The organism is Halomonas shantousis (genome assembly GCF_054654615.1).
Genome location: NZ_BAAIER010000001.1, coordinates 1 through 57671, shown reverse-complemented (window position 1 = coordinate 57671; position 57671 = coordinate 1). Strand labels below are relative to the sequence as shown.

Annotated in this window: 39 protein-coding genes, 2 tRNA genes and 2 rRNA genes; 18 read left to right on the top strand and 25 right to left on the bottom strand. The window is 57.9% G+C overall.

Annotation, left to right across the window (positions count from 1 at the left end):
• Positions 1–258: 258 nt before the first annotated feature.
• Positions 259–1260 (bottom strand): NAD(P)H-dependent flavin oxidoreductase, encoded by a 1002-nt coding sequence (locus tag ACYQ12_RS00215; RefSeq protein ID WP_459865945.1) that lies wholly within the window; start codon positions 1258–1260, stop codon positions 259–261.
• A 381-nt stretch (positions 1261–1641) separates the two neighbouring features.
• Here ACYQ12_RS00215 and ACYQ12_RS00210 point away from each other — a divergent pair, with 381 nt between their 5' ends.
• Positions 1642–2514, top strand: a complete 873-nt coding sequence (locus ACYQ12_RS00210; RefSeq protein ID WP_459865942.1) for a LysR family transcriptional regulator — start codon at positions 1642–1644, stop codon at positions 2512–2514.
• Positions 2515–2599: 85 nt separating this feature from the next.
• Here ACYQ12_RS00210 and ACYQ12_RS00205 read toward each other — a convergent pair whose 3' ends face one another.
• The 7 genes from ACYQ12_RS00205 to nosR form a co-directional block, all read right to left on the bottom strand.
• The gene (locus tag ACYQ12_RS00205; RefSeq protein ID WP_459865940.1) at positions 2600–3760 is read right to left on the bottom strand and encodes a cytochrome P450; all 1161 of its coding nucleotides are present in this window, start codon (positions 3758–3760) and stop codon (positions 2600–2602) included.
• A gap of 145 nt (positions 3761–3905) precedes the next feature.
• Positions 3906–4433 carry a nitrous oxide reductase accessory protein NosL gene (locus ACYQ12_RS00200; RefSeq protein WP_459865937.1) on the bottom strand — a complete coding sequence of 176 codons (528 nt, stop codon included), beginning with the start codon at positions 4431–4433 and terminating at the stop codon, positions 3906–3908.
• Positions 4434–4453: 20 nt separating this feature from the next.
• Complete coding sequence (locus ACYQ12_RS00195) at positions 4454–5281, bottom strand: ABC transporter permease (protein WP_459866199.1); 828 nt, start codon at positions 5279–5281, stop codon at positions 4454–4456.
• Positions 5281–6207: an ABC transporter ATP-binding protein gene (locus ACYQ12_RS00190; RefSeq protein ID WP_459865934.1), complete on the bottom strand. Its 927-nt coding sequence runs from the start codon at positions 6205–6207 to the stop codon at positions 5281–5283. Before ACYQ12_RS00190 ends, ACYQ12_RS00195 begins: the two co-directional genes overlap by 1 nt.
• Positions 6204–7514: a nitrous oxide reductase family maturation protein NosD gene (locus ACYQ12_RS00185; RefSeq protein ID WP_459865931.1), complete on the bottom strand. Its 1311-nt coding sequence runs from the start codon at positions 7512–7514 to the stop codon at positions 6204–6206. Before ACYQ12_RS00185 ends, ACYQ12_RS00190 begins: the two co-directional genes overlap by 4 nt.
• A 65-nt stretch (positions 7515–7579) precedes the next feature.
• Positions 7580–9487, bottom strand: coding sequence for a TAT-dependent nitrous-oxide reductase (gene nosZ / locus ACYQ12_RS00180; RefSeq protein WP_459865928.1), 1908 nt, complete (start codon positions 9485–9487; stop codon positions 7580–7582).
• Positions 9488–9521: 34 nt separating this feature from the next.
• The gene (gene nosR, locus ACYQ12_RS00175; RefSeq protein WP_459865925.1) at positions 9522–11699 is read right to left on the bottom strand and encodes a transcriptional regulator NosR; all 2178 of its coding nucleotides are present in this window, start codon (positions 11697–11699) and stop codon (positions 9522–9524) included.
• A 584-nt stretch (positions 11700–12283) separates the two neighbouring features.
• Here nosR and ACYQ12_RS00170 point away from each other — a divergent pair.
• Complete coding sequence (locus ACYQ12_RS00170; protein ID WP_459865922.1) at positions 12284–13903, top strand: Na+/H+ antiporter; 1620 nt, start codon at positions 12284–12286, stop codon at positions 13901–13903.
• A 276-nt stretch (positions 13904–14179) separates the two neighbouring features.
• Positions 14180–16495, top strand: a complete 2316-nt coding sequence (locus ACYQ12_RS00165) for a bifunctional metallophosphatase/5'-nucleotidase (protein WP_459865919.1) — start codon at positions 14180–14182, stop codon at positions 16493–16495.
• A 113-nt stretch (positions 16496–16608) separates the two neighbouring features.
• Here the strand turns inward: ACYQ12_RS00165 and ACYQ12_RS00160 are convergent, their stop codons facing one another.
• The 3 genes from ACYQ12_RS00160 to ACYQ12_RS00150 all read right to left on the bottom strand — a co-directional run bounded on the left by ACYQ12_RS00160 (position 16609) and on the right by ACYQ12_RS00150 (position 21970).
• Positions 16609–19179, bottom strand: coding sequence for an ExeM/NucH family extracellular endonuclease (locus tag ACYQ12_RS00160; protein WP_459865916.1), 2571 nt, complete (start codon positions 19177–19179; stop codon positions 16609–16611).
• A gap of 560 nt (positions 19180–19739) precedes the next feature.
• Complete coding sequence (locus tag ACYQ12_RS00155; RefSeq protein ID WP_459865913.1) at positions 19740–20912, bottom strand: MFS transporter; 1173 nt, start codon at positions 20910–20912, stop codon at positions 19740–19742.
• 35 nt (positions 20913–20947) lie between these two features.
• On the bottom strand, positions 20948–21970 hold the full coding sequence (locus tag ACYQ12_RS00150) for a GlxA family transcriptional regulator (RefSeq protein ID WP_459865910.1): 1023 nt from the start codon (positions 21968–21970) through the stop codon (positions 20948–20950).
• A gap of 556 nt (positions 21971–22526) precedes the next feature.
• Between ACYQ12_RS00150 and ACYQ12_RS00145 the strand changes: the two genes are divergently transcribed.
• The 4 genes from ACYQ12_RS00145 (at position 22527) to thiI (ending at position 28288) form a co-directional block, all read left to right on the top strand.
• Complete coding sequence (locus tag ACYQ12_RS00145; RefSeq protein WP_459865907.1) at positions 22527–23405, top strand: PhzF family phenazine biosynthesis protein; 879 nt, start codon at positions 22527–22529, stop codon at positions 23403–23405.
• Between the two features lie 643 nt (positions 23406–24048).
• Positions 24049–25365 (top strand): hypothetical protein, encoded by a 1317-nt coding sequence (locus tag ACYQ12_RS00140; protein ID WP_459865904.1) that lies wholly within the window; start codon positions 24049–24051, stop codon positions 25363–25365.
• Positions 25366–25389: 24 nt separating this feature from the next.
• Positions 25390–26082 (top strand): hypothetical protein, encoded by a 693-nt coding sequence (locus tag ACYQ12_RS00135; protein WP_459865901.1) that lies wholly within the window; start codon positions 25390–25392, stop codon positions 26080–26082.
• Positions 26083–26818: 736 nt separating this feature from the next.
• Positions 26819–28288 (top strand): tRNA uracil 4-sulfurtransferase ThiI, encoded by a 1470-nt coding sequence (gene thiI, locus ACYQ12_RS00130; RefSeq protein ID WP_459865898.1) that lies wholly within the window; start codon positions 26819–26821, stop codon positions 28286–28288.
• Between the two features lie 297 nt (positions 28289–28585).
• On the opposite strand, the gene ACYQ12_RS00125 is transcribed toward thiI, so the two are convergent.
• The 3 genes from ACYQ12_RS00125 to ACYQ12_RS00115 are packed head-to-tail and all read right to left on the bottom strand — an operon-like array spanning position 28586 to position 31010.
• Entirely contained in the window at positions 28586–29965 is a 1380-nt protein-coding gene (locus ACYQ12_RS00125) for a sensor histidine kinase (protein ID WP_459865896.1), read from the bottom strand.
• Positions 29962–30633, bottom strand: coding sequence for a response regulator transcription factor (locus ACYQ12_RS00120; RefSeq protein ID WP_459865893.1), 672 nt, complete (start codon positions 30631–30633; stop codon positions 29962–29964). The genes ACYQ12_RS00125 and ACYQ12_RS00120 overlap by 4 nt, the downstream gene beginning before the upstream one ends.
• Positions 30630–31010: a PepSY domain-containing protein gene (locus ACYQ12_RS00115; protein ID WP_459865890.1), complete on the bottom strand. Its 381-nt coding sequence runs from the start codon at positions 31008–31010 to the stop codon at positions 30630–30632. Before ACYQ12_RS00115 ends, ACYQ12_RS00120 begins: the two co-directional genes overlap by 4 nt.
• A 164-nt stretch (positions 31011–31174) precedes the next feature.
• On the opposite strand from ACYQ12_RS00115, the gene ACYQ12_RS00110 reads away from it, so the two are divergent.
• On the top strand, positions 31175–31651 hold the full coding sequence (locus ACYQ12_RS00110; protein WP_459865888.1) for a hypothetical protein: 477 nt from the start codon (positions 31175–31177) through the stop codon (positions 31649–31651).
• A gap of 466 nt (positions 31652–32117) precedes the next feature.
• Here the strand turns inward: ACYQ12_RS00110 and ACYQ12_RS00105 are convergent, their stop codons facing one another.
• From ACYQ12_RS00105 to ACYQ12_RS00090, 4 genes are read right to left on the bottom strand one after another with little or no spacing between them, the layout of a single operon-like run.
• Positions 32118–32762 (bottom strand): FMN-binding negative transcriptional regulator, encoded by a 645-nt coding sequence (locus tag ACYQ12_RS00105; protein ID WP_459865885.1) that lies wholly within the window; start codon positions 32760–32762, stop codon positions 32118–32120.
• Positions 32723–33544, bottom strand: a complete 822-nt coding sequence (locus tag ACYQ12_RS00100; protein ID WP_459865882.1) for a GNAT family N-acetyltransferase — start codon at positions 33542–33544, stop codon at positions 32723–32725. Before ACYQ12_RS00100 ends, ACYQ12_RS00105 begins: the two co-directional genes overlap by 40 nt.
• A 1-nt stretch (position 33545) precedes the next feature.
• Positions 33546–34019, bottom strand: coding sequence for a rhodanese-like domain-containing protein (locus tag ACYQ12_RS00095; protein WP_459865878.1), 474 nt, complete (start codon positions 34017–34019; stop codon positions 33546–33548).
• A gap of 20 nt (positions 34020–34039) precedes the next feature.
• Complete coding sequence (locus tag ACYQ12_RS00090) at positions 34040–34486, bottom strand: GNAT family N-acetyltransferase (protein WP_459865875.1); 447 nt, start codon at positions 34484–34486, stop codon at positions 34040–34042.
• Positions 34487–34579: 93 nt separating this feature from the next.
• Here ACYQ12_RS00090 and pdxR point away from each other — a divergent pair, with 93 nt between their 5' ends.
• Positions 34580–36067: a MocR-like pyridoxine biosynthesis transcription factor PdxR gene (gene pdxR, locus ACYQ12_RS00085; RefSeq protein ID WP_459865872.1), complete on the top strand. Its 1488-nt coding sequence runs from the start codon at positions 34580–34582 to the stop codon at positions 36065–36067.
• Between the two features lie 95 nt (positions 36068–36162).
• Here the strand turns inward: pdxR and ACYQ12_RS00080 are convergent, their stop codons facing one another.
• The 6 genes from ACYQ12_RS00080 to ACYQ12_RS00055 form a co-directional block, all read right to left on the bottom strand.
• The gene (locus ACYQ12_RS00080; protein WP_459865869.1) at positions 36163–37422 is read right to left on the bottom strand and encodes a dicarboxylate/amino acid:cation symporter; all 1260 of its coding nucleotides are present in this window, start codon (positions 37420–37422) and stop codon (positions 36163–36165) included.
• 293 nt (positions 37423–37715) lie between these two features.
• Positions 37716–39479, bottom strand: a complete 1764-nt coding sequence (locus tag ACYQ12_RS00075; protein WP_459865866.1) for a methyl-accepting chemotaxis protein — start codon at positions 39477–39479, stop codon at positions 37716–37718.
• Between the two features lie 382 nt (positions 39480–39861).
• Positions 39862–40674 carry an ABC transporter ATP-binding protein gene (locus ACYQ12_RS00070; RefSeq protein WP_459865863.1) on the bottom strand — a complete coding sequence of 271 codons (813 nt, stop codon included), beginning with the start codon at positions 40672–40674 and terminating at the stop codon, positions 39862–39864.
• Positions 40675–40706: 32 nt separating this feature from the next.
• On the bottom strand, positions 40707–41837 hold the full coding sequence (locus ACYQ12_RS00065) for a FecCD family ABC transporter permease (protein WP_459865860.1): 1131 nt from the start codon (positions 41835–41837) through the stop codon (positions 40707–40709).
• A 7-nt stretch (positions 41838–41844) separates the two neighbouring features.
• Positions 41845–42834 carry a FecCD family ABC transporter permease gene (locus ACYQ12_RS00060; protein WP_459865857.1) on the bottom strand — a complete coding sequence of 330 codons (990 nt, stop codon included), beginning with the start codon at positions 42832–42834 and terminating at the stop codon, positions 41845–41847.
• A gap of 105 nt (positions 42835–42939) precedes the next feature.
• On the bottom strand, positions 42940–43863 hold the full coding sequence (locus ACYQ12_RS00055; protein ID WP_459865854.1) for an ABC transporter substrate-binding protein: 924 nt from the start codon (positions 43861–43863) through the stop codon (positions 42940–42942).
• A gap of 328 nt (positions 43864–44191) precedes the next feature.
• Here ACYQ12_RS00055 and ACYQ12_RS00050 point away from each other — a divergent pair, with 328 nt between their 5' ends.
• The gene (locus ACYQ12_RS00050; protein WP_459865851.1) at positions 44192–44455 is read left to right on the top strand and encodes a hypothetical protein; all 264 of its coding nucleotides are present in this window, start codon (positions 44192–44194) and stop codon (positions 44453–44455) included.
• A 1333-nt stretch (positions 44456–45788) separates the two neighbouring features.
• Here ACYQ12_RS00050 and ACYQ12_RS00045 read toward each other — a convergent pair.
• The gene (locus tag ACYQ12_RS00045) at positions 45789–46247 is read right to left on the bottom strand and encodes a hypothetical protein (RefSeq protein WP_459865848.1); all 459 of its coding nucleotides are present in this window, start codon (positions 46245–46247) and stop codon (positions 45789–45791) included.
• Positions 46248–46437: 190 nt separating this feature from the next.
• On the opposite strand from ACYQ12_RS00045, the gene ACYQ12_RS00040 reads away from it, so the two are divergent.
• The 8 genes from ACYQ12_RS00040 to ACYQ12_RS00005 form a co-directional block, all read left to right on the top strand.
• Entirely contained in the window at positions 46438–47697 is a 1260-nt protein-coding gene (locus ACYQ12_RS00040; RefSeq protein WP_459865845.1) for a ParB/RepB/Spo0J family partition protein, read from the top strand.
• 121 nt (positions 47698–47818) lie between these two features.
• Positions 47819–49105 carry a hypothetical protein gene (locus tag ACYQ12_RS00035; protein WP_459865842.1) on the top strand — a complete coding sequence of 429 codons (1287 nt, stop codon included), beginning with the start codon at positions 47819–47821 and terminating at the stop codon, positions 49103–49105.
• 680 nt (positions 49106–49785) lie between these two features.
• Complete coding sequence (locus tag ACYQ12_RS00030) at positions 49786–50574, top strand: ParA family protein (protein ID WP_459865839.1); 789 nt, start codon at positions 49786–49788, stop codon at positions 50572–50574.
• Positions 50571–51539 (top strand): ParB/RepB/Spo0J family partition protein, encoded by a 969-nt coding sequence (locus tag ACYQ12_RS00025; RefSeq protein ID WP_459865836.1) that lies wholly within the window; start codon positions 50571–50573, stop codon positions 51537–51539. The genes ACYQ12_RS00030 and ACYQ12_RS00025 overlap by 4 nt, the downstream gene beginning before the upstream one ends.
• 1359 nt (positions 51540–52898) lie before the next feature.
• Positions 52899–54438: ribosomal RNA gene (locus ACYQ12_RS00020) — 16S ribosomal RNA — on the top strand.
• Between the two features lie 98 nt (positions 54439–54536).
• Positions 54537–54613, top strand: a tRNA-Ile gene (locus ACYQ12_RS00015).
• 103 nt (positions 54614–54716) lie between these two features.
• Positions 54717–54792: transfer RNA gene (locus ACYQ12_RS00010), tRNA-Ala, on the top strand.
• Positions 54793–55010: 218 nt separating this feature from the next.
• Positions 55011–57671 (top strand): 23S ribosomal RNA (locus ACYQ12_RS00005); the annotation flags it as partial.

Genomic DNA, 57671 nt, shown 5'->3' with positions numbered 1-57671 from the left:
CTCTGACAGGGTGTGCATGGATATCCCTGACGAGATGAGAAAAATGCAATTTGTTGAATCGTTGGACAACCATGTTTCACTGGTTAACTGGTTACCATCAGTGCCGGAGATAATGGCGATACCGGGCCAGGCTAGTGACCAGCACGGCGATAACCAGCATCAGGACACAGCGCCAACCCAGCACATGCAGTTCCGGCGACACCGGTAACGGCGACCATCGCAGCGACTCCGCCAGGAGGTTGCAATGTGTTCATCATGTCACTCACTCCCCAGTTGGCCCAAGCACAGGCAGGCCTCTTCGAGGATCTGCCCGATTCGTGCCTCGGTACTGCACAAGGCGTTCACCTGGCTACAGGACTGACCGCAATAAAGTGCCATATCATCGATCTGACCGGTGGCATCCGACAGCGGTGAATCGGTGGAGAACAGGTACACGGGCTGACCATCCTGCTCGCCGATTATCGTGTCCGGATGGGCGCTGGCATACTTGCCCTCAAGCACCGCGTTGCGTAATACGCGTACCGGCGCCGGCTCGTGCCAGTTGCGCCGAAAGCGTGTCGTGTAGCAGGTTTCATCGGCCCCGGCCTGAACCACACGCTGCTTGTGATGGTCGTGGGCGTTGGCTTCGTGGGTGGCCAGCAGTGCGGTGCCCAGGCTGACACCCTGAGCGCCCAGCGCCAGGGAAGCGACTAGCGCCTGCCCCGAACCGACGCCGCCGGATGCAACCAGCGGTACGGGGCTGTCGGCGGCCAGTTGGGAAAGCAACGTGAAGGTGCCGGTGGTACCGCGTACGTGCCCACCGGCCTCGTGCCCCTGAACGATCAGTACATCGGCCCCGGCAGCCAGCGCCCGCTCAGCATCATGGCGGCTGCCTATCTGATGAATGACCTGTACCCCCTCTTCCTTGAGATGACGCACCAGCGGCTGGTCCACTTCCCAGAACAGCACCATGGTAGGCACGCCCAGCGAGAGGCACTCGCTCACCTGAGCCTTCAGTAGAGCCCGCTCCGTGGCGGCAGGGATCAGATTGACGGCGAATCGGCCCTCCCACTGGGCTTGGAGTGCCGTCACCTCGGCGCGGATGCGCTCGACGGGCTCACGCACCAGGCCCAGCACCCCGAAACCGCCAGCACGGGCGACCGCCACCGCCAGTCGGTGCCGGGAGACGCCGCCCATCCCGGCCAGCAGGATAGGCACACTACAACCCAGACTTTTCAGCAGCGGCGTCCGCAGAGCGTCAGGTAGGCCTACCACTGTCATGCCCAACCGGTTCGTTCGTACGATATGGTCATGCTTCGAATAGAGTGGTAGCCGGACATGGCTTGGCTCCTGTTCGATCAATGGTGTGGGGTCAGCGCTTCACTATTGCCGCTCAGTGCCTGTTGGTGGCGGCTGCCATCGGGCCCGAAGAGGACATTCGGCCAGGTCGGCGTCCAGCCATTGGGCCTGCTGAAAATCGACAGTACGGAGTAGCTGCACAGCCGCGACCATGTTGTCCTGCACGGCGAGGGGAGCCAGACGGGTCGTCATCGGAAACCTCATCTGCTCGAGCGACGAATAAAGTATACCGAGCCGTGCTTATGCAAATTAATGAAGTATATTAGGATTTAATATCATTATTTTTGTTATAAGGCGGTCTTCTTGGATATCGACCTGGCCCGTACCTTCTTGGAAATCGTACGTACGGGGAGTTTCATCGCTGCAGCTGAGCGGCTGCACGTCACTCAGACCACCGTCACGGCGCGCATCCATAACCTGGAAGCCCAGTTGGGCTGCCGGCTGTTTGTCCGCAACCGGAGCGGTGCTCGGTTGACCGGCAACGGCCAGCGCTTTGCCGGTCACGCCAGCCAACTGGTCAATACCTGGGAGGCGGCTCGCCGCGAGCTACCCTTACCCGAAGGAACCGAGGAAATGCTATCGCTGGGCGGGGAAATCAGTCTGTGGAATCCACTTCTGCTGGGCTGGCTGAGACAGTTGCATCCATGTAATGCCTCGCTAGCGGTACGTGCGGAAGTCGGGGAACGTCAGACGCTTCACAGAAGGCTCGAACAAGGAGCGCTGGATGCCATCCTCGTCCATCAACCCGATTACTGGCCGGGCATTCAAGTCGAGCAATTGCTCGAGGAAAAGCTGATCATGATCCGTAACCCCAGCGCCCCCGAGCCCTATATTTATGTCGACTGGGGAGAAGCCTTCCGTCATCAGCACGACACTGCTCTGCCCCACCACACCCGAGCCAGTCTGAGCATCGATCTAGGGCCGCTGGCATTGGAGTACCTGCTGGAACAAGGAGGAAGCGGCTATTTCCGCACCCGAGTGGCGCTGCCTTTCCTGCAGCAGGGACTGCTGGAACGTGTCCCGCATTCACCCGAGTTCGGTTACTCCGTCTATCTGGTCTACTCCCGCGAGCGCAGCAGCGCCCTACTGGAGCAGGCCTTCGCCATATTGCGAGAAACGGCCGTCGACATGAAAGTCTGGGAGACTACCGAATCCTCGTTGCATGTTTCCCGATAGAAATTCGGTCACATCGTTTCGGGGAACCATACAAGCGATGGTCCTTGTTCATTGAAAACTGTACGACTCGCTTGCCAAGGATGGGTCAACGTACCACCCGCGCCCAAGTCTGCGAATATCCACCCGCTGGAAAGTGCGCCCGTACGGCTGGCTTGTCCGTCACGGTAGAGAGCTGGCGGGTATGGTCGAGCAGCGCCTGCATGAACAACTGCAGTTCCATGCGCGCCAAGGGCGCCCCCGGGCAGACGTGAATTCCGGCGCCGTACAGCAGGTTGAGGCTCGGATCACGGTCGAGCCGGAATTCATCCGGGTCGCCGAATACCCTCTCGTCACGGTTGGCCGCGCCCCATAGCAGGGTCAGACGTTGTCCGGCCTCGATGCGTTGGCCACCGATCTGCACCGGACAAGTGGTGACGCGCCGGTTGGACATCAACGGAGCATCGATGCGCAGGATCTCGTCGATAGCGGCAGGCAACAGCTCGGGATTTCGTCGCAATCGAGCTTGCACCTCGTCATGCTCGGCCAGATAGTGCATCAGGATGCCTACACAGGCCGAAATGGTACCCAGTTCACCGACCGTCCAGTTGCGGATGATGCTGACCACTTCATCGTCGGTCAGCGGGCGTCCGTCGACCTGCTCGTTCATCAGGCGGGTAGTGACATCGTCCGGCGCCTGCATGCCGGCCAGACGCCGCTCCTTCAGCAGGCCACGAATTACCCCGTCGAATTCCAGCGCCAGTGTGCCCAATAACTCACGATCACCCGCCAGGGTCGCTGCTTGCTGGCGTTCCACCCAAGCCTGCAACGGTACGTGCAACGTATCCGGCCAGCCCATGAAGGCGCACTGCACCCGAAGAGCAAACGGCTGGCCAAGCGCGCTCATGATCTCGACCTCATCCTCCTCCGTCAGACTACCAACAAGCCTGACGGCAATGTCGCGACATAGAGGCTCGAAGTCGCGCATGGGTCCCGGGGCGAAGTAGGGCTCGATCAAACGTCGGAAACGGGCATGCTCCGGCGGGTCCATGGCATTGGGAACGGAGAGGTGGCGACTGGCAGCATTACTGAACGTCGTATGATCCTCCAGCACGCGTTGCACGTCGTCATGGCGGAACAGGGACCACTGCAGATAATCGCTGAAGGCGATCGGGCAACGCTGGCGCATCGCGTCATAGGCGGCGATCTGATCGTCGAGTACGGCGTCGGCGCGAGGATCCCAGTCCTGGCGGGGACAGTGCTTGCTCATGGGTCTCCTTCCGGTATCGGGCCCGGTATGCCAAACCCGATACGTGTAGGCGGGTAGAGATCTCATCAGACCAGACCGAGACCAAGTAGGCCTTGACTTAAATCAGGGCAAGGTAATGTGGCAAAAGGCGGGAGGTGGCATCCGGTCAATGACCGACGTGATCCGGCCTGTCGACGGTTTGCATCAGTAACGCCTGATCGATGTCATCGAAGCGCAGCACACGTCCTCCCTGTTCGTCGGCGAGCTGCCGTGCCACCTGAGCGTCGGAAAAAGAGGCCAGAACAACGCCCATGGCCCCCTTGAGCTGCGGGCTCACCACGTAATAGGCCTGGGTAGCATCGATGAGATAACGATCATCGGGGGCGTTCCAGTCACTGCGGCCCATATCGTGAACATAAAGGGCCACATTGCGTGTCCGGTGCTCCGGCTGTAACCACCAGCCGAGCATTTCCGCAACCGAACAGAATTTTCGCACCTCTTCGCCTTCTATCGCTTGCCCCTTGGGCCCCGGAAAGCTTTCGATCATCATGCCGCATACGTGGCATTCATCATCCTCATGAAAAGCCACTGGCCCACTCGGCTGGCGTTCTTCCTGGGAAGAATTACAGGCTGCCAGCCCCATCACTATCAACAGGCTCAGGATACGCAACCCACCGACAGACAGTTTATTCATGGCGAACTCCTATTACGATCTCACGCCTGCCGACGACGAAACGTCCAGTAGGCCAACAACAACGGACCGCTCACCCAGAGCAGCAGGCATAGCCATAATCCCTCTCCAGGCAGTGGCAGATCGCGGCCCAGCGTCAGCACGCCCAAGGCGCTGCCGTTCTCGAAGCCGGACAGATTGATCAGGCGATAGATATCGGTGGGATTGAGCAGCAGCAGCCAAGGCAGCAGCTCCGGACTGAAGCGTCCTTCGCTCACGACCAGCAGCGCCAGCAGGGCGAGATCGAACACCAACACGAACCAGAACCATACGCCCAGCGCCAGCCCGGCAGCGCTGGACTTTTCGGCAACCGTGCTGCTCAGCACGTAGGCCAACGCCAGGAATACCCAACCCAGCAGAGTGGAAGATGCCACGAAGCGTCCAAATGCCCACAACAGCAGGTTCAACTGGATCTCGTCGACCAGCAGGGCCATCGCCAGCACCGCCGCGCCGAAACCGATCAGCGTAGCAAGAGCGAGAATCAGGCCATGCCCCACGAACTTGCCCAGCAGTAGCTGCCCGCGCCCCAATGGATAAGCCAGCAGCAACAGCAGGGTACCGCTCTCGTCCTCACCTACAACGGCATCGTAGGCCAGCAGCAGCGCGATCAGAGGCATCAGAAAGGTGGCCAGGCTGGCCAGGCTGGCGACGGTAGCGGGGATCGACGTAAAGCCCACCTGGCCGGAAGCCGCTGCCCCGAACCAGGCAATTCCCACGGCCAGCACCGCGAACAGCAGGCTACAGGCCAACAGCCAACGGTTGCGCAAGCCGTCGTTGAACTCCTTGCGGGCGATGTGCCATAGCGGGTTCATCACGCGGTGCCCTCCTCTGTCTCTAGCTCCTGGGCCCGTTCCATGTAGTAACGGTAGAGATCCTCCAAGGAGGGCTGGTGCATCTCGATATCCTCCGGTGCGCCGCTATCGAGCAGCTCTCTCAGCAGCGCCAGCTTGTTGCCGTTAGTGACGGTCACCTCGATCTCCGTTCCTCCCCGCGGATTCGCCACGCAGCCGTCAACGTTCCAGCGCTGCAACCAGAGGTGGCTGCCCTGGACGCCATAGGCCCGGATGCGTGCCGGCAGGCCGGCTTCCGCTCTCAGGTGAGCCAGGCTACCGATAGCCAGCAGACGACCCCGAGCGAGAATCGCGGCACGATTGATGTGCGCCTCTACGCCCGGCAGCACATGGGAGCAGAGAATCACGCTGGTACCCTGCTGGCGCAGGCGGTCGATCAGCCGGTACAGCTCGTCGGTGGCGATGGGGTCGAGCCCGACGGTCGGTTCGTCCAGCAGCAGCAGACGGGGAGCGCCGAGCAGCGCCTGGGCCAGACCCAGTCGCTGTCGCATGCCCTTGGAGTAAGTCTTGACCCGCCGGTCCGCAGCGCCATCCAGCCCGACCTGGCCGAGCAACTCATCCACCTGCGCCACACCGGCGCCCTTGAGCCGGGCGAAATGTCTTAGCGTCTCACGACCGCTGAGCTGCGGATAGAAGGTGACATTTTCCGGCAGATAGCCGAGCTGACGTCGCACTTGCGGGGCCTGTGGCCGTTGACCGAGTACCCGGACCCGGCCGCTGTCGGCCTGCAGTAGACCGAGAATCAGTTTCATGGTGGTGGTCTTGCCCGCCCCGTTGTGGCCGAACAGGCCCAGCACCTCACCTTCACCGAGGCTCAAGTCCAGGCCATGCAGAACCGCTAGATTGGCGTAGTGCTGATAGACGGCTTCGAGTTCGACGACATTCATGACGCAGGCCCCTGCGGTTGGGTGAGCAGATCCGCGGTCGGCAGCTGCATCAGCGGATGGCTGTCCTGTACGCCCGGCGACTGCATGATCGGGAAGGCACGCTGCACCCAGCGCAGCAATTCGATTGCCGGGCTGTTCAGCAACAGACGAACCTGCGGGTACTTCCACAGCAGACGGTCCACGTTGTCATTGGGCGTATAGGCCAGATCGCCCAAGCCATCGTCATCGCGATCCCACCCCAGATAATCGCTCCAGTAGTTGCCCCGGCCCTCGACTGACCACTCCTGGGTGCGGGCGGCAACGTACTTGACCTGCTGCTGGTTGCCGACGAAGGCATTGTCTGAGATCCGGTTGTCCTCGGATCCTGCCGTGAGATGGATACCCAGGGTGCTGTCTTCGAAATGGTTATGCTCAATGGTGTTGAAAACCGAGTTGTAGATGAACAGCGCCTTGCCCTCGGCTCCGGATATCTGGCCGTCGCCCCCGGGTGTCGCGCGAAGGACACCGGTCACGACATTGTCCTTGAGCGTGGAATAGGTGATGTAATTCATCAGGATGCCGTAATTTTCATCCTGCTCGGAACGATTGCCGATCACCATCAGATTACGGCTTTGCATCAGCGCATAGCCGGTACGGGTGTGACGAGTCAGATTGCCGATCAATCGGTTATCGTGAGAGAACATGTAGTGCACGCCATAGCGCAGTTCCTCCAGAACGTTGTGTTCGAGACGATTGCCGTTGGAGGTTTCGATGTAGATACCGTCGCGTGTATGCCAAACGTGATTGTCCATCACCCGGGCACCGCTCACCGCATTGAGATGAATGCCGTTGCCTCGATCCTGGGAGCGAATGCTCGAGTCCCCCTCGATTTCGTTGCCGACCAGAGTCACGCCCCGCGTACTGTCGACCCAGATGCCGAAGCCCGGTCCCTTGAGTTGGTTGTTGCGCAGCACCGTACCGCTGGCTTGAGGCTGGATGAAGACGCCCGAGTCCAGTGCCGTCAGATCACGCCCCCAATCACGTATCGTGCACCCCGTGATTTCCACATCGGCTGCCGTGATGGTCAGCGCATTGCCCTGCCCTTGCGCCTGGATTACCGCACCTTGCTCGCAGTGAATCTGCATCGGCTGATCCACGCTGAACTGACCGACGTAGGCTCCGGCGGGCAACCGCCAGCGATTGTCCCCTTCAGCCTGAAGCGGTAGTTCGGTAATCGGGCGTGGCGACGCCAGTACCGCGCCGGATAGCCACAACAGCGCCAGAAGTGCACCGAGACGAAGGGGTAACGTGACCTGAAATCGAAGCACTGCGTTTACCTACGTTCTTGCGGACTGAACTGCCGGACCCGGGAATACCGGGTCCGGCAAGGGGCTTAGGCCGGTTCGACCAGCATCCGCCCACGCATTTCCATATGCAGCGCATGACAGAACCAGTTGCAGTAATACCAGTGCACCCCGGGCTTATCGGCGACAAAAGTCACCGAAGATGTCTGCTGTGGGCTGATTTCCATGCTCACCCCGTGGTTGACCATACAGAAGCCGTGGGTCACGTCCTCGACCTGGTCGAGATTGGTGATGGTCACGGTGACCTCATCGCCCTGCTTGACGGTGAACTCGTTGATGCCGTAGGCCGGTGCCACCGAGGTCATGTAGACCCGTACCTTGTTACCATAGCGAATGACCTTGTTGTCGCTCGTCAGGTTGATGCCGTCCTGCTGGGCGCGCTCCCGGGTCACTGCGAAGAAGGGGTCCTCGCGATCCCAGATCTTCTTGGTATGGATCTGATCGCGGCGCACCAGGATGCAGTCATGCGGCTCGGCGAAGGCCGGACCGTCGTGGACCAGTTTCATCTCGTCACCCGAGATATCGATCAACTGGTCATTTTCCGGATGCAGCGGCCCCACCGGCAGGAAGCGGTCCTTGGAGAACTTGCTCAACACCACCAGCCACTTGCCGTCGGCATCGCGGGTCTCGGTCAACGAGGCGTGGTTGTGGCCCGGCTGATAATGCACGTCGAGTTTCTGGCGGATGTAGTTGACGTCCTCGCCCTGATAGGCCCGCACCGCATCCGCCATGTTCCACTTGGCAACCTGACTGTCGATGAACAGCGTGGTGTAGGCGTTGCCGCGGCCATCGAACGTGGTGTGCAGCGGCCCGAGACCCAGCTCCGGCTCGGCGGCCACCACATCCCGCGGCGCCTTGAGCTTGCCGGCAAACAGGTCGTCGAGCCGGTCGATGGCGATCATCGTACAGGTCGGCGACAGCTTGCCGTTGGCGATGAAGTACTTGCCGTCCGGCGAGGTATTCACGCCATGAGGGTTCTTGGGTACCGGAATGTAGCGGGTCAGCTCCGAGCCCGCCCGGCCGTCTACCACCGGTACCTGGGAATCGCCCAGGTTGGTGAACTTGCCGGCCTTGATCGCCGCCTCGATGCGCGGAATATTGAAGACCACGACCCAGTCACGCTCGTTGCGCATGGTGCCGGCCAGATCCAGCGCTTTCTCCGAGTTGTAGCAGGAGGAGGCCGCGTACTTGCCGGTATAGTCGGCATCGGTATTGTCGAGGTTGCCGTCGACGATGACCTGGAAGGCCACTTCCATGCTCTCGGCGTCGATGGCGTTGAACATGGTGTAGCTGTTTTCCCCCTGCATATCGAACGAGCTACCGTCGTTGGGATGAGGAATCACGAACTCGGCATTGCAGAACACATACTGGGTATGCGGTACCTTCTGCAGCCGCAGCCCATGGATCGCCTGAACGTTGGGCACGGTGACGATCTTGTCGCACTTCATGATATCCAGGCGAATGCGCGCCACACGGCTGTTGGCCTTGTCGTTGATGAACAGGTACTTGCCGTCGTACTTGCCGTCGGTCATGGAGATGTGCGGATGGTGGGCATCGCCGTTGTGGTACTTGGCACTCTCGCCCAGCACATGCCTGCTCTCGTTGGTGAACCCCCAGCCGGTGGCCGAGTCGACGTTGAACACCGGGATGCGCATCAATTCGCGCATCGAGGGAACGCCCATCACGCGAACCTCGCCGCTATGCCCGCCACTCCAGAAGCCGTAGTACTCGTCCAGTTCACCGGGTTCGACGACGGCCTTCATCTGTGATTCCTTGACCGCCGCCGCCCAGGATTCACGACTCATCACCGTACCGCCCAGTGCCGTGGCCCCCACCAGTGCCGCCCCGCTCATGGCAGTCGCGCCCAGGAAGCTGCGCCGGCTAAGCCCCCCTTTCTCCAGAACTTCTCCGTTGTCTTTCGTTTCTTTGACGCTCATGCACGCTACTCCTCGAGGCGAAATATTAAGGGGGTCACTCAACCGATGCAGAACGTCTCGCCCCTGCGGCGATCGCATCGGGTTCCATGATTTGCACGGCGGGGATCAGCTCGGGCGCCGCGGGCACCGGGGGCTGTTTGTCTCGCTTCTTGCGTTTCTTGTTCTTTATTACCAATGGCGGGCACTTGTTCTCGTTGTGGTAGGTCATCTGGCAATCCAGGCAGTAATGGCATTCGTTGGCGTTGATGCGTCCATCGGGATGGATGGCCTGGATTTCGCACTCCTTGGCGCACAGTTGGCAGGGGTTACCGCACTCCTTGCGTCGCTTGAGCCAGTCGAACAGACGGAACTTGCTGGGTACCGCCAGCGCTGCGCCCAGCGGGCAGACATAGCGGCAATACACCTTGCGGGTGAACAGGTTGATCGCCAGCAAGGCCACGGCATAGGCCACGAACCACCACTGACGATCGAACTTCAGGGTAATGGCCGTCTTGAACGGCTCGACCTCGGCGAAGCGCTCGGCGGCAGACATTGATTGCAATGAAATGCCGAACAGCACCAACAGCACGATGTACTTGACCGCCCACAGCCGCTCGTGCACGGCAAAGGGCAATTCGTACTGCGGCACCTTCAGCTTGCGTGCAGCCTCGTTGATCAACTCCTGCAAGGCGCCGAACGGACACAGCCAGCCGCAGAAGATGCCTCGTCCCCAGAGCAGCAGGCTGGCGGCGGTGAAAGTCCATAGCATGAAGATGACCGGATCGCTCAAAAACAGCTCCCAACGGAAGTCCTCCATCAGTGCATGGACGAAGGTCAGCACGTTGACCACCGACAGCTGCCCCAGGGTGTACCAGCCGATGAACACCACCGTGAAGGTCAGGTAGCCGCGGCGCAGCCAGTGCAGGAACCTGGGATGTCGCGTGAGGGTGTCCTGCAGGAACAGAATCACCGTGAGCAGACCCAGCGCCACACCCAGCACCCCGATCTGGAAGCTCTTCTGGTACCAGATGTTGAGCCACACTGGACGGTTGGCCGCTTCCATGGCCGCCAACTCCTCGGCGCTAGGCTGCGGGCGCTCGAGATAGGCTTCGGGCAATTGATACGGCAGCTCGAAGCTGGTGAAGATGCCGTCGATAGGCCCGGTTCTGCGGCGTATCAGCAATTCCAGACTCCAAGGTGCGCCGGGGTCGAACTGGAAATGGTCACGAATGATGAAGATCGCCATCTCGCTGAATTCCGGCATGCCTTCGGCATACACATCGGAGAGACGCTGATAGTCGAGATCGCGAAAGCTGATGATGTTGCCGAACTGACGCAGTTGAACTCGATCGAAGATCCCACCGCGTACGTAGCCCGAGCCCTTGAAGGAGTACTCGCCGCGGCCCAGCACGGCGATGGCATGCTCGCCGGGCTCGAGCTCTTCCATCAGGAAGCGGTACTGAGCGTCACCGAGCAGATTGCGGCCGATGGTAGGAGGATTGAGATGCGTGACATACAGATCGATGAAGGTCTCGTCGATCTCATCGGCCGTAGCCGTGTCGATGCCTTCCGCCTCGGTTCCTTCGAAGGCCTTGTCGACCTCCCCGTGGGTCAGATGCAGACGCCGGATAGCACCATTGCCGGTCAGTTCAGTCCAGCTGGCGGGCGTGAACACATCCTCGCGCACAGTGGCCGGCTTTTGTGCCGTACCGCCCATCTCTTCGATCAGCCCCAGAGAAGCGGCTACGGTACGCGCGGCACGCATGATCGTTTCATTGACCACCATCGCCGTCACCGTCGCCCCGGAAATAGCGTCGACCGTGACGGCGCTGGGATCGCTTGAGTGGCCGACGATGACCCGCCGATCGGCCTCGATACCCTGATACTTGGCGTTGAAGGTGTAGAGTTCCTCTTCGGGAATACCTACCAGCAGGATCGGCTCGTGATGTTCAAGAACATAGGAATCCTGAATGACCCCTTCGGTATCGAGAATCACCTGGATATTGATCGGCTCGCCGGAGTAGGCCGGAATATCGACCACATCCAATGTCTGGAAGGCATAGCCGAGCACTTCGTCGCCAGCGGCAATGGTGCGAATCTTGAACTCGCCTTCGGGTTCGGATACCGAGCTGACGCTGGGGAATATCTTCTCGATACGCTGCTGCTCGAGCCCGCCGTAATCCTTGGCCTGCACCCCTTGAAAGATGCCGACCATCAAGGCCAACAGGAGCATGAGCCCACGTTTCCACAAGCATACGGTACTGAACATTCGAGGCTGATGGGTCCGCATGGCTATCCGGCTCGGGCTGCTGAGTGTGTAGCCATGTTAATGAATATGAAAAATACATCTTTTGACCCGGATCAAAGCCTTCACCGTTACCCACGCAAGCGCCAGGACCACGCCCGCCACAACGTGTGATGTGTCCCGTCCTGGAGTCTTCTTAAAGGCGTAACGAATACAGGGATCCGGCAGATGTTTGATGCAGGTCAAGCCGTTGCCTTCCGCATTCCGGCATCTACGTCTCAGCGTTCCCAACGAGGTAGTTTCAAGAGGAAGCTACTGCGATGTTTCGAAAGCCCTTGCTTCTGACATTTACTCCCTAAGAGATATAGGATTTTGCCAAGGGAGTTATTTGGAGGTAACTGCGTGCCTTGCCAGCGCACACCGGCAAGAATGGAGGCACACACGCAAAGTGAAGTCCTACCGAAGTTACGGAAAGAAGGTTGCCGTTAGCGCTGCAGAGAAGTGGTCCTTCGGTCGATAGCAGTAAATGACTTCACGCTTTCGATCGCCGACAGGAACCTGGCCCGCCTCGCATGGAAATACTCAATCTCATCTTTTTGCTCACCCTGGCCGTCGGCGCCAGTCGTATCCTCGCCAACCTCATCCCGCTGCCCCTCCCGATCCTGCAGATCCTGCTGGGCAGCATGCTCGCGCTACCGCTGGTCGGGATGGAAGTCGAACTCGATCCCGAGATCTTCATGATGTTGTTCATACCGCCGCTGCTGTTCTACGACGGGTGGAAGATTCCCAAGAAGGAATTCACCGAGTACGGCGGACAGATCGCAGCCATGTCGCTGCTGCTGGTACTGATCACGGTGGTGGCGGTCGGCTACTTCATTCACTGGCTGCTGCCCTCGATCCCGCTGGCGGCCAGCTTTGCCTTGGCCGCGATTCTTTCGCCCACCGACGCCCTTTCGGTCATCGCCATTGCTCAAGGGCGCCTGCCACGGCACATGTCGCATCAACTGGAAGGCGAGGCGATGATGAACGATGCCTCGGGCCTGGTATCGTTCAAGATTGCCCTCGCCGCCATGATCACCGGCAGCTTCACGCTGCTCTCCGTGACGGGCGAATTCCTGGTGGTAGCGCTGGGCGGGCTGCTGATCGGGGGAGGATTGAGCTGGACGGTTGGCAAGATGAAGCAGTGGATGACCTCGCGCAATCTCTACGACCCGGCGACGTATGTGATCACCATCTTGCTACTGCCGTTCGCGGCCTACTTCCTAGCCGAACATGCCGGCATGTCGGGCATTCTTTCGGCCGTGGCTGCGGGCATGGTGCAGAGCCGGGTCGACATGCTACCGGTGAAGACCAGCACACGCATCCTCAACCGCAGCATCTGGGAGATGCTCGACTTCAGCTTCAACGGCGTGGTGTTCCTGCTGCTCGGGCTGCAGTTCCCGCGCATCATTGAGCGCGTGTGGGAAGCCTCCAGCACCCAGAGCTACGAAATGAGCACCCTGATACTCTACGCCGTCGTGATCATGGCCGTGCTATTGACGATCCGCTTCTTCTTTATCTACGTCTACCATTGGGTCAAGGCCCGGCTACTCAAGCTACGTGGCGGGGGTAGCCAGAGCCAGCCGTTGCTATTGATCACCGCGTTGAGTTCGGTGGCCGGCGTGCGCGGCGCCATCACTCTTGCCGGTGTTCTATCGGTTCCTCTGCTCATCGATGGCGTACCGTTCCCTGGCCGTGATCTGATGATTTTCCTGTCTGCCGCAGTCATCATTCTTTCCCTGCTGATCGGCGCGCTGGGCATTCCCTATTTCATGAAGTTCCTCTCGCTCAATGATCTGGAAGAGCACGAGCGCGAGCTACTCAAGGCCCGCCAGACCGCTGCTCAGGCCGCCGTCAGCTGGCTGGAAGAGTGGGCGAGCAAGAACACTGGCGACGATGCCGAACTGAAGGGCACGGTCATCTCTCGTATTCTTGACTCCTATCGTCAGGAACTGCAGGCAATGGTCACGGATCGCGACAGCCAGGCCGAGCAGGCCCGTCAGCGCTACGCACTGGAAACCAACCTGCGTCTGCAGGCGATTCAGGTTCAGCGCAAGGAACTCTACCGGTTGCGCAAACGGCGTCACATCGACGAGCAAATGCTGCAGACATTGATTCGCGAACTCGATTACGAGGAATCGGCCTTGCAGTAACGGCCACTGAAAGGGAGGAGCTCCCTGAGCTCACGCCTGAACGGCGACTCCTGCCGCGCTTGATACGGCCAGTACGATCAGGGATTCGAAGCTGCTGGCCAGCCTGCACCTCTCATGCGCAAGCGGCGCTACCTGGCGTTTCCCGACGCTGCGTTCGCTTACTCGATGGTGCCGTTTACTTACCCAACCGCCCCCAAACGGTCATGCCGAGAGTGCTACCGTGGCCGAGCATTGTCCGCTTCACCGTGTTTTCCGTCGCCAAGACAAGGAGCCCCCATGTACGGTTCATTCGGTTCCCCGATCCCGCATTCCTTCGGCCTATCCTCGTTCACGCCCCACCGCGCGCCCTTCTTCACCGAGAAGCATTTGGGCACGCATGACCTGGACCTGGCGGATCTGTTTCATGACGTCGACTTTCTCCCCGCCCTGCTGGAAGCCGGCCAGGCATATTTCAAAGGCATCGTGAAGGCCCTGGAACGCCTGGAAGACGCCCTCACCCCCGACGACGAGCCCGATACGCCGGAAGAACCCGAGACCTATACCCTGCAATTGCTACACGCCTCCGATATGGAAGGGGGTGGAACCGATCTGCTCAATGCGCCCAATTTCGTGGCCATCACGGACTATCTCGAAGAGCAGTCGGACAACTCCCTCTTCATTTCCTCGGGCGACCTGCTGCTGTCCGGCCCCTACCAGTCGGCGGCCGGCAGTGATGAACTGCAGCCCGCCCTGCAGCGTGCCAACGAACAGCTCTACGGACTCGAGGAAGGCAGCCTTCCCGGACTGGAAGCCGGCACGGGACGCGTCGACATCACCCTGGCCAACCTGCTCGACGCCCAGGCCGTCACGTTCGGCAACCACGAGTTCGACCAGGGCACCAGCCTGCTGGAAAGCCTGCTCGCCCCGGAAGTCAACGGCGAGTCGCTGGCCGACATCGCCTGGACCGGCACGCAGTTCCCCTATATTTCCAGCAACCTGAACTTCTCCGGCGACAGCACCCTCGCACCGCTGGCCACGCAGCAGACACAGCTCGCCCCGGAGGCCTTCGAGACCGCCCCGCAGGCACTGGTGGATGATTACAGCGACGACGGCGAGGTCGATGCGACCAAGATCGCCCCGTCGACGGTCATCGAGGAAGGCGGCGAACGCATCGGGGTGATCGGCGCCACCACCCAGGTTCTGGAAAGCATCTCCAGTCCCGGCGACGTCACGGTCGAAGGCGATGGCGAGAACGACATGCAGGCCCTGGCGGCCCTCATCCAGCCGCAGATCGATGCCATGGAGAGCGATGGCATCAACAAGATCATCGTCTCCTCGCACCTCCAGCAGATCCAGTTGGAGGAGGAACTCGCCACGCTGCTCGACGGCGCCGACATCATCATCGCCGGCGGCTCGGATACCTTCCTCGCCGACGAGGAGGACATCGACCGCGATCTGCTCCAGCCCGGTCAGCAGGCGCCCTACGCCGGCTACCCCATCCTCACCGAGGATGCCGCCGGGGATGATGTGGCCATCGTCAACACCGATGGCGGCTGGCGCTATGTCGGCCAGCTGACGGTCGACTTCGATGCGCAGGGACGCCTGATCGCCGATTCCATCGATGCGCAGAGCTCCGGCGTCTACGCCTCGACGGACGAGCAGGTCGAAGCGCTATGGGGCGATCGCGAGACGGCGTTTGCCGACGGCACCAAGGGCGCCATCGCCGAGGAGCTGGTGGGCGCCGTGGACGATCTCGTCCAAGACCAAGACAACAACGTGCTGGGACTGACCGATGTCTATCTGGATGGCCGGCGCGAGCAGGTCCGCACCGAGGAGACCAATCTGGGCAACCTGAGTGCCGATGCCAACCTGTGGTATGCCCAGCAGGTCGACGACAGCGTGCAGGTCTCGTTCAAGAACGGTGGCGGGATTCGTGAGCCCATCGGTCAGGTGGTGACCGTAGGCAGCGACACGAGCCTGGAGCCCCCCGCCGACGGCGAAGTCTCGCAGCTCGATGCCAGGTCGGCTCTGCGCTTCAATAATGATCTGTCGCTTCTGACACTGACCCGCTCGGAACTCGTCGACGTGCTCGAACATGCCGTCGCGGCCTCGGAGGAAGGCCAGACACCGGGCCAGTTCGCTCAGGTCGCGGGCGTCAGCTACAGCTTCGACTGGGAGCAGCCTGCCGGCGAGCGCATCCAGAGTGCCGCGATTCTCGATGAGAACGGCGACATCAGCGACGTGCTGGTACAGGACGGCGATCTGGCCGGCAATGCCGACGGTGAAGTGCGCGTGGTGACACTGGGCTTTCTCGCCGAGGGTGGCGACGGCTATCCGCTCGGTGACGTGGTGGCCGACAACGCCGAACGCGTCGATCGGATCGACCTCGTCGATGCCGGACTCGCGGAAGGCGACTTCACCTTCGCCCAGGCCGGCACCGAGCAGGACGCCTTCGCCGAATATCTCGGCGAGTTCTACATGGATACGCCCTACAGCATGGAAGAGACGCCCGTCGCCGAGGATGAGCGTATCCAGAACCTGGCCTACCGCGAGGATACCGTGCTCACCGGTATCGACACTTCGCCGGTGGAGGGCGGCCTACTGGCGGCCTGATGGCATCACGCAGGTCCCGAAACGCCAATGCCCGCCGAAATCGGCGGGCATTGGCATTGCAGCATACCGGGTTTTTCAAACTACAAGTGCTTCAGACTACAAGTGCTGCCAGACTACATGGCCAAAGCCGCTTCGCTGGCATCGCCGGCCGTGTTCAGCCCGACGATCACCGGGTCGTGATCGGAACTGCGGTACGGCGTCGGCGCATAGAGCTCTTGCTGAGCATCGGCATTGTCTTCGCGCCAGATGTTGTAATCCAGCGCCGTGGCCTCGTCGGCATTGATGTGCCAGGTGGTCGTGCCGGTGACCTGATCGGCCAGTGATTCGCTGGCCAGAGCGTGATCGAGCGCGCCCCACTGGCCGTCGTAGACGTAGGAATAGTCATCGTCGAGGAGCACGTAGCCGTCCTCTTCCAGCGTGGTGACCGGATCTTCCTCGGCGTAGCTGTTCAGATCGCCGATCACCAGCACGTCACTGTCACCGCTGCCGATGGGATCGCTGTCGATCCAGTCGCTGAGCTGCTCGGCCGCCTCGACCCGGGTCGGATTGTTGTTGCCCTGCCCGTCACCCGTGGCCTCCTCGCCATCGAGGATGCTGCCCTTGGACTTGAAGTGATTGACCACGACCGAGAAGACGCCGCCGGTCTCCTGATCGCGGAAGGTCTGCATGATCGGTGCGCGGTTGGCATCGGCAAAGGCGCCCTCGGTGGTGGTCGCCGCCGCGCCGAGCGGATCGACCGCCTCGCTGTTGTAGATGACGCCCACGGTGATGGCATCGTCACCGGGCACGTCGATGGCACTGTCGGGATCCTGCGGATCGACACGGGGCGTGGCGTAGGCCCAGGTCACGCCCTCGTCGGCTTCGGCATTGAGCGCGTCGACCAGATTGGCGATGGCACTGTCGTTGTCGTAACCGTTGTTCTGCAGCTCCATGAGGCCGACCACCTCGGCATCGGTGCCGTTGATGGCGCTGACGATCTTGGCCTGCTGTCGGACGAACTCCTCCTGGGTTTCGGCGCCACGTGGCCCCTGCTCGACGCCCCCGGGCGTGAGGAAGGTGTTGCCGTTCTGGTCGAGCGTGGTGAAATAATTCAGCACATTGAAGGAAGCGACTTCCAGCGTCGGCGTTCCTTCTTCGCTGAGTGCCTCGCTGTCGGGTTCGGCCTCACGGGGATTGGTCGCCTCGAAGTCGACACCCTCGGTGGTCTGGATGCGATACTCATCGAAGCTGAAGTCGAGCACGCCGGTCACTTCTTCGACGCTGTCGCCGCCGCGCAGCGGGTTATCCGCCGACAACGGTTCACCGTCGCGTCCGAACTGAATCGGATAGGAATTCGATTCGCCGCTGGCGTCGTCGAGGATAATGGTGCGCGCGGCTATCTCTTCCTGGTGGGCGGCGTAGCCCTCCTCGCTGGGCGCGTTGTTTTCAGTGTACTGCTCGATGCGTCCGCCCGAGGAGAGTGTCACCTGTCCGTATTGTCCGAGTTGATAGAGCTCGGTCACGGTCAGTCCTTCATTGTCCTCGGCATCAACCACGACACGCATGCCCTCGAAGGGCTCCAATTGATTGTCCTCGTAAGGTAACGAGACGCGCTGACTGCTTGGTAGGGTCAGGCCGCTTTCGAGCACGTCGATCCCAGAGGTGATATCGAGCTCGGTTCTGCCGTTGTACTCGCTGACCTCACCGCTCAGCTCGACCCGATCGCCAGCGGAAAGCGCGGCGAGTTGCTCCTCGCTGCCGTTGCCGGTGTAGACGAAAATCCCTTCGGAGGTCTGAGCATCTGAATCGATCTCGTCATCCGCCTGTTGCAGGAAGAAACCATCCATGCCCGGCGCCACCATGGTCACGATGGCGCTGACGGCCACGGTTTCGCCTGCGAGCGGGCTGCTGTCACCGCTGCCCTGGATGGCATGGATGGCGGTCAATTCGGGTTCGGGCGACGGCTCCTCTCCCCCGTTGTCGTTGTCATCCTCGCCGCCACCGTCATCGACATCACCGGTCCCATTGCCGGCATAGCCAAGCCCCTCGACGGTATCCTGGGCCAAGGTCTGCCACTGGCCGGCATCGAAGGTCTCGCTGCCCTGACTCACGTCCTCGTCACGGCGCAACGTGACATCCTGGGCGTAATAGGCGTCGTTGCCTACCTCTCCCAGCACATCGAGCGTTTCGCCATCGGGGCCGCTGAGTACCACGGCATCGTTGCCGTTGAAATTGGTCACCCCCGAGGTGCCGTCGGCCCGGGCCAGCACTTCCTCGTCGGCTTGACTGTTGGCGAGAACCAATGTGGCGCCGGCGGCCAGCGTGCCGTAATCGCTCAGATCGAGCGTGGTGGTCGCTTCGGTATTGCCATTGCTGTACAGCGCCAGTTGATAGCCTTCGAGGGATAGCGCGTCATCCGAGGCATTGGTCAGCTCCAGCGCCTTGTTGTAGCCCGAGCCCTCCACGTACTCCGAAATGATCAGCTCCCCCTGGGGCTGCGTGGGCTCGGGATCCGGCTCGTGGGCAGGCGCGTCGAAAAGATCTTGCAGGCGGTCGGCGATGGCGCCCAGCAGTTGGGAAGGGTGCCAGAAACCCTCCCCGTGCAGTGCCTGATTCACGGCATGACTGATGGCGTTCGCCTTGAAGCCGATTGCATTCAGAAAGCTCGAAGCCGTGGCAGTAAAATTGGCGTGATTACCCAGCATGATGATGCGTCCTTTTTCTCGTCGTGAAGGATCGGCAGAGGGAAATAAAAACGCGGCGGCCCGATGCCAATGACCGGATTCCAGCTTCTTCGAGACGCATGGCAGAACAATGAAGGATAGGTAACATTATGTAATATCAAGACAATCTTTAAATGCACTCCACATCTTCAAATGTACTCCACAAGCGTTACGAAGCACCGGCGAGATGGAGGCCACTTGAAATCCAGGACCCCGTCATGATCACAAACGCGCGGGACAAGCGTCGAGCAAGCGTCGAGAGAGTAGAACTGCCTCGGCTCGAATTGGCAGGCGAGATCAGACTCAAAGGTAAATTTTCAAACGCCTGGCGGCGCGAAAGGTCGGCGCTCCGGTGAAGTGGGTCGAGGACCGCCTCGAGCATCTGCAAGCCTCCTCCAGCGCAGGGGCGTCTGGTTGCATGCCTTGCCGAGCGGCATCTGCAAAAGGCGTTCGGCTTTCCGGCTGGCTGGACGCCCCCTGATTCCTCATTGAACGTCGTTGACAGACAGCAGCGTGAAGGCGGTAAAGGCAACTCCTCGCTGTCAAGGCTGCAAATGCGTGGTGCCGCTGACATAACGTTGCCAGCCGAGAACGACCAGGGGAATCAGCGATAGCGGCACCAGCATGCCGTTGAGTCCCGCCCACCCAAGACTGGCCTCGAGCGGTCCGGCCAGCAGAGCCGTCAGGCTCACGGTGGAGAAGACCAGCAGTTCGTTGGCAGCCTGGGTACGCGCCTTATCGACGGGACGGTAAGCCTCGGTCAACAGGCTGGTGGCGGGCAGGAAAGTCAGGTTCCAGCCCAGGCCCAGCAGGATCAGCGCGGCGTAATAGCCGTACAGCGACGCGGAGAACTGGGCCAGCACGCCACAGCCGGCGAGCAGCAGACAACCCGTCACGATCATGCTCGGCGCACCAAAGCGGGCCGTGAGCCGGCCGGTCACGAACGACGGCAGGAACATCGCCAGTACATGCCACTGGATGGTCGTGGCGACATGGTCGAATTGAAAGCCGGCACGCTGCATGGCCAACGGCGTGGCCGTCATCGCCAGATTCATGACACCGTAACCGACCAGGCCCGACGAGGCGGCGATGATGAACACCGGCTGACGCAGGATCTCCCCCAGCGGTCGTGATGTACCTTTACCGTGAGTGGCCTGGGCCGGTGGCAACCGGGTGAAGGCCAACAGCAGCAATGCCAGGGCGTAGAGCAGCCCCAGCCCCATAAAGCTGCCGAGAAACGGCGTAGCGGTAAGATCGCGACTGGCCCGGGCCAGCCATGGGCCCAGAAACGCCGCCAGCACGCCGCCCCCCATGACCAGGCCGATGGCCCGGTCGCGCAGCGCCGGGAGAGCGACTTCCACCGCAGCAAAGCGATACAGCGTGCCGAAGCCGATGCCAATGCCGATCAGCCAAGTGCCCAGCATGAACGCCCCGAACCGCTCACCGACCAGGGCATGCCCCGCCACGGCCACCCCGACCAGCCCCAGTACATTGCCCAGCACGAAGCCCCGCTTGCGGCCGATACGTGCCATGATCAACGACGCGGGAATGGTGGCACACATCAGCCCCAGCAGTTGGGTAGCCACCGGCGCGGTGGCCCAGGCCGGGCCGGGCGCCAGCGACGCCCCGATCAGGGGCGAAACGGCGATCAACAGAATATTGCCGCTGACCAGCAACGCCTGGCACAGCGCAAGAAGAGTCACGGTGATCGGCATGGAAGGCTCCTGTTGCAGACATCGAGGCTAGAGATTCACTGCTCCGTCATCGCCAGGGCGGGAGTGGCCGATGCCCTGAAGCGCTGCCAATAGACCGAGGGGGAAACGCCGTAATGCCGCTGGAACAAGCGCCGCAACTGCTCGGCACCGCCCAGTCGCCATTGCCGAGCCAGACGCTCCAGAGGGGGCAGGCTGGGGCTGGCTATCAACGCCTGGCGGGCATGTTCGAGGCGCAGCCGCGTCAAGTAGGTTCCCGGAGTGGTGTCCAGATGCTGGCGAAACAGACGCGACAAGTGGCGTGGCGTGACATTGATGCGTGCAGCCAAGGTGTCGAGCCGGTGATCGTCACTCGGTGCGCTGTGCATGGCGTCGAGCAGATGGCGCAACGGGCCGGTATTCCGCTGTTGGCTGCGCAGGGCTTCGCTGAACTGCGACTGGCCCCCCGGACGGTGCAGGAACACCACCAGTTCTCGCGCCACACGCCCGGCCAGGCCCGCACCATGGTCGGCTTCGAGCAACGACAGGGCCAGATCGATGCCGGCCGTCACCCCGGCACTGGTATAGCGCGGCGACGCTGGCGCAGGGTCAGTGACGCTTTCGATGTACAGCGCATCGCTGGCGACATGGATGGCGGGATAGGCATCGGCCAGAGCTTGGCAATGCCGCCAGTGGGTCGTGGCACGGTGGCCGTCGAGCAGGCCTGCGGCGGCCAGCAGGAAGGCGCCGGTACACACCGAGCCCAGTCGCCTCACGCTGGGCGCCATCTCGCGCAGCTTGGCCAGCAGAGCCGGATTGCCGGCCTGCGCCCCGACGCCGCTGCCACCGGCGATCAGCAATGTATCGAAGCCCTCCTCAGCGCCCAGCGCTTGCCAGCCGATGTCGGCATGCAGGGCCATGCCTGAATTGGCCGTCAACGCACCGGCTTCCTCGGCCAGCAGCGTCAGGCGATACAGTGCGGTGCCGGCCAGATCGTTGGCGGTGGCGAACACCTGCCAAGGGCCGGTCACGTCCAGCAACTGGCAGCGGGGATAGGCGAGCAGCGCAATACGGCGGGTCATGACGGGTTCCATCGTCAGGCAGGGACGTAGCGTCAGTGTCATACCTGGCGACGATGTCGGCAACGACGCTTACCCCACCGATAGAGACATTTGCAGGGTGAGGCCATCGCATGGATAGCTCTCGGTTACGACTCGGCAAGTGCCTTTTCTATCATCTTCCGACGGCCTGAGGGCCGTAGCCATTTGCTCGTAACGTTTCATGACACTCTTTCGGGAATAGAAGAAAGGCGGTACAGACCGTCCCACTTTATCCAATACAGTCAGGTTGATCCCACAATTTGTATTCTAAATATTAAAAGAACTGAATCTGTATCGTAAAAGATGCCGGCCGTAAGCTGTGCATTTATACCAACAGGAGACGCGTTATGCGCCTCACTCGGCCAAGTCAGCTTATTGCCAGACTTCGTTTCTGCTATCAGCGCCACTACTCGCGACGGCACCTGCTAACCCTCGACACCCACCAACCCAGGGATATCGGACCTTCACGGCTCGATGCCGAACGCGATAACCGCAAATCGTTCCGGAAAACGTGACTCAAACAACGTGGAGTACCGCTATGGCCAGCAACATGCATTACTATCTACTGGATGTCTTTACCGATCGGCCTTTCGCGGGCAATCCGCTTGCCGTATTTCCCTTTGCCGATGGGATGAATACCCTCACCATGCAGTCTATTGCGAACGAACTGAACCTCTCCGAGACCGTGTTCGTCGGCCAGGCCAGCGGCCCCGACCGCTATCCCATCCGTATTTTCACTCCCACCATGGAGCTGCCCTTCGCCGGCCACCCCACGGTAGGGACGGCGCATCTACTCGCGGCACTGAAACTGTCGAGCCGCGACAAGCCGCTCACGCTGGAAGCCGGTGCCGGACCATTGGTAGTGAGCTACGACGGGGACTTGGCCCGATTCACGACAGCCCGGCCGGCAGAAGTAAGCGCCAGTACCCTATCGCGTGAAACGGCGGTTCAACTGCTGGGCCTGGAGAAGAGCCAGGTGGTGAGCGAGCCCGTTCTCTCCACTTGCGGACTACCGTTTCATCTCGTTGAACTCGACTCTCTGGAGGCACTAGGCAGCGCCATTCCCTCGCCGGGGGTCTGGGAGGAGTGGGTCACTCCCAGCGGTCATGAGCAAATCTATCTTTACGTAGCAGACAGGACTGTGGGCCAGGGAAGCGTGTTGCGCTGTCGCATGTTCTCGACGGAGGGTGGCATACGCGAAGACCCAGCTACCGGAAGTGCAGCCGCAGCACTGGTGGGTGCCCTAGCGGCGGATCGTGGCCACGGATTGTGGCGTTGGCACATTCAACAGGGAGTCGAGATGAGACGACCAAGCCATATCTTCGCCGAGGTGGAACATGGCGAAGACACCAGGGCCATTCGTATTGCCGGCCAGGCGGTGATCATCGGCAGCGGCGAGATACGGCTTGGTGAATAGCGCCGCTCTCATTCATTAACACCATCGCCTTCAATAACACCGTCATAGCGACCTCCGACCTTGGCATCCCTACGAGGGGTTAGTACACGAAAAGGTTTGCTGTGTCGACTCGTTGCACGCCACGTTCATGCCGAAGCCTTGCAGCTACTTGTCTATCATGTGGCGCCGAGCAAGTGCACCGACGTGGACAAGCCGCACAACTTGGCCTGGGCGTGGGAGCAAAAGCGCGGCCAAGTATAATCGCCTGGTGGCGCTTCGCCGCGAAACTCCCCAGTCCCCTGAAGTCGGGGCCGCTTCCCCTTTTATATTAAGAATATCCTTAAATAGTAATTTGAATACTAATTTTATAAACTAAATATACGATTTGTTTCTACTTATCTGTGCGACCTTCAAGTATCAGCATCAAGTAATATTAACTAACTGAATGATATATAGCCACTATTCTTTCATCAGCCGCTAGATTTCTAGTTAGGTAGTATCATGCCGAGCAAACCATTAGCGTGTTATCATGTTGCGCAATTCTTTTTTATATCCCAATCTTTTAGAGCCCCATGTGAACAACAAGATGCCTTCTTCAATAGGCAATGGAGGCCTCATGATATGCTTCAGAGAAGCCCTGCCCCGGTGGATGGCGGTCTCAGCCATGAGCGTAACGCTCACTGCCTGTGGTGACAGTGCGCCCAGTGAGTCAGAGTTGATCGATGCCGTTGAAAATTTTCTGCAGAATGATCCAGGCCGCTTCTCACTTGAACTCCCCCTTATAGATACTCGCCCTCAGGGAAGTGATTTTCTGCTGGGTGGAAACTACATGACACTGGACTATGGAGTCTTGCAGATTCTTTCTCATGATGGATTGCTCCGGCGTGTCAACGAAGAAAACATGATAATTCGCTATCAACCAGCCAATGAAGACAGCAACCTGTTCAATGTCCATCCTGGAAACAAGGTCGCTGTATTGTTGGGTACATTGGCCCCTGCGGAGGTCGCTAATTTCACCGAACCTTCCGAAAAGAACAGCGTACAGCGAACCTTGGGCAACGTGATATTCAAGCCAGATTATGCCGCATGGGTCGATGAGGAGAATCTTGAAGCCTTGAGAGGGTTTGCGGCTATCGTCTCGCAAGGCCCGGGAGGAGACAGGCTTGCGACTCAGCCGTTCGCTAACACTCTGAGCAACGCCACGATAGGGGCCCTGACAACCGCACTATCAGGTAGCGATATCTTTGATCTTCAGCAACCCACGGTTTACTGGATGAATCTGGCGGCACAATCTTATGAGTTCACGATTCCCTTCGTCCTGACTAATGAAGGATGGACAGTGGAATCCCAGATATATGACTGGGAGCCTGGTCCGGTGACAGGCATAGGGAACTTGACCACCGATGAGTTGCGGGAAATGGCTCGGGTGAGTATGGCCAGCATCGAGAGCTCGGTGGAAAAAGTGCCCCCTCCCTCACACGATGCTATCAAGGCGGCGCTATCGAGCCATACCAAGGGGAGAACCATCACGTTACCCACACGATTCAATGATGAAGGCAAAGTATTTTGCAACGCGGAGTATATCGAAAGATACCGCAGGGAACCGTTGGTGCGATATCAATGCTCGGATAAACAGGTTCTTCAGCTCAACGCAATGGTGGAGGCGGGCCATGTCTCTCGGAGCGTGCCGAAGGCAGGCTCGGTAATCTATGCGCTACGCTCAGATCTCAAAGACTACTTATCCGATAACGGGCAGTTGGTCGTAGGCCATTACAGTGTCGAATCCGTAGACGAGGGTACCGTAGAAACTACGCCGACGGGGTTCTCCCTTTATTCAACGACTGTCACGCAAGCATCCGAACCGTATGACTGGGCTTCAGTATATATGGATGACATCGAAGAGCTACCAAAAACGTTAAACGTGAAAATGGTGTATACAGGCAACGACTGGATACTACAGAGTGCTTCGAGTGCGGGATAATTAGATCGATAAGGGGGCAATATCATGAATCTTACCATATCACTGAATCCAGCCCTTATCGCAGCTAGACTTCTTGGTTTTCTTATCTTTCTCGCGACAGCCACAGCTAGCGCAGATACAGCACCAGATGAAGGTGAAGTAGCAGAGGCCATCCGTAATTACCATAGCAATCTTGAGAACGACCAGCGTAGCGGGCAGGCGCTCACCGTCAACTTTGACGGTCTGGCGGATCAGAACGGTGTAGTCTGCAAAAGAAACATTCCGAGATCAGAAGAGAATCGTGATGCGATCCTCGCTTCAAAAGCGTATCAAGTCGTTCAGACGTATTGTTACCAAGGGAGCGATTTCTTATTAGCAGTTGAGTTAGGGCTCGTTGAACACCAAGAGCTCTCACCCTATGTATCACAATACACATTAACTGGCTTGGGCCGAAAACAACTGAGCATGCGGGAAAGAAGTAACTATCTCTACTTTTATTTCGCACACGATGCTATAGAGAATGTCTTGCAGGTAGATAGCTCGACCAACCCCTACGGTGTCCCGACGGCTAACGTCCGCTACTCAACGGTACTCACCCTCGATGACTGGGCGAAGCCTCATGAAGCCCTACAGGCCAGTTTTGATCGCCAGGTCAGGCGCTCCAGAAAACAATACACGGCACATCTGTGGGAAACCAACCACGGCTGGCAGGTCTTCTACATAGCAGGCCCCCTATGACAACAAGGCAAGCATCTTGCACTGAGGATAGGCGGTCTCGACGACATTCCAGCACCGGGGCCTGCCTGAAAAGCCGGTGGGTGATGCCTCGCCAAGGGTGCGTAGCTACGACAAAAATCAGCGAAAGACAGCCTAGGCTCGTGACCCGATTTACAAGGAGTAATGAGCATCTTAATGAGATGCTGAGCTTGGATTCGCACGTGAGCGGGCTTTGACACCATAGGAGCGAGCGCAGTCATTTTCAGACAGAGCGTAAGGTCGGGCTGCCAAAGGCCTGACTCATAAAGCGAACCAGTACACGTATGCCAAGACAATGAACACGCCGCCGCCGGGCCGGCTGCCTAACCACGCTGGCGAAGAACGCCAGGACTCGGTTGGTACGGCGTAGGTCGGGATGGGTGAGCAGCCAAAGATCCGTGGCGAGGGCCGGAATGGGGTCGCCCAGAGGAAGCGGATTTTCGACAACAACTGGAAGCCGACAAGGCGAGGTGGATGCGCCGCCTGGAGGGACTTGGCGCGGAAGCCCCGATTCCATTCACCGGCTGGGAGGACTGGGACGAGTCCGGCGTGCTGCGCGACACGCATCCGTTGCGCTGGCGAGTGTGAACCATGACTCTCGCCATTGGCCTGTCAGCGTTCAATGCCAGCGTCGCATATTCATCGCTTGAGACATATGACGATCGGACTGTTAGTGTAGCTGCCCTATCGTGGCATTAATGGCTAGTTTCCAAATTTAATGAAGTACATTCTCAAGCTGTTTTCTGAAATCACGATCAAGTCGCGACCGGTGCGCAAGGAGATGATACGTTGCCTTGGCGCGAATGTACGTAACACGCTAAGGCAACTCGACGCCGGGGTACGCGTGATCGCCAGATGGGATACGCTGGAGGTCACCCCCAGTGATGGGATGTCCCCCTGCGCAGTGGCCGAACTGGAAAGCGCGATGACCCGTATCTCGGGCATTCATGAAGTTCTGACCGTGGAGGAACGGAACTTCAGCTCCTTTGCTCACACCGCCGGGCAAGTGCTGCCGCTATGGGCCCCGCTGGTCGCGGGCAAGCGTTTTCGTGTACGTGTCAGACGCAGTGGTCAGCATGCGTTTCGCTCTATGGATCTAGAGCGCTATCTAGGGGCCGAACTGCTAAAGGCATCACCCAGCGCCACGGTCGATCTCAAGCGCCCCGAGATCACCGTAGCGCTTGAACTCAAACACAACCGGCTGATCCTGATCGCTTGCCGCCGTCCCGGCCTCGGTGGCTATCCGCTAGGAACCCAGGGTTCCGCTCTGGCACTGATCTCCGGCGGTTTCGATTCGCCAGTGGCCGCCTATCGCATGATCCGACGTGGCATCAAGACCCATTTTCTGTTCTTCAATCTTGGCGGTCCCGCCCATGAGGCCGGCGTACGCGAGGTGACCCACCACCTGTGGCGGCGTTATAGCAGCTCTCACAAGGTCGACTTCATCTCGGTACCCTTCGAAGGCGTGATCCGCGAAATCCAGACCCAAGTCCCCGATAACTGTATGGGCGTGGTGCTCAAGCGCATGATGATTCGCGTAGCCAGTCGCATTGCAGCCAGGATGCGCGTCCCGGTAGTCGTTACCGGCGATGCCATTGCCCAGGTCTCGAGTCAGAGCCTGACGAACCTGACGATGATCGATGCCGTGAGTGAGCGCCCGGTGTTACGTCCTCTGCTGACCAGCGATAAACAGGACATCATCGACGAGGCTACGGCAATCGACACTGCTGAGTTCGCTAAGCGCATGCCTGAGTACTGTGGCGTCATTTCGAGGCGCCCTAGCACGCGTGTCCGCCGCGACCAGATCGAAACCGCCGAGGCAAAGTTCGATCTCGATGTGCTCGAGCAAGCATTCGAGGAAACCACCTATACCCGTATCGATGAGCTGGCCAAGTCCGCTCCGGCGCTCGCCGAGGTCAGAATCGTCTCCTCATCGGAAAACCTGGCTGATCAGCCCGAATGCTGTGTGATCGATATTCGCCACCCCAGCGAACGCGACATGGCACCGCTTGAAGTACCGCCGCAGGTCGAGCTGCTGGAGATTCCCTTCTACGAGCTTCAGGGGCAGGCCAGTTCACTACCCGACAAGAAGTATCTGCTCTACTGCGATCGAGGCGTCATGAGCAAGATGCAGGCCCTGCACTTGGCCGATCAAGGCCTCACTAACTTCGGCGTGTACGTGAAGTAAGAAGGCTGCTCATGGAACGGGGATTACTATTTTTCGGGCCCGGCAACACCTAAGCCGGGTCATCGTCGTTCTCCAGCGCCGCAGACAGCTTCCATAGGATATTGAGAATCACCATTTCGAAGTAAGGCATGACGTTGCTCGTCGATTGCAGATCAAGCCTACACGCTACCAGCTACAACCTTTCCGTTTTATGAACGGACCCGGATCATATCGTCCAGCCTCGCAGAGATGGAACCGAAGCCTCCTGCCCCGAAAAACATGGCTTAGCCCAACGACAGGAATATTTGGCAACCGAAGTTAGTTCTTTCTCGAAACGGTGCCAGCGGCAGGTAGCCAGACGTAGACCGAAAGCCCGCCGAGAGATGCCGGCCCCAGCGTTATCCGCCCGCCATAAAGCGTGACCAACTCCTCCACGATGGCCAGCCCCAGTCCCGACCCCGAGCGGCGTTCATCAAGGCGTACGCCGCGTGCCAAGGCAGCTTCACGTTGCGCGGCGGTCATGCCGGGACCGTCATCCTCTATCCACAAGCCAGCCCCCTCCTCCTCGGCGGCAATGGCCAGTACGACACGTCCATCGGCCCAGCGCAGGGCGTTGTCGAGCAGATTGCCAACCAGTTCCTGAAGGTCTTGCGGATCCATGCGCACTTCCAGAGTCTCATCGATGTGACGCTCGAGCCGAATGTTCCGCCGCCCTGCCAGACGCGCAAGCCCGTCGACCACGGGGGCAATGACGTGGCTGAAGTGTACCCGTCCGGCCAGTTGGGCTCCGCTGGCGGCCGAGGCGCGTGCCAGATGATGGCGGATGGCTTCGTCGAGGCGCATCACCTCTTGACGAACCTGATGACGCTGGGCTTCGGGCATCCGGTCCGCCAGGGTCTGCAGTACACTGATCGGCGTCTTCAACGCATGTGCCAGATTGCCGGCAGCGGCACGACCTCGCGCGATCAGCCGGCGGTCGCGCTCGAGAACTTCGTTCATGGCACTGGCGAGCTCGCGCAGTTCGCTGGGCAATCGGGTCTCGAGGCGTTCGGCCTGCCCCGCTTCGACTGCCTCGAGATTGGCCAGCATACGCCGTAACGGTGCCAGTCCCCAGCGAATCTGCAGCGCCAATCCGCTGAGAAGTAGAATGGCAAGCACCAGCAGTGAAAATGCGAGAAGCCACTGGAAGTGGGCGACTTCGGTATCCAGTTGCTCTCGTGAGGCCGCGACACTGATATGCAGGGGATAGGGATACCCTGACAGATGCACCTCCCGCTCGATGAGTCTCAGCCGCTCATCTCGTGGACCGCGCAGGTTACGCAGCGTAATCCCGCTGCCCTGGGAGACGGGCAGACGCTGGTCCCACAGCGAACGTGACACGAGCGTCGTACCGTGCGTATCGGCCACTTGCCAGTACCATCCGGAAAAAACCCGTTCGAAACGCGAATCCCCCAGCGAGTCCGTCACCTTTACCTGCTGGCTCGCGGGGTTAAGCTCCACATCGGCGAGCAAGGCATACAGGAGCGAGGTCAGACGCTGATCGAAGGATGCGGTGACTGCCGCACGGAAGTTATAGGCCAGCCCCACCCCCACCAAAGGCAGGATGATCAGCACCAGGAGCAGCGCGGCGGTCAATAAGCGTCGTCCCAACGACCAATGCGCGGGAAGCGTAAGCCTGGCTCGCAGGCGTGATTTCATGATGCAGCTTCATCGGCCACGAGGCGATAGCCTTGGCCACGTCGCGTTTCGATGCAGCCACTGCCCAGTTTGCGCCGCAGACGGCTGATCTGAACATCGATCACGTTGGAGTCCGGTTCATGGTCACGGTTGTAGACGTGCTCGGATAGCTCGGCACGGCTGACGATACGGGGGGCAGCATGCAACAAGTAGCACAACAGGCGGGACTCCTGCGCGGTCAACGCCACGGGGCGCCCCGCCAAGGTGACGCTGCCACTGTGGGTATCGAAGTCCAGATTGCCACAGGACAGTATCGGATGTGCATGACCATGGCTACGGCGCATCAACGCGCGTAGCCGAAACAGGATTTCGGCAGTCTCGAAGGGCTTGGTAACGTAATCGTCGGCACCAGCGGAAAAACCGGCAGCCTTGTCGGACCAACGCTCACGTGCCGTAAGTATCAATACCGGCAGGTCGATCTCATCCTCGCGCCACTGGGCCAGCCATCGGGTTCCGTCGCCATCGGGCAATCCCAGGTCGAGAATAACGGCATCATAGCGTTCGGTTCGTATCAGGAAATCGGCCTCCGTACCGTTTGAGCTGGTTTCCAGTAACAGTCCCGTATCACGCAAGGCATCGCTTAGTACGTCGGTTAGGGCCGGATCGTCTTCTACCAGGAGAATTTTCACGGTCGCTCCATGTCCTCGATGTTGATCCCTTCGGTTTCGACCAACTTGCCGTTGGTGGCATCGAATTCAAACTCGACCAGTTGTCCCTGCGGACCTAGCATTTCGACTTCGTAACGCGGCTGCCCACCGTCCCGCTCCAGCTCGATTTCCAGTATCACGCCTTGGTAATGAGCTTCCAGCCAATCCAGGATGCTGGGCAGCGACACCAGACGTCCGGCTTTGACGTCATCATGAAGTTCACGCCACTCGTTTTCTTCATCAGCATGAACCAAAGGGTGCAGACCGCTACTCCACGCCACCAGAGCGGCAAGCAGAAGGCCAACGGAGAAGCGTTTTTTCATCTTGATAGCATGCCAAAAACGTAATGAACGTACCATGAACAGGTCTGTTGCCCGTCGCTCACCGAAAATAAGCCAGGAGAAATACGGAGCGGCACATGAACGCAAAATGAACGTGACTTTCAGTCCACGGCAAGGCCGCCTAGCGTACAACGACGTCACGAGACTCGAGAAACGAGAATCAATGCGACAGGAGATTCGTGATGAAAACCTTATCCTATCTTGTTCTTCCCGCTGCCTTGATCAGTGGCTTGGCGACCGATGCATCGGCCGATAGTGGTGCTCTGACGCATGATGAGCTGCGCCGTGTGCTGGAACAAGCCAGCCAGCATGGATTTACGCATTACGAGGAAATTTCATCAGACGATGACGAGGGCCATTGGGAAGTCGAGGGCTGGCGGGAAGACGGCTGGCAACTCGATGTCGACATGCGCGTATCGGATGGTCACTTGTTGCACGAAAGGAAGAGTAAAAGTCAGATACCTGATTGGAGCCTGACCGGCGAGGAGGTTCGCGAGGCCTTGGATAACGCTCTCGAGGCGGGGCTGGAGCGGTTCGCCCAGCTTGATGTCGATGCCGATGGACACCTCGAAATCGAGGGCTACGACGCTCAGCAACGTGAGATGGAACTCCGCTTGAACCGCACCGATCTTTCAGTGACCGACGTGGAGCACGACTGAACAGCAAAGGGGACTGACCGACACGCATCCGCTGCGGCATCGCAGCCTGAAGGCTTTTCCCATCCCGGCGCACCAGGTCGAGATTGTTCAATACCGAAAAGTCGACGCGGTAGAGTGCAATGCTCACGCATGAAAGACACTGATCTGTCCTTGGCCGGGCGGAGAGATGACTTGCCGGTCGGTCAGCACTAGGCGTCGATGCAGCCCCGTAAAGAATACTCTCGCCTGTGCATCCCGTGTTGATGTGGTCTGGCACGGACCCATCAATATCGAGCAGAGCGAGAGGATACCGCGGAAGATCACCGGATCCTGGCTGGCATGCGTGGCGCAATCGGCAAGGCAACGGCAGGGCCCGGGGAGGCGATAATCACGAACGAAGCCAGCACGAACGATAACCATAGCTCCAACAACATCGCATTTACCTCCACGGGTTAGCCTTACGGCATGTAGAACTCGTATCGAGTGATCACCTCGTATGCGAGGACCAGTCGCGAGCCCCGCTCAAGCACGCGGCACTATTGGCATCAATGCCGTATTCTTCCCGGAGCCCTTGCCGGATGGCCTCGCGTTCTTCGTATGACTTGTGCTGACTGGCCTTGTGCTTGCCGGTCAGCCGGTTAATCGTCAGCTCGATCCCCACAATGGCACGACACATGTTTTCGATATAGGCCTCAGGCGCATCCTCAAGCGCCCAAGGGGCTGTCCGCTGACTTTCGAAACGCTCGGTCAGTGCACCAAGGTTTTGTCTGAGCCAGGCGGGATCCTCGATGAAGCGCAGCCGACCGTGAGCATGCACTACCTGGTAGTTCCAGGTGGGCACCACGCGGCCATGTTTCTGTTTATCGGGATACCAGCTCGGCGTGATGTAGGCCTGGGGGCCATGAAAGACCGCCAGCGCTTCCTGTTCGCCCATACGCCAGAGGCCGTTGGCTCGGGCAATGTGGCCACGCAACTTGCCGCCCCCCTCTTTAGTCGGCTCGAACAGCAGGGGCAGGTGGTCTGCGGTCATGCCCTCGGGGCTTGCTGTAATCAAAGTGGCGAAGGGGTTGGCCTGCATCACGTCTTGCAAGGCTACTGGATCGGATACGGCAAACTGCGCAGGCAAGTACATGACGGCTCTCCTTCACCGGTGGGGCAAAACGAGGGGCGGCGGTTATTTATCGTACCGGTCAGCGACGATAGCGAGATGAGCTGCCGACCCAGGGCATCGGTATTGTCTGGAGCGAGCCAACGTAGAAATAGCGGCCGTAACCTCTCCCACTCACTGTCGAGCAGGGAATACCAGGCAGAGTCTCGATTATGCCCTCTCACTACCCGGTGCTGCCTGAAGATGCCTTCGAACTGAAAGCCAAGCCGCTGTGCGGCCTGCCGTGACGGAGCATTCAGCGCATCGCACTTCCACTCCAGCCGGCGATATCCTAGCGCGAACGCATGCGTCATCATCAGGAACAGGGCCTCGGTAGCCGCCGTGGTACGTGACAGATACGACGAGAAATTGAGATGCCCCAGCTCGATAGAACCATGCTCGGGTTCGATGTTGAGCCAAGAGGCAATCCCCAAGGCATCGCCGCTGTTCGCTTCGACGACCGTCATGAAGGCTGGATCCTGACGCCGGCTCTGCCGAAGCAACCAGTCATGACAGCCCGCGGCATCATGAAAGGGACGGCCACCCAGGTATGTCCAACGGGCTTCACCGTCAATGTCCCCGGCCAGTCGCGAGTCGGGGACTTGCCAGGCTGCCCACAGTGATTCGCCATGGCGCCCGGCATCCAGTGGCTCGAGGCGGCAGAAGCGCCCGCTCAGGATCGTGGCCCCGGGTCGCCCTGGCGGCTGCCAGCCCGATACGGGGCAGCCGATGGGCTGCCCGAAGCGATTGATGACGGAATCCACCATGTCATGTTCCTTCCGCTTCGCTGCATCCACATTCACTCAGCGTGCTGTCCCGCATGCTTCCCGGCTGTTCGCCGGTCACGATCGGGTGTTCGTCACGCCGCCAGAAATCGAGCCCACCCAGCAGTTCCTTTACCCTCAGACCATGGCCGGCAAGCCGCCAGGCGCCCTTCGTAGAGGCATTGCAGCCGATGCCATCGCAGTAGGTGACGTAGACCCGCCCGGGATCGAGTTCGGCCAGCCGCTCGGCGGTCATCTCGCGATGCGGCAGACTGACGGCGCCGGGAATATGGCCGGCCAGGTAGCGGGCGCGGCTTCGCGTATCAACGACGACAATGGCATCGATGCCGTTGGCCAAATCGACAGCCACATCCCAGGCATCGGTGTGATGGCATAGCTTGTCATACATCAATGCGGCGGTGGCCTCGGGCAGGGCGGGAGGAAAAGCCAGCACCTCGGAGTGTGGTGAAGTCGCCATGGGTGGGTCTCCTGTCGTATTCAGTCGGTTTCGAGCGTATAGGCGTAAAAGGCGTCGTTGCGCTTCCAGCCCAGGGACGCGTAGAGCCGTTGCGCCGTATGGTTGTGAACCTGTGTATTCAGCGTCAACCGGTGCACGCCCTGGCTGGCGGCCAGGGCATCCGCAGCACGCATCAACGCCGTACCAATGCCCTGCCCGCGCACCTCGGACGACACATAGAGGTCGGCCAGGGTCCAGCGTGGACCGAGGCTGACAGTGGACAGCCCCGGATAGAGCTGAACGAAGCCTGTCAGCGTACCGTTGCCCTCATGAACCAGCAGCCGGGAGTCCCCCAGCGCAAAGCGCTGAACGAGATATGCGCGAGCAGCCGCCACATCGCCGGACTGGCCATAGAAGCGACGGTAGTCGTCAAGTAGCCGGCTCAGATTATCGAGACCGGCGACGGTGGCAGGACGAATGGCATTCATGGCGGCTCCAGACGCATCGGGATGACAGGCTTTCAGTTTGTCGCCATAGTGGTCCTCATGTAAGAACCAATCATCAGCAATAATGAGGAACCAGTGAACGAAAAGCGGGCACGCAGCGAGTGGATCATCGAGGCGCTGGCGCTAAGGTTGGCCCAGGGCGGTACCGGCACCCTGCCACAACGGCTATACGACGCGCTGCGCCGCTGGATCCAGAACGGCGAACTGGCGACAGGCAGTGCCCTGCCCTCGTCGCGCCGTCTGGCCCAGTCGCTGGGCGTAGGACGCAATACCGTGCTCGCTGCCATGGAGCGACTGGCCGCGGAGGGCTTTGTCGTGACGCGCCAGGGCGCCGGGCTATTCGTCGCCGATCTGCCTGCGACGCCTCTGGCCGCTACCGGACAGGCGACAGTTTCCGAGGCCAGTCGACTCTCCCAACGAGGAGAGGAAATACTCGCTTTCTGCGGTACGCTGAGCGCCGGTCACCGTGCCTTTGCGCCGGGCATTCCCGCGCTTGATCTGTTCCCACGCGAACGCTGGCAACGTATGCTCCGCCGCAACCAGCATCGCGCCCAGGAAAAATGGTTCGGCTACCAGACCCAGGGCGGGCTGCCGGCCCTCAAAGCCGTCCTCTGCGATTATCTACGTCTGTCGCGCTCGGTGAACTGCCGTCCCGAGCAGATCCTCATCACCCAGGGCGCGCAGCAGGGCTTCGAGCTCATTGCCCGTCTGCTGGCCGATCCCGGCGATACGGTATGGATCGAGGAACCCGGCTATGGCGGCGCTCAGGCCTGTTTCTCCATGGCGGGACTGAACGTAGTTCCCGTCCCGGTGGACGAAGAAGGTATCCACCCCGAGGCGTTGCCGTCAGAGACCCCTGCGCCCCGCCTGATCTATGTCACGCCATCGCATCAGTACCCCAGTGGAGTCACCATGACCATGGCACGCCGCCTGGCTCTGCTGGCGTATGCCGAGCGACACAAGGCCTGGATCATCGAGGACGACTACGACAGTGAATTTCGTTATACCACCCCGCCAGTCGCCTCGCTGCAGGGGCTCGCTGAACGGATGCCGGTGATCTATGTGGGCACCTTCAGCAAGGTGCTCTATCCCGGGCTGCGTCTAGGATATCTCGTCCTGCCCGATGCCCTGTTCGATGATTTTCGTCGTGCCAATGCCCGCCTGCATCGGGAGGGGCAGTATGCTGTACAGTCGGCGCTGGCCGAGTTCATTGCCGAAGGCCATTTCGCCCGGCATGTGGCGCGCATGCGAACGTGTTATCGGCATCGCCAGGCCTGTCTGCGTGAGGCGCTGACTCCTGCCACGGCACGGGGTCTCACGCTCTCGAAAGGCCAGGCCGGCATGCACTTGGTGGCAGCGCTCGATTCACTCGAGCAGGAACGCCACTTGGTCACGCAAGGCCACGAACAGGGCATAACGCTGTCGCCGCTGTCATGCTACTACCTGTCGGAGAGAAAGCAGCCCGGACTGGTGCTCGGCTATGCCGGCTCGAATGAGACCGAAATCGCCCAGGCCGGTGGATGGTTATGCCAGGCATGGCTGACCATGATCGCGTGCCGCTAGCGTCCTCCATGGCCCATAGCAATCTCAACCCGTTAAAAAGCCCATCGGAATTCTCCGATGGGCCGCTCTACATGCCGCAACATCACAATGATCCGTCAGATGCTGTTAGTCGCGTTATAGATTTCCATGTCGAGCTCGCCTTCGCTCTTGCCTACCAGGGTTGTCACCATCAAGTCTCCAGCGACGTTGACGGTGGTACGTGCCATGTCCAGGATACGGTCGACTCCCGCCACCACGGCAATCGCTTCCAGTGGCAGACCTACTTGCGCCAAGACGATGGAAAGCATGATCAACCCGGCTCCAGGCACACCGGCCGTTCCGATCGAGGCCAGGGTTCCGGTCACCACAATCATGCCGTAATCCATCAATGTCAGGTCCACCCCCACCAGTTGAGCGATGAACAATGCCACGACTCCTTGATAGATGGCCGTGCCATCCATGTTGATGGTGGCTCCCACCGGTAACACGAAGCCCGAGACCCCCTCCGATACGCCAAGGTTCTTCTGCGCGCAGCGCAGCGATACCGGCAGGGTGCCGGAGGATGACGCCGATGAGTATGCCACCACCAAGGCGTCGATGATGCCCCGTAGATAAGGCACGGGACTTAGACGGCCAACCAGCGTCAGCAACCCGCTATAAACCACCAGGACGTGCAAGATGCTCGCCAGGTATGCGACGCCTATCACCTTCGCCAGGGGAAGCAGTACATCCAGGCCGTAACTCCCCGAGACATGTGCGATCAAGCCGAAGACCCCAAAGGGAGCGAAGGCCATCACTATTTCGGTGAGCTTGTACATGGCTTCTGCAAAGCTTTCGAATACACGGACCACCGGCTCTCCCCTCTCCCCGATCAGCATCAAGGAGATTCCCAAACCAATAGCAAAGACAATGATTTGCATGATGTTGCCATTGGCTAGCGCATCGACAGGGTTCTGCGGAACCAGGCCTACCAGGATATCCACTAGCGTAGGCGCATCGTTTGCCTCGACTGGCTCACTGAAATTCATCTCCATACCGGCGCCAGGCTGGAAGAGCGTGGAGGCCAGCAGACCGATCGCAATGGCGAAAGCGGTAGTGATCAGATAGAGGGCGATGGTCCTTACCCCGATGCGCCCCATTTTCTGGGGGTCCCGCATGGAGGTGATACCCACCACTAGCGTGGTGAATACCAGTGGAACGATCAGCATCTTGATGGCACTGATGAAGATATCGCCAATGGGTTTGAAGATGCTGGCGTCTTCTCCCAAGAGAGCGCCAGCGAGTATCCCGAGCCCCAGGCCGGTCAATATCTTTTGCCAGAGCGGTATACGCCGCCACAAGGAGGACTTATGGGGGGGTGCGAAGATGTCATTCATGGGCTCCTAAACAAACAGAATAAAAAATCGCTTCAAGCCCATGATAACGGCATAACCACTATCGATCTTTCGTCATAAAGTATTTTTAACCGTTCAGCCAAAAATATTCAGATCCACTCTACCTAGGTGGAATCCTCGTTAATTTCCGAGCGACGGAGAGTGGCTGGGCGCCGGCCTCGTCAACATTCGAATTGAGGCAGAGGCCACGACATCGGCCGATGCCAGTGATGGTGCCCCGCCGCCCGAACCGATTTACGCGCTAGTTTTCGATGTGATTATTGAAGTTGACCATCCTAGAATGCTTCCCACTCCTTCGCTCCCCGAGTCACGGCACGCTGCGTGGCAGTCGGCGATGTAGCGGGTGACTTGAGATCATGAGGCAATACTGCTCTTTTCGGTGCGCCCCGTGATGTTTCTACAGGCGCATCGTCACCGAGTACAAAGGTATCGATCAGCTCTCTGAGATGTTCTGCATGGCGGCGCATTTCTGAGGCCGCCGCGGAAGATTCCTGCACCATCGCCGAGTTCTGCTGGGTCATGGTATCCATCTCAGCCACTGCGGTGTTGACCTGGCCGATACCACTACTCTGCTCCCGGGCCGCAGCGGATATCTCGCCGATGACGTCGGTAACGCGAGCGACGCTGGTGACCATCTCCCGCATGGTCTGTCCGGCATTGCGCACCAGCTCGGCCCCGGACTTCGTATGCGTTACCGACGTGTCGATCAGCGCGCGGATCTCACGGGATGCTTCGCCAGAGCGGCTGGCCAGGGTACGGACTTCCTGCGCGACCACCGCAAAGCCACGACCGTGCTCACCGGCCCGGGCCGCTTCCACCGAGGCATTCAGTGCCAGAATGTTGGTCTGGAAAGCGATAGAGTCGATCATCGTGATGATGTCGCTAATCTTGCTCGACGAAGCGTTGATGTCATCCATGGTGCGCTCGACCTGGCTCATTGCCGTCTCGCCCTGGCGGGCCACCTCAGCGGTCGCCTGTACCAGTTGGTTGGCCTGCTGGGCCGAGTCGGCGCTATGATTGACCGTCGAGGTGATCTCTTCCATGGAGGCTGAGGTCTCCTGCAGATTGGCTGCAGCCTGGTCGGTACGCGTGGCCAGTTCCTCGCTGCCCTGGGCGATTTCCCCAGCGGCCTGGTAAACGCTCGTCGTGCTGGTACGCACCTCGCGTAGCGTATCCTGCATGCGCGATACGAAGGCATTGAACTGGTTGGCCAGTTCGCCGATCTCGTCACGACTCTCTACTTCGAGGCGCCGGGTCAGATCCCCCCTGCCTTGAGCGATATCCTCCATGGCACTCGCAGTGCGTCGAATCGGCTTAACGGTGCGCCGCACCAGCCACACGGCAAGGCCAGCCACACTGATGAACATCAACCCACCTATCAGTGTCGTCGTCAGTAGAAAGTTGCGCAGGTCACGCGTTTCCGCTGCCTTGACTGCTGCCATGGCTTCTTCGACATCCGTAGCATAGACACCGGCGCCTAATAGCCAGCCCCACTTCGGAACGCCCAGAACATAGGAGTGTTTTGTCACGACCTCTCCTGTTGCCGGGTGAGGCCAGGCGTAGTGATAGATACCGCCCCCGCTCTTGGCGATACTGATCATGTCCCGCAAGAGATAATTTCCTTCGGCATCCTGGGTATCAAGTGCACTGCTTCCTTCGATTTCCGGCTTTACCGGCTGGACTATTCGGGTGCCCTGGTAGTCGTAGACAAAGATATAGTTGCTGTCGTCAAAGCGGATATTTCTCAGAGTGTCCCGTGCCCGCTTCTGGGCTTCCTTATCATTGGGCCCGGCTTCGGCCACGATAGGGGCTATGGCTGTCATGGCCGTTTCGACGACGTTCCTTACCGCGGCTTCTCGAGACTCGATCAGCATGGCACGCTGATTATCCAGGTTGGTGTCGAAGTCCCGTACTCGATCCGTAACCGCCACGGCAACCAGCGCTAGCACCACCAGCAACAGGGGAACCAGAACCAGCAAAAGAATTTTATTCTGCAGATTAAGCGACGGTAAGCGAAATATTCCTGAAACTCTCCGCATCGAACAAGTGCTCCCTGAATGGTTTTTATAGTCGGGTCTCTTATCGGCCATTCAGATATAAATTTGAGGCATGGCTTTGATGCAAGGAGAAAGGAATGTAAATAAAATATCGGTTTATCAGTACTTTAATAAAATGCCAATCATCTTTATCAGGCTAAAGTCTATATCGACTGACACAGCGGGATACGAATATGTGAAGTGCAGCCATCAAAAGGAAACACGGAAAGACAATGATTACGTGCCATCGTTGATGGCCGACTCCCTACTGATGACATTTGACGCCACCACGACAAAGGCCAGTCGTGTGGCTCTATGCGAGAATTCTCCTTTACTTCGATTGGTTGGAGAAACCTCTCATCATCCTTTCTCGTTACGACATATGCTAGGTCGCACTTCCGGTTAGTGGATCGGCGGTGCGCCGCATATTGGTCAGGATCGGACTACCGGTTACCGGGTCGGCCAGTAAGGTGCAATGGATGCCATAGAGCCGCCGAACCAGATCGGCAGTCACGACTTGGCGGGGCGCGCCCTCGGCAACAACGTTGCCGGCATGCATGGCCACCAGATGATCGGCATAACGGCAGGCGCTGACCAGATCGTGGACCACCATGACGATCGTCTTGCCAGTCGCTGCCAGGGTGCGAATCAGTTCGAACACTTCCACCTGGTGGCCAAGATCGAGCGCAGAAGTGGGCTCGTCGAGAAGCAACAGGGGCGTCTGCTGGGCGATCGCCATGGCGATCCAGGCGCGCTGGCGTTGTCCGCCCGACATGGCCTCAAGTGGCCGCTCGGCAAACCCCTCAAGATCAGCCGCAGCTATCGCATCATCCACCACGCGCCGGTCCTCCGCGGACCATTGACGTAGCCAACCCTGATGAGGCTGACGCCCGAAGCGAATCAATTCGGCCACGGTCAGACCTTCGGGAGCATGCGTCTCCTGCGGCAGCAGGGCCAAGCGGCGGGCCAGTTCACGCGATGGCAGACGCTGAATATCTCGTCCATCCAGCAGCACCGCTCCGGCGGCAGGAGTGTGCAGTCGCGCAAGACCCGCTAGCAGCGTCGACTTGCCACACCCATTCGGTCCCACAATGGCTGTCACCTGCCCTACAGGCAATTCGATATCGAGCCCTTCGATAACGGAAGTCCGTCCGTAGGACAGGCTCAATTCCTGCGCGCTTAATGATTCGTGGTGCATCTAACGCTCCCCTCCCCCACTCGCACCTCGACTCAAGGCAGGCTCCTCGCCTGACGAAGCAATATCCACAGCAAAAATGGGCTGCCAACCACGGCGGAGACGATCCCAACCGGCACCTCGATCGGCGCCAGGATCAAGCGTCCCCCCAGGTCTGCCAGTACCATGACCAACGCGCCGGCCAGTGCCGAACCGAACAGCGGAACGCCACGCTTCGATGATAGATGACGGGCGATCTCGGGACCGATCAGCGCCACCAGCCCGACCGGGCCGGCGACTGCTACTGCCAGAGCCGTCAGCATCACCGACAGGGCCAAGGCCAGATGACGGCCGGCGCGCACCCGGATACCCAGTCCCTGAGCGACGGAATCGGAGAAACGCAGCACCGCCAGCGACCGTGCCAGCATTTGCGCAGCTATCATACCCGACACCAGCCCGATGGCCAGTACCAGCACGGCTCCGTCAGGCCGCGCATTGAGACTCCCAACCGTCCATGGATATGCCGTGTTGGCGGTATCGATAGCCACACGGGAAAGCATCAACTGGGTCAGCGCTCCGAATACGGCCCCGACACCGATCCCCGCCACAATAAAGCGATAACCCCGCGTACCAGCCCCACCCGCCAGACCGAAGGTGATGGCGGCCGCCGTCGCAGCACCCGCCAAGGCCATTGCCGGCGGAGCAACGATCACGCCGATACCCACAACCGAGGCAACCGCAAAGGCAGTGGCCCCATTGTCGATACCAATGATACCCGGTGTGGCTAAACGGTTACGTGCCAGGGTCTGCATCAGACACCCCGACAGCGCGAAAGCGGCCCCGGTCAGCACCCCCGCTATCGCACGCGGCAAGCGCAATTCCTGAACCACGAAAGCAGTCATGGCATCATCACTGAGCCTCATCAATGACCGCATGGCCTCGACGGGGTGTATCGGCACACTGCCCAGAGATAAAGAAGCCAGCAGGGCCAGGCTCAGCATGCCGAAAAGCAGCCCATTGGCGGCCAACGCGCGTAGATCCACAAGCACGGCCAGATCTCTGCCGGCTACTGTCAGGGCCAGCCGCCAGGTACCTGCCGGAGACGGCACATGAGCTGCCTTGGCCAGACGAGATGAAGATCCGGAATCTGCCGGACCTAGGGCATCGGTTCGTGAAGTTGCTTTCATAATCACATCATAACGTCGGCAGGCGCTGACTGCGTACGACCGCGACGAGAACGGGAGCACCAATCAGCGCCGTCAACACCCCCAGGGGTAACTCGGAAGGCTGCGCTACCAGACGCGACACGATATCAGCACTGATAATGACCAGCGGCCCGAGTGGCAGGCAGAACCACAGGGTATGACGTATATCGGATCCCGCCAGCGCCCGTGCGGCGAATGGGACCACTAATCCCACGAAGGCAATAGGCCCCGCAATCGCCGTAGCAGCTCCGACCAGCAGCGCCACGACAACGATGGTCAGTAGACGGATGAGTCGCGGATGATGCCCTAGCCCCACGGCAACACGCTCTCCCAAGGCAAGTGCAGCCAGTGGCCGGCCAATCACGAGAGTTATCATCATTGCCAAGCCCAGGCTGGGCAGGATCGCCTGAAGATCCTCGAGACGTCTGCCCGCCAAGCTGCCAATGATCCAGAAGCGGATCTCGTCGGCAGCACGTTGATCGAACAGCAGCAACAACGAACTCAGCGCCGCAAGCAGGCCTGAAAGTACCGCACCAGCAAGGACTAGGCGCACCGGGTCGTTACCTACCCCGCCTAGGCGAGCTGCCCACAGAACCAGCAAGCAACCGCCCAAGGCGCCCACCTGAGCCACCGGAACCCGAAGCGTTGCCGTGCTCGCCCCTAATACCAGCGCAACGGCCACCGCGAAGGCACTGCCTGCGCTGACGCCAAGCAGACCGGGTTCAGCCAGCGGGTTGCGAGCTACTGACTGCAGTAAAGCGCCAGACACACCCAGGGCTAGCCCCACCATCAGCCCTATCAAGGTGCGTGGCCCGCGAAGCGATTCGATCACAAAGCGTGCCTCATCGTTGCGGGGCTCTCCAGCGAGCAGCGCCAGCAGAGCATCGAACGACCTGAGCGGTCCAACTTCACCGGCACCGAACAGCAGGCTCAGTACACACACCAACACCAGACACAAGATCAGCAGCAGCCAAAGCATCACTCTCCGGCTGCACCATCCCCGCGCTTGTCCCCCTGATGTCGGTAACCGGCTTGAAATACCCATCACCTTCTACTCCGCCTGTGCCGGTTTTCCAACGTCTACTCAACGTTCAATGGCTGCTTCGATAGCGTCGAGAATCGCCTGGGCAGCCAGCGGCCCGCTGGCGCTGGTCCAGAGCTGACCGTCTACCGGCACGACCCGATCTTGCTCGACGACCTTGAGACGAGCGAAGGCAGGCGAACTTTTAGCGTTTTCCAGCGCATCACGACCTTCTTCGTTGAGTGTCGCCAGGAACAGCCAATCACTATCAATGCGCGACAGGTTCTCCAGGCTGAGCGGATCGCTATGTGGACGGCCCTTCTTGACGATGCCGCCGTCGTGAACCGTGAAGCCACTCGCGGTTAGCAAGGTGCTGGAAAAGATCATCGGTGACATTACCAGCGCTCCTTGCGGCATCCAGCGCACTAGGCTTGCGCTCTCTTGCGGATGACTCTCGCTCAGTGCCACGGCGCGCTGCTCGACCTGGCCAATCATCTCTTCAATCTGCGCCTCGCGTCCTAAAGCCTGGCCGAAAAAGCGGGCTTCCTCTTTCCAGGTATCCGGCTGATAAGGCTCGCTATCAGGCACCAATGTCGGTGCGATGCGTGACAGCAGTTGGTACTGCTCTTCGGGCAGAAGTGGCGAAGCCAGAATGACGTCAGGTCGCTGGGCCACCACCGCTTCGATGTTAGTCTCGCGGGAAGTGCCCACGATAGCGATACCGTTGACCCGGTCTTGCAGGTAACTCGCCACTCCCTCCCCGCCTCGAGTCGTTATTGCCGCTAGTGGCGTTACGCCCGCCGCAAGCGCGGTGTCCAGCGCACCTTCGTAAAGCGTCACGACCCGCTCGGGCTGGTCGGTAACCTCGACATCTCCATAGGCCGTACTCAGAGTGCGGGCATTGGCTTGCCCCATCATGATGGCGCATAGCCCAAGTCCAACCAGCACACCCAGAACCGAGCGGCCGGAAGCAGAAGGATTCAACATGACAAAAACTCCTAGTAGGGAAAAGTGAAGGAGGCGCAAAGCCGGCTGGTAACGCTCCCTCAGCGCTTCGAACGACTGCATTGATATAACTGGCGCACTCTTGGCTCCGTTTGAGCAGAAGCGCTTGCCGGTCCAGTCACTGCCGGACTGAAGCTTTCTTATGAGTGAGAGTCTGATGCCACTCTATCAGCGACACGAATAGTAATAATTATTATTAATAATATCTCACAACGTATATCCTGTTTCTTGCCACATAGCGTTCCGGTATTTGCAACAAGAAGGTCTGCTCTTCTTAGCCGGTAGGCGCAAAGCCTGTTTCAGGAGAAACATGTTGACCTCCGACCCTCGTCTCGATGTGGATGATGCCAGCGGCATATCCTTGTCTTCTATCACCAGCGTATCGAAGAGAAGCGACAAGGAAATGGCGGGATTTATCGCGACATGGAGGTGGGACCAGCGCCCCAATGTTTATCAACCTTTCCAGCAAGTACTCTCGAGGCATCGGAGCGCAGCGTCGATGAAAGACGAGGCAGGATTCTTCAAGGTAGCGCGTTCAGCGTCTTTCCGCGGCTCACACCATACCGCGTCGTAACAGGCTTCGAAAATGTATCCAAACGGATTCTCGAAGCGAAATGCTCGGTCATGGCTCTGGTCGCCATCGTTCCAGCTGGGTCATGTCACCTGAGGGTCGATCGACTTGATGCGGCGCTCCGGCACTTTCGGAGAGGTGGCGCGATAGGCAACATGCCCAGCTCATTGACATTCCACGGCCTCTCGTCATTGTTCTGCCTACGTAATCGTCTCGGTGTATGCCGCCCTAGCCTTCCTCTTTTGAACGCTGTTAATTAACGCGGTCCTTGGGAGAGGCGGTTCAGAGATGGGTATCCAAACGGTGGTCGAGTGATAGACAGCTGCTGGATCCGGAGCTGGGTGTTTATTATCGATTAAACCAGCTAACTTATAGAGGGTGCTTCTTCGTTATTTTTTGCATTACCTATTTCCCATGGGAAATTTCTAGTACCTGTAAAAATAGACGATTCGAAGGAATACATACCAGCCTGTAGCTAATGCGGGCTGTTACATCTGCCATTTCTCAGCGAGCAACATGGGGCCGACGTACGGGCTCGATATGACCTGCCGCATTCTCTACGACCGTGTGTCCTACCCGCAGGCAGCTTATTGACCTACGGTGTGACGAAACGATACCGAAAAGCGCCATGCAGGCTCGCTCTCAGTCAACCGGGTCGTTGTGTTGTAGATGCCCCAGCGACATCCGAAGCAGAAGCTCCCAGATTCCTGCCTCGTGCCGGTCACTCAGGCGACGCCAGCAGTTAATGTCCGGGCTATAGCCCATCTCTTGAAGCAATATCTCCCAAGGAAATACCTGGGCTTCGGCAGCGACTGCTGCGGCTCGACAATGGGCAGCGTTCCTTGAATGTGATCTTCCTTAGCCACACTTAAAATTCAAAATTGGTTAAAGAAGCATTCGAGTTTTGTAAAGCGCTCATAGGAACTGGATGAACTGGGCCAATGCTCGCGTTTGAAATTTCCCATGGGAAACGGTCTATCGCCATGTCTCATGTCGGGCAAAGAATTTTTCTCGACAGGTGCGTATTATCAAACGAAATACAACACCTGCTTGTTGCCTTGTTCTGAGCCCAAAAAGCTTCGTATGGCTCCATGAGTGGCATTACAGCACACAACGGGGCATAACCTGACGCGACATGGAATAACTTATTCGTGACGCTTCATAGTCAGAAATTTTTCCATGTGAGGAACATCAGTTTCGTTACGAGCAGTGTCCTGGGAAAGAACGATTTCGGGGCGAGAAGCTATGGATGCGATGCGATTATCTGCTGAAGCAAGGCAAGACATGAATTTCCCATGAGAAACATCGCCTTCTGTGGTGTGCATTATCGAAATATCTAAGTGTCTAACTTGTCTCGCTCCAACTGATCAAGTGCCAACATGACGAGTCGCTTTCTTCGAGATTCAACCAACGGGTATCGTTTATCGAGCCCGAACTGTGTGGCGAGCCGATCAATTCTGTCCAGAAAAGCTTCGTCTCGTATATACCAACGGTGTCGAGTCTCCGCACGCACCTGGGAAGCCCGCTTTCTGATACGTTCGATTTCAGTTCCTGATAATGCCTTGCGCCATAAAGAGAACAATTGGTTCAAGGCTTTTTGATCCCCGTCTGCACGAAGAGAATTTTCCAATAAAGTGAGTTGATCCCAGAACCCTCGCTGTCTTTTGGGGTCCTCATGATACTCCGTTCTCCACTCTATCTTGGTCTGCTTCTTGCGGAGATAGTCTATGAGTTTCACAGCTTCATCCGGCCCCATGATGGGCTTAGGGCCGGTTCTTATCGTCATATCCACCATAGAAACATCCTCATATTTACGAGACGGTTTGTGCCGGGCGGAGCAAACCATCTAATTAAATATTATCCGGATAGTAGGATCAACCGAAGAAACATAGGATCATCATGTAAAATGCCTCCATTGCCTGCGATCAGTCATTTGATATCGAATTGCAGCAAAATAAAGCGCGAGTAACCGGAGCCTAAGCAGAATGAAGCCCAACCTTCAGCAAGTCTCATTAGATCTCATACATCCTAATGCCTTGAATGCGAGAGAAATATCGCTCCTGGAACATCTCGGTGAACAAGGTGTATGGCATCACGTATCGACATTGCCGAGCGGAAGAATCACGCCGCAGCAGCTCAGTGAATGGCTCTTGAAAGATGGCTTATCTATTACGGACCAACAGTTCATAGAACTGGAAGCCTTGGCTGACTTGGCCAATGACATACAACAGCGGGGCTATGTGCTGCAGCCAGTGATTTTGCATCCAAGCCTGACCCAAGAGGGCCACTACACCCTAGGCGGAGGACATAGAAGATGGCTGGCTTCTGTGCTGGCAGGTTTGGACAACATCGCCTCGGTCGTCATACCGTTTGATCCCACTGCCAACCCGCAAGAGCAGGCTCTGTTGGCATTGGAAACCATGGCCGTCGAAAACCATCGCCGACAGAACCTGTCATTTGCTGAAACGGTACGCATGATCTGGCACTACATTGAAGCCTATCAGACGACTATGGGAGAGACACCTTCTGCGAGCGTGCTGCGTGACAAAACAGGAACCCCCGCTAAGCGGATCTATAAAGGGATGGCCCTGATCAAGATTCTCAGTGGCTGCGGGCTTGATCATAAGGTGCTACACGGATCACCTGTCACTCAAGCTCAACTTGATCAAGTTTGGTTTCCCGCCCATGAACGCGAACCTCTCACTGCTGATCAGTGGCAGAAGATCCTGCGATCTCCAGAAGGAAGTGAGGAGGAACTGCTAGGGCGTTGTAAACTTTCAAAGGCCCGGCCTAACGATTTGCGTGATAACACCACCGAGCAATCGATTGATGGCGGTACCCAGCAAGACATGCTGGAGAGCGCTAGTCATCAGGAAAGACCTGTTCTCAAAGAGGACAATATCAAGGGGCCTATCGAGTACATCGAACCAGAATTCGATGGGCATTTGGTGGAAGCGGCGCGTAGGCTACCTACGGTTGACCCTGATAAGGTGAGATCATTCGTGAATACCCTGCTTCGAGAGGAAGTCTCGCCGGGGGCGGCGGCCAAGGGTTTGCTGCAATCGCGAGCGGCAACCACCAATTCGCCTTGTGTCACCTTGTCGCTTGACACCGTACGCCAAATATTAATTACCTTGCAAGAACATGCTGATATCGACCCGAAACTCATAGAGGCAACTCTTGGAGAGATAGAGTTTACCGAAGAGCCCGATATTGCTCTTATGCGATTAATTCAACATCTGTAGCGGTATTACGGGGTCCCACCCTGCTCAACTGCTATGTACAATGCCATGAAATGCCGACATACCATGCTCTATTACCTTGTCCCGGCGAGTAGTTCCGGTGCGAGAGACTGAGAAGATAACAATGCTTGAAAGTGATCAGGAAGACGAGAGGGCAGCCCAGCTCTTGGAATCTCAGACCAAGCTGCAGCAGATTGAAGATGAAGGGGTTCGACAGGAGCTTCTTCGTGAGCGGGACTTTTTCATCCGCCTCTTTGGATTGCATCCGACGATAAGGCGTAAACATAACGGTGAGGAATGGTCCAATTCCTTCCAGTCCTTTGCCGCCCTTCCGTGGTTTTCTCTTTCCAAGACAGGGTTAACAAAGCCATTTTCTTCGGCTAACCAGCCTTCACGGAGCCACATGGTAACCATGGGAGGAGTTTCCTATGAATTGACCATTATGGCAGCTCCCATCAACGGGCAATGGCGCGACCTAGGTTTCCGTGAGGAATTGGTACTCGATGCCTTGATTCAATTATCGACGACACCTAACGGTGCAATGGTGGGGGGGCGAGCGGGAACCCATTTCACGCTGAGAGGGTTACAGCGAGCGCTTCGCTATCACTTGAACCACGATCAGATTCGCGAAGCCCTGGAAACCTTGCGAAAGGCGGATACTACGTTCCGGTACATGAGAGGTGACGGTACCGTCCGAAAGATCGAAGCAACCCTATTGTCAGATCTCTTTACGGTGACCCGGGATGACTGGATACATGTACATAGGAAAGACAACAATGCTTTGCCTGAAGAGGCACTATGTTTCGTTCGGTTTCATCCCTTAGTCACTGAGGGTATTCGAGGTGCTAATTATCGAATGATTGCAATGGATGCATACCATTCGATCAAGACCTATATCGGCAAGCGAATGTTCAAATATCTGACGCTACTGTTTCGTGCCGCGTCGGTTGATGTCGGAGCTACCACTTTCACACTGAATTCCCGGCATTTCTTGGTTGCATGTGGAATGCTTCAGTCTGCTGATGACAAGGTGCGAGACAACCGTATTTCGTCCAAAAGAGCCCAGCTGATCAAAGGGTTACAGTCTTTGATTGATTCCGGTCATCTCCTGTCTTACCGCGAGCTTGAGCCCACCAAGAGTGCAGTGAAGGGAACGTCGCGAAAGATCATCACCGATTATCATTTTGAGCTGGTAGCTAGCGAGCTGTTTGCCAAGTCGCAGCGCTATGCCAATCATGCGGCACGTGACACGCATAGCCGCGCCGAGGTCTTTAATGCGATCCAGGGAATAGCGGATGTCAACGAGCTTCCTGTCATTGGTGAACATCTCATTACTGCATCGAAGAAAGGCTTGGATGATATGCGCCAGCAACTACTGTTAATTGAAGATAAAGGTGATAAAGCTAAATAAAAGCAGGCTTTTCTATGCAGTGGGGTAGTGAGAAGGCTTCGTGATCTAGATTCTGCTATCCCTTCCTTTCTCGCTGCACTCTGCGCTGTTGCAGATATTGCAATAATTTTTCTGATGTATCTTTATCTTCCCTTTAGTTTATCAGACTGGCCAGGTCTCGATTAAAAAGATTATTTTGTTTATTTGGTTTAACCGATTATTTGGTTAGGCGGGAACCTTGGTAGCCGAAAAACCGCGGTAGCCAGTATGGTGTCTAGCCGGACACTTCCATCTTCCTTTTTTCGATGCAGACAATAATGAGCAGTTACATAATCATAAATTCGCACTATGGCGATCATTAGTTAGCACTAAAGGAAGCGATAATTAACACTTCCTCGATCGATAGTTAGCACCTTTAACGTTAATAATTTTATCCACAAGGTACATGGCTTGGATTGTCTACTTTATTTATAGACGGTTCATTGCTTTCGTCACTGAACCGTCTTGGAAAAAATAAGCTGGTTGGGGGTGATCTCGGATAGCTAACAGGACCGCTCGCTTTCGCTAAGTTCCGTTCGAATCTCCTCAACGACGATCCTTGGCAGCAGGATAGCGCTTCTATAGGCACAGCATTTGCGCCCTTAAAGGATCACCGGCATAATGTCGAAGAAATAAATACGCTTTAGGGGAAGGGCCGACTTGTGACAATCAAGCTTTCCTATGCCAACCAGAAGGGTGGGGTTGGAAAATCTACCATTACCATGCATACCGCTTTTGAAGCGCATCAGCGTGGGATACGTACCTTGGTTGTCGACATGGACGGGCAGGGAAACACCAGCACCAAAATTGCTGGGCGCCAAGCCATTGAAGAGTTATCCGATACCATTACTAAGACGTATCAGTTGTTTCATGACGACCTTAGCGAGGTGCAGGTTCTTAAATGCAAAAATGGAATCGATCTGATTCCAGCGCGTATAAACGATGATGAGCTTTATAGCATGGAGGCTGCTGACTTACGGATGGTAGTTAATCCAGCAAGAAACCTCGCCTCCATAGAAGATGAATATGACCTCATCATCATCGATTGTCCCCCCTCCTTGGGACGGTTGCTGTCCGCAGGTTTGATTATGGCGTCGCATGTCGTCATGCCTGTCCAAGTGAGTGGGTTTGCTTTGGATGGTGTCGGAGGTCTATTCCGTCTGATCGAAACCATCCAGAAAGGCGCTAATCCCAATTTGGAAATTGTCGGTATTCTGGTCAATTGCTACAACGCGAGATCTGGAACACATAAGCAGTCCGTCGAGGCGCTTAGAGCTAAGGTCAACGACCTGGTGCTGAAAAATATCATTGGAAACCGATCATCGATCGACCAGGCTGTAAACATGAGCAAGCCCGTCTGGAGCTTCCGCTCAGGAGCTGCTCGCAAGGCAGCTCAAGAGATGCAGGCTGCTATTCACGAAATATTTGAGCGTGCAGGAGTCAGCGCATGAGCGAAAATATTCTAGATGGCCTGGGCAGCCTGAACGTCTCGAACTGGAAGAAAAAACCATCCAAGACGCAGGATTCCATGGCCCAAGGGGAAATCACCTCGATCAGCCTGGATGCTATTGTAGTCGAGGATCAGGTCCGTAAAAGTTTCGATAATATTGAAGAGTTAGCTGCTGATATCGAGGCTAAAGGACAGCGCACGCCTTTGGAAGTCGCAAGCCTTGGCAATGATCAGTATTTGCTTATTACAGGAGAACGCCGCTTTCGGGCGCTCAAGCATAACCATGCTGCCGAGGCTAAGGTTGTTCTGGTCCCTATGCCTCAGGATCAGGTCGAACGGATTACGTGGCAGCTCACTGAGAATATTCAACGAGCAGAGCTGACGCCTCAGGAACTTGCAGTTTCGTTTGATGCTCTGTTAGGGCTAGGGCTTAACCAACGACAAATTGCCCAGGCAATCAATAAGTCGACATCATGGGTAAATAAGCACCTTTCTCTCCTAAAGCTTCCAATGTTGATTCTCTCTCTGCTTGAAGAAGGTGTGACTCGAGATATAAATGCGCTTCATCTGCTGCGGCAAATCCATGATTTAGATGAATCGGCCGCTCAGGCCCTTATCGCGCAGTTGCGAAATGATGAGATTGGCCGCTCTGATATCGAGATCGCGTTGAAGCAATTGAAGCAGCCGCCATCTGCTTCCCCGAAAGAGAAGTCTTTGCAGGTTGAAGCCGAGTCAGCGGTTAAGGATGTTCAGACTTATCACTATCAACGGCGTTACCAATCGATCCAGCCTGCTGAAGCGCGTATTTCCGTGGAAGCCAAACTTGTCGATGGCGCCAAGGTGACGGGTGTACTGATGCTGGATCGTATGGATGAAGAAGCTGGTTGGGTCTGGATCAAGACTGTGGAGGGGGAAGAAGTGGGCGTTCCTATGAAAGATATCCGGATGCGCCAATTGACGGTCTAAGTTTCTATTACAACCTGGGAAGTTTCCCATGAGAAATTTTCCAGGCTTTATTCTTCTTCGTATGTGTTAACTATCGAAACATCCTTTTTTGGTCTAGACGCTCGGTAAGCTGACAATAGCCTCAAATTTCTCATGGGAAATTTTTAGTCCGATTTCAAGGCCGGCACCACCACGGCTCATTGACAGAAGGCTGAGTCATGATGGCTCTGGGTTGTGTCAGGCGCGGCCTTCCAGACAAGACATGAGCATGGAAAGATTTAGCGCTGTATGTAGCCTGATGTATCGTCTCGCTGTTGCTTTTTCTGGTTACTATTCTTAGCGCTGCTTCTGGGCAAACAGGCGAACATGCATGTCCTGGTGCAGTGGACGGAAACCGAGGTCTTCTCTGCCTGAATTTCCCGTTCACCAAGCATTGACCTGCCTAAAGGTCCAGCTCCGGGAAGACTGCCCATGCCTTCTATTGGCCAGCATCAGAGACAAATCCTCACCTCAGACTTGCCGCGCTTGTTTATACCGTCATAAGGCCATTGAGCACCTTTTTACTGGAAAGCGCTGTTTCGACAATGGCTACGACAACTGTTGAAAAATGACTGCGTCACGGCCCAGCTATTCTGCTGCACGTGCTTCTTGTGGGGCTGCTTTCAGAAAAAGTGTAGAAATCCAAGCTGACAGTGCATGGTACACGAAAGAGAGTCTCTGAACGCTGGTTGAAGTAATAGTTGATAATGAGCACCCATCGATCAGAAACAGATTGGATGAGTAGGATATCCGAGAATGTTTAATTCTCTCTTTGTTTGGCAGCCCCGTTTTTTCACTGACTCTGCCGTTCTGCGCCGGAGTTAGAAATTTAGAAATTTTTCCACTCGGGGGATTGCGCCCCACCTTTCGGTGTCGTAAAGTACGCCTCCGCTGCTGCCGACGCTCAGACGTCGCTGGCGGTGGGAAGTGAGGCAAGGCATTGTTGTCGTTGGGTTTTTCGATGGCGCCGTGAGTTCAAGGCGCGCCGAAAATCGCTTGACGAGGCCACCGGAAACGGTAGAATGCGCCCCACTCGAGACGGCCGCCATCCCAGGGTGGGCCCGACGATCCGCAGCGATCGCCAGGCCATCCGGGGTTGACAAATCCGGCCGGCTCAGTAGAATACGCCTCTCTCGCGGCGGGGCCCTCGGGCCGGAAGCGACGCCAGGCGATGGCTTGGCGCGTTTAGCGAGACGCTCTTTAACAATCGATCAGGTAATTCATGTGGGCGCTTGCCGGCGAAGGGGTGAACAGTCACCAAGACCTTCAAGGCAAGCGACTCGTCAAGAGAAGCTTTGACCTTGAGCCAAGTTTGGTCCGCTTAACGGACTATCAGACTTTAAACTGAAGAGTTTGATCATGGCTCAGATTGAACGCTGGCGGCAGGCCTAACACATGCAAGTCGAGCGGCAGCGGGAGGTGCTTGCACCTCGCCGGCGAGCGGCGGACGGGTGAGTAATGCATAGGAATCTGCCCGGTAGTGGGGGATAACCTGGGGAAACCCAGGCTAATACCGCATACGTCCTACGGGAGAAAGCAGGGGATCTTCGGACCTTGCGCTATCGGATGAGCCTATGTCGGATTAGCTGGTTGGTGAGGTAACGGCTCACCAAGGCAACGATCCGTAGCTGGTCTGAGAGGATGATCAGCCACACTGGGACTGAGACACGGCCCAGACTCCTACGGGAGGCAGCAGTGGGGAATATTGGACAATGGGCGCAAGCCTGATCCAGCCATGCCGCGTGTGTGAAGAAGGCCTTCGGGTTGTAAAGCACTTTCAGCGGGGAAGAAGGCCTGGGGGTCAATACCCCTCAGGAACGACATCACCCGCAGAAGAAGCACCGGCTAACTCCGTGCCAGCAGCCGCGGTAATACGGAGGGTGCGAGCGTTAATCGGAATTACTGGGCGTAAAGCGCGCGTAGGTGGCATGATAAGCCGGTTGTGAAAGCCCCGGGCTCAACCTGGGAACGGCATCCGGAACTGTCACGCTAGAGTGCAGGAGAGGAAGGTAGAATTCCCGGTGTAGCGGTGAAATGCGTAGAGATCGGGAGGAATACCAGTGGCGAAGGCGGCCTTCTGGACTGACACTGACACTGAGGTGCGAAAGCGTGGGTAGCAAACAGGATTAGATACCCTGGTAGTCCACGCCGTAAACGATGTCGACCAGCCGTTGGGTCCCTTGAGGACTTAGTGGCGCAGTTAACGCGATAAGTCGACCGCCTGGGGAGTACGGCCGCAAGGTTAAAACTCAAATGAATTGACGGGGGCCCGCACAAGCGGTGGAGCATGTGGTTTAATTCGATGCAACGCGAAGAACCTTACCTACCCTTGACATCCTGCGAACCCGGAAGAGATTCCGGGGTGCCTTCGGGAGCGCAGAGACAGGTGCTGCATGGCTGTCGTCAGCTCGTGTTGTGAAATGTTGGGTTAAGTCCCGTAACGAGCGCAACCCCTATCCCTATTTGCCAGCGGTTCGGCCGGGAACTCTAGGGAGACTGCCGGTGACAAACCGGAGGAAGGTGGGGACGACGTCAAGTCATCATGGCCCTTACGGGTAGGGCTACACACGTGCTACAATGGCAGGTACAAAGGGTTGCAAGACGGCGACGTGGAGCGAATCCCAGAAAGCCTGCCTCAGTCCGGATCGGAGTCTGCAACTCGACTCCGTGAAGTCGGAATCGCTAGTAATCGTGAATCAGAATGTCACGGTGAATACGTTCCCGGGCCTTGTACACACCGCCCGTCACACCATGGGAGTGGACTGCACCAGAAGTGGTTAGCCTAACCTTCGGGAGGGCGATCACCACGGTGTGGTTCATGACTGGGGTGAAGTCGTAACAAGGTAGCCGTAGGGGAACCTGCGGCTGGATCACCTCCTTAATCGACGACTCGCCTCTTCCCGGCAAGTGTCCACAATGAATTACCTGATCGGCCAGAGCAAAAGACTGTTTGGGTCGCGGACCCAGTGGTTTGAAGCCGGGTCTGTAGCTCAGTTGGTTAGAGCGCACCCCTGATAAGGGTGAGGTCGGCAGTTCGAGTCTGCCCAGACCCACCAAATTTTATCCAGTGCTTTGTTATTTCGTGACTTGCCTAGCAGGCTAGGCGGCGCCACGAAATGCCTCGCCCTGACTAAAATTATCCCATCAAGGGACATCAGAGGGGCCATAGCTCAGCTGGGAGAGCGCCTGCCTTGCACGCAGGAGGTCAGCGGTTCGATCCCGCTTGGCTCCACCATCCTCCTTCCCGACAGTCCTCGTTTCGTGACCAGTGATAAACGCTGAACGGGCCCTCCGGCCTGGCTGAACGCTTATCACTGTTCTCTGAACAGTCGCTCTTTAACAATATGGATCATGCTGACAAAAGTCTCTCTTAGGCATAAGAGAGCAAGATACGTCTCAAGCGTATCCGGCAATTGTCGTAGTGATCGCAGACCAGACCCCTTCGGGTTATATGGTCAAGCGATTAAGCGCATACGGTGGATGCCTTGGCAGCCAGAGGCGATGAAGGACGTGGAAGCCTGCGATAAGGCTCGGCGAGGTGGCAAACAACCTGCGACCCGGGCATTTCCGAATGGGGAAACCCACTCACCATCAGGTGAGTATCGCTGCATGAATACATAGTGCAGCGAGGCGAACCGGGGGAACTGAAACATCTAAGTACCCCGAGGAAAAGAAATCAACCGAGATTCCCCCAGTAGCGGCGAGCGAACGGGGACCAGCCCTTAAGCGTTGGGGCCGATAGGCGAACAGGGTGGGAAACCTGACCATAGCGGGTGACAGTCCCGTAGCCGAAATCCAACCAACGTGAAATCGAGTAGGTCGGGGCACGTGAAACCTTGACTGAAGACGGGGGGACCATCCTCCAAGGCTAAATACTCCTGGCTGACCGATAGTGAACCAGTACCGTGAGGGAAAGGCGAAAAGAACCCCGGCGAGGGGAGTGAAATAGATCCTGAAACCGTATGCGTACAAGCAGTGGGAGCCGACTTAGTTCGGTGACCGCGTACCTTTTGTATAATGGGTCAGCGACTTATTTTCAGTGGCGAGCTTAACCGAATAGGGGAGGCGTAGGGAAACCGAGTCTTAACTGGGCGACCAGTCGCTGGGAATAGACCCGAAACCGGGCGATCTATCCATGAGCAGGGTGAAGGTTGAGTAACATCAACTGGAGGCCCGAACCGGGATCTGTTGAAAAAGATTCGGATGACTTGTGGATCGGAGTGAAAGGCTAATCAAGCTCGGAGATAGCTGGTTCTCCTCGAAAGCTATTTAGGTAGCGCCTCACGTATTACCGCCGGGGGTAGAGCACTGTTTCGGCTAGGGGCCCATCCCGGGTTACCAACCCGAGGCAAACTCCGAATACCGGTGAGTACAGCGTGGGAGACACACGGCGGGTGCTAACGTCCGTCGTGAAAAGGGAAACAACCCAGACCGTCAGCTAAGGCCCCAAAATCCTGGTTAAGTGGGAAACGATGTGGGAAGGCTTAGACAGCTAGGAGGTTGGCTTAGAAGCAGCCATCCTTTAAAGAAAGCGTAATAGCTCACTAGTCGAGTCGGCCTGCGCGGAAGATGTAACGGGGCTCAAACCAGGTGCCGAAGCTACGGGTTCATCCTCTGGATGAGCGGTAGAGGAGCGTCGTGTAAATCGGTGAAGGTGAGTTGAGAAGCTTGCTGGAGATATCACGAGTGCGAATGCTGACATGAGTAACGACAAGGGGAGTGAAAAACTCCCCCGCCGGAAGACCAAGGGTTTCTGTTCTACGTTAATCGGAGCAGAGTGAGTCGGCCCCTAAGGCGAGGCCGAAAGGCGTAGTCGATGGGAAACGGGTCAATATTCCCGTACCGGATGTGGTTGCGATGGGGGGACGAAGAAGGCTAGGTGAGCCGGGCGTTGGTTGCCCCGGTGAAAGTGCGTAGGCTGGGACTTCAGGTAAATCCGGAGCCCCAAGGCCGAGACACGAGACGAACACCCCACGGGGTGGAAGTCATTGATGCCACGCTTCCAGGAAAAGCCTCTAAGCTTCAGATCACATGCGACCGTACCCCAAACCGACACAGGTGGTCAGGTAGAGAATACCCAGGCGCTTGAGAGAACTCGGGTGAAGGAACTAGGCAAAATGGTGCCGTAACTTCGGGAGAAGGCACGCCGGCATTAGGTGAAGCCCCTGCGGGTGGAGCCGACGCCGGTCGAAGATACCAGGTGGCTGCAACTGTTTATTAAAAACACAGCACTCTGCAAACGCGCAAGCGGACGTATAGGGTGTGACGCCTGCCCGGTGCCGGAAGGTTAATTGATGGTGTTAGCTCACGCGAAGCTCCTGATCGAAGCCCCGGTAAACGGCGGCCGTAACTATAACGGTCCTAAGGTAGCGAAATTCCTTGTCGGGTAAGTTCCGACCTGCACGAATGGCGTAATGATGGCCACGCTGTCTCCACCCGAGACTCAGTGAAATTGAAATCGCAGTGAAGATGCTGTGTACCCGCGGCTAGACGGAAAGACCCCGTGAACCTTTACTATAGCTTCACACTGGATGCTGATGTTGCTTGTGTAGGATAGCTGGGAGGCTTGGAAACCCGGACGCCAGTTCGGGTGGAGCCAACCTTGAAATACCAGCCTGGCATCATTGGCGTTCTAACTCAGACCCGTCATCCGGGTCGAGGACAGTGTGTGGTGGGTAGTTTGACTGGGGCGGTCTCCTCCCAAAGCGTAACGGAGGAGCACGAAGGTACCCTCAGCACGGTTGGAAATCGTGCACTGAGTGCAAGAGCATAAGGGTGCTTGACTGCGAGACAGACACGTCGAGCAGGTACGAAAGTAGGTTCTAGTGATCCGGTGGTTCTGTATGGAAGGGCCATCGCTCAACGGATAAAAGGTACTCCGGGGATAACAGGCTGATACCGCCCAAGAGTTCACATCGACGGCGGTGTTTGGCACCTCGATGTCGGCTCATCACATCCTGGGGCTGAAGTCGGTCCCAAGGGTATGGCTGTTCGCCATTTAAAGTGGTACGCGAGCTGGGTTTAGAACGTCGTGAGACAGTTCGGTCCCTATCTGCCGTGGGCGTCGGAAGTTTGAGAAGCGCTGCTCCTAGTACGAGAGGACCGGAGTGGACG

Coding starts and splice junctions, on each gene's coding strand:
- ACYQ12_RS00215 (WP_459865945.1), bottom strand. CDS start 1,260: ATGACAGTGGTAGGCCTACCTGACGCTCTGCGGACGCCGCTGCTGAAA.
- ACYQ12_RS00205 (WP_459865940.1), bottom strand. CDS start 3,760: ATGAGCAAGCACTGTCCCCGCCAGGACTGGGATCCTCGCGCCGACGCC.
- ACYQ12_RS00200 (WP_459865937.1), bottom strand. CDS start 4,433: ATGAATAAACTGTCTGTCGGTGGGTTGCGTATCCTGAGCCTGTTGATA.
- ACYQ12_RS00195 (WP_459866199.1), bottom strand. CDS start 5,281: ATGAACCCGCTATGGCACATCGCCCGCAAGGAGTTCAACGACGGCTTG.
- ACYQ12_RS00190 (WP_459865934.1), bottom strand. CDS start 6,207: ATGAATGTCGTCGAACTCGAAGCCGTCTATCAGCACTACGCCAATCTA.
- nosZ (WP_459865928.1), bottom strand. CDS start 9,487: ATGAGCGTCAAAGAAACGAAAGACAACGGAGAAGTTCTGGAGAAAGGG.
- nosR (WP_459865925.1), bottom strand. CDS start 11,699: ATGCTCCTGTTGGCCTTGATGGTCGGCATCTTTCAAGGGGTGCAGGCC.
- ACYQ12_RS00170 (WP_459865922.1), top strand. CDS start 12,284: ATGGAAATACTCAATCTCATCTTTTTGCTCACCCTGGCCGTCGGCGCC.
- ACYQ12_RS00165 (WP_459865919.1), top strand. CDS start 14,180: ATGTACGGTTCATTCGGTTCCCCGATCCCGCATTCCTTCGGCCTATCC.
- ACYQ12_RS00160 (WP_459865916.1), bottom strand. CDS start 19,179: ATGCTGGGTAATCACGCCAATTTTACTGCCACGGCTTCGAGCTTTCTG.
- ACYQ12_RS00155 (WP_459865913.1), bottom strand. CDS start 20,912: ATGCCGATCACCGTGACTCTTCTTGCGCTGTGCCAGGCGTTGCTGGTC.
- ACYQ12_RS00150 (WP_459865910.1), bottom strand. CDS start 21,970: ATGACCCGCCGTATTGCGCTGCTCGCCTATCCCCGCTGCCAGTTGCTG.
- ACYQ12_RS00145 (WP_459865907.1), top strand. CDS start 22,527: ATGGCCAGCAACATGCATTACTATCTACTGGATGTCTTTACCGATCGG.
- ACYQ12_RS00140 (WP_459865904.1), top strand. CDS start 24,049: ATGAGCGTAACGCTCACTGCCTGTGGTGACAGTGCGCCCAGTGAGTCA.
- ACYQ12_RS00135 (WP_459865901.1), top strand. CDS start 25,390: ATGAATCTTACCATATCACTGAATCCAGCCCTTATCGCAGCTAGACTT.
- thiI (WP_459865898.1), top strand. CDS start 26,819: ATGAAGTACATTCTCAAGCTGTTTTCTGAAATCACGATCAAGTCGCGA.
- ACYQ12_RS00125 (WP_459865896.1), bottom strand. CDS start 29,965: ATGAAATCACGCCTGCGAGCCAGGCTTACGCTTCCCGCGCATTGGTCG.
- ACYQ12_RS00115 (WP_459865890.1), bottom strand. CDS start 31,010: ATGGTACGTTCATTACGTTTTTGGCATGCTATCAAGATGAAAAAACGC.
- ACYQ12_RS00110 (WP_459865888.1), top strand. CDS start 31,175: ATGAAAACCTTATCCTATCTTGTTCTTCCCGCTGCCTTGATCAGTGGC.
- ACYQ12_RS00105 (WP_459865885.1), bottom strand. CDS start 32,762: ATGTACTTGCCTGCGCAGTTTGCCGTATCCGATCCAGTAGCCTTGCAA.
- ACYQ12_RS00100 (WP_459865882.1), bottom strand. CDS start 33,544: ATGGTGGATTCCGTCATCAATCGCTTCGGGCAGCCCATCGGCTGCCCC.
- ACYQ12_RS00095 (WP_459865878.1), bottom strand. CDS start 34,019: ATGGCGACTTCACCACACTCCGAGGTGCTGGCTTTTCCTCCCGCCCTG.
- ACYQ12_RS00090 (WP_459865875.1), bottom strand. CDS start 34,486: ATGAATGCCATTCGTCCTGCCACCGTCGCCGGTCTCGATAATCTGAGC.
- ACYQ12_RS00080 (WP_459865869.1), bottom strand. CDS start 37,422: ATGAATGACATCTTCGCACCCCCCCATAAGTCCTCCTTGTGGCGGCGT.
- ACYQ12_RS00075 (WP_459865866.1), bottom strand. CDS start 39,479: ATGCGGAGAGTTTCAGGAATATTTCGCTTACCGTCGCTTAATCTGCAG.
- ACYQ12_RS00070 (WP_459865863.1), bottom strand. CDS start 40,674: ATGCACCACGAATCATTAAGCGCGCAGGAATTGAGCCTGTCCTACGGA.
- ACYQ12_RS00065 (WP_459865860.1), bottom strand. CDS start 41,837: ATGAAAGCAACTTCACGAACCGATGCCCTAGGTCCGGCAGATTCCGGA.
- ACYQ12_RS00060 (WP_459865857.1), bottom strand. CDS start 42,834: ATGCTTTGGCTGCTGCTGATCTTGTGTCTGGTGTTGGTGTGTGTACTG.
- ACYQ12_RS00055 (WP_459865854.1), bottom strand. CDS start 43,863: ATGTTGAATCCTTCTGCTTCCGGCCGCTCGGTTCTGGGTGTGCTGGTT.
- ACYQ12_RS00050 (WP_459865851.1), top strand. CDS start 44,192: ATGTTGACCTCCGACCCTCGTCTCGATGTGGATGATGCCAGCGGCATA.
- ACYQ12_RS00045 (WP_459865848.1), bottom strand. CDS start 46,247: ATGGTGGATATGACGATAAGAACCGGCCCTAAGCCCATCATGGGGCCG.
- ACYQ12_RS00040 (WP_459865845.1), top strand. CDS start 46,438: ATGAAGCCCAACCTTCAGCAAGTCTCATTAGATCTCATACATCCTAAT.
- ACYQ12_RS00035 (WP_459865842.1), top strand. CDS start 47,819: ATGCTTGAAAGTGATCAGGAAGACGAGAGGGCAGCCCAGCTCTTGGAA.
- ACYQ12_RS00025 (WP_459865836.1), top strand. CDS start 50,571: ATGAGCGAAAATATTCTAGATGGCCTGGGCAGCCTGAACGTCTCGAAC.